Raw genomic sequence first — 57,671 nt, 5'->3', positions numbered from 1 at the left:
ACTTTACCGCCAAATATTCTACGTACTTTTTTTGCCGTATGCTTCATAACGACTGCATTTCCTACTGTTACTTGCCCATCACCCGACATGGCACTTACACCATTATGACGAATTGCAAAAATTGTAGTTGCATGGAATTCCATCAGATCATCCTCCTATGCTCGCGGATGCGTATTCATATATGTTTTCCTTAAGTGCTCTTTTGTTATGTGTGTATACACTTGCGTTGAAGATAAGTGACTGTGTCCCAGAAGTTCCTGAACAGTCCTCATGTCAGCCCCTCCTGCCAAAAGATGAGTTGCAAAAGAGTGGCGAATCATATGTGGATAAATCTTTGAGTGGAGTGATGCGCGTTCCATCATCATGCTCAAGATATGACGCACACCTCGGTCAGTCAAAGGATCGCCCCGCAAATTGACGAACAACATGTCATGTTCTTTTTGTTTCATCAAATCCAGTCTGCTTTTCTCACGATAAGCATCGAGTGCGGATTGCGCAAAACTACCAAACGGAACATATCGTTCTTTGCGACCTTTTCCCATGACCAGAACGATGCCAAGATGGTCATCTATATCCTGTATTTTGATGGAAGTTAGCTCACTAACGCGTATGCCTGTTGCATAAAGTAACTCCAAGAGTGCATAGTCACGTAATGACTTCTTATCCTGCCCATCACAAGACGAAAATAACAGCTCCAGTTCTTCTTCATAAAAAAAAGCCGGAAGTCTATCTTCCTTCTTCGGATGGTGGAGTGAACGGAATGCAATATCATTAATCTCATATCTGGCATTCGCAAACTTGAAGAATGAACGGATTGAAGATACTTTTCTGGAAATCGATGCTCTCGATAAACCCTTGTCATAAAGTTCCGTCGCATAAAGCCTTGCTTCGGGATACGTGACATCATTTAAATCTGCTATCCCCTCAACTTCTAGAAAGGACAGAAATGCATCTACATCTTTTTCATACTCTAATACTGTATAAAAAGAATAGTTTTTTTCCAGGCGTACATATGAAATGTATTCATCACGAATGATAGAAGGTTGTACAGTCATACATTTCACTCCTCGAATGAAAAAGTCCTAAAGCTGATAAACTATTCTGAGTCATTTGAATAATAACACACTTCACACAAAACACTATAGCAAATTGATGAATAGACGTAAAATAATGACTTCTTAAGGAATTCAAAAGTCATCCACGATTCACTATACAATAAATATCGTTAATTCGGCAACTATCTATCACCAAGATGTCTGACCTCTTGCAATTTGTTCTACTTTTAGACACAATTTGTTCATATCCGCAAAAAAAAGAAGCCCGGATCACATCCATGACTTCACTAATCTTAATAAATTAAAATCAACTTAGTGTGACTGTCTGAAATTCACTAATTGCATTCAGAGCGCGCTCTGCGTGCTTTTCTGCTCTTTCAACTTTGGTTTTAACGCGTTTATCAAGTTCTGGGAAGAGACCAAAGTTAATGTTCATCGGTTGGAAATTATTCGGGTTAGCTTCCGTGACGTATCGCGCCATGCTACCCAGTGCTGTTTCGTGTGGGAAAGTGATAGGTTCATTTCCAAGTGCCAAATTGGCGGCATTCATACCTGCTATGAGTCCCGAACCAGCCGATTCGACGTAACCTTCTACACCAGTCATTTGGCCTGCGAAAAATAGATTACGATTCGCTTTCAATTGATAAGTCGCATCCAACACACGGGGTGAGTTAATGAAAGTGTTCCGATGCATAACACCATAACGAACGATTTCAACATTCTCCAAGCCAGGAATAAGATTGATAACTTCCTTTTGTGCGCCCCATTTCATATGTGTTTGAAAGCCCACGATGTTATATAATGTACCCGCCGCATCATCCTGACGAAGCTGGACAACCGCTTTTGCAAGCTCTCCAGTTTCCGGATGTTCAAGCCCTACTGGTTTAAGTGCACCGAATAAAAGTGTTTTGGCACCTCTTTGAGCGATTACTTCAACGGGCATACACCCTTCGAAATAAATCTCTTTCTCAAATTCCTTAAGTGGTACGATTTCCGCTGCGACAAGCGCATTATAAAATCGTTCAAACTCTTCCTCATTCATCGGACAATTTAAATAAGCGGCTTCACCTTTATCATATCTAGATTTCAAATATACTTTATCCATATCAATTGAATCTTTTTCAATAATAGGTGCTGCTGCGTCGTAGAAATACAGATAGTCTTCGCCTGTTAGTTTACGTATCTCTTCAGCTAGTGCAGGTGACGTCAAAGGACCCGTTGCAATGATAGTAATTCCTTTTGGTAGTTCAGTCACTTCTTCATTAATAACCTCGATGAGCGGATGATTTCGAATCGTTTCTGTTACTTTTCCTGCAAATTCATGACGGTCAACCGCCAATGCTCCCCCTGCAGGAACCGAGCAAGCATCTGCCGCTCTAATAATCAGTGAATCAAGCATTCTCATCTCTTCTTTAATAATACCTACTGCATTCGTCAGATTGTTTGCGCGCAGTGAGTTACTGCACACCAGTTCAGCAAATTTGTCTGTATGGTGCGCTGGCGTCTGTTTTACCGGACGCATTTCATATAAACGAACATTTACACCACGACTGGCGATTTGCCATGCAGCCTCACTCCCAGCGAGGCCTGCGCCTATCACATTTACGATGGGTGTCATACCTTCACCTTCTCTTTCTAGTTGTTAGTTTAGTTCCAGGCGTCAGATGCTCGGTCATAAGCATACCGGAAAGTTCACCGGTACGTCGTCGTTCTGGCTGTGCAGCAAAGGGCGCTGCTTCGCCAGCCCGTCTTATGTCTACCGCGGGCTTACAGGATGTAGGTCATGCAGCTGTTGCCACAGGAAGTGGCGCACTTAGGCTGCGTTCATTTGTAGACGACGCCTTCCACTTTTCTTTATTGTCCAGGCTACAGCGCCTAGAGGCTCGGGTCATAAGGCAGCCTGGCTATGCAGCAAAAAACGCTACTTCGCCAGCCCGTCTTATGCCTGTCGCCTCTGAGCAGGCGCTTCCGCTTTTCCTTATTGTCTAGTTCCAGGCGTCAGATGCTCGGTCATAAGCATACCGGAAAGTCACCGGTACGTCGTCGTTCCAGCTGTGCAGCAAAGAACGCTGCTCCGCCAGACCGTCTTATGTCTGCCGCATCTAAACGACGCCTTCCACTTTTCGTTATTATTGCGTATCTTCTTTGTAGTCACATTCTGTACATTGAATCTGAACGCCTTTTTTCGATTTCTTTTCAACTAGCGTGCTTTCACATTTCGGACAAGGTCTTGAAACGGGTTTGTCCCATGAAACATATTCACATTCGGGGTACTGATCGCATCCGTAAAATATACGTTTCGTTTTACTTTTACGTTCGACGACCTGTCCTTCTTTACAAGATGGGCAAGTGACGCCGATGGGTTTGATAATTGCTTTCGTATTACGGCATTCCGGAAAATTCGAACATGCCATGAATTTCCCATAACGGCCTAATTTGTATACCATAGCCGAACCGCATTTCTCACAATCTTCACCTGCAGGCTCGTCTTTGATTTCAATTTTTTCCATCTCAGCATCTGCAACTTGCACATGCTTTTCAAAATCCCCATAAAAATTATCAATTACTTCGACCCATTTTGTCTGGCCGTGTTCAACGTTATCAAGTTCTTTTTCCATTTGCGCTGTAAATTCAAGGTCAATAATATTTGGGAAGTATTGATTTACTGCCTGATGGACTATCCCGCCAAGCTCTGTCGGAATAAATCTCTTCGCATCCAGTGTCACATATCCCCGTTTTTGAATTGTGTCGAGTGTCGGTGCGTACGTGGACGGACGACCTATTCCCTGCTCCTCGAGCGTTTTAACCAATCTTGCTTCCGAATACCTCGGAGGCGGTTGAGTAAAGTGCTGTTTGGGGTCAATTTCACTGAACTTCACTTGTTCCCCTTCTTCGAGCGGCGGGAGAATACGGTCTTTCTCCTCTTCTTTATCGTCATTACCTTCAACATACACTTTCATAAATCCTTGGAATTTCACTTGTGATCCATTTGCCCTGAAGCGGACTTCACCGTTCACAAGGTCAACAGCGACTGTATCAAGTACCGCTGGAGCCATCTGACTAGCAACAAGTCGCTCCCAAATCAGTTTATAGAGACGCAGTTGATCGCGGGACAACACCGTTTTCATCGCAGCTGGTGGTCGCATGACTGACGTCGGGCGTATCGCCTCGTGTGCGTCCTGCGTTTTTGCAGTACTTTTTGCTGCTGGCTTAGATGTTGCAACAAACTCTTTTCCATACATTGTTTCTATGAATGATTTTGCTTCTTCTTTAGCACTATCGGCAATTCTAGTTGAGTCAGTTCTCATATAAGTTATAAGACCGACTTGTCCTTCTTTTCCGAGGTTGATACCTTCATATAGTTGCTGGGCAAGCATCATTGTCTTTTTCGCTCGGAAGTTTAGCTTTCTAGCCGCTTCCTGTTGCAAGGACGAAGTTGTGAACGGCAGTGCCGGATTTCGTTTGCGCTCTTTTTTCACGACTTTCCCAATATCGAATTTATCTCCTTCTAATTGACTTAGAATGGCATCGACTTGTTTCTTGTCTGTCAGTTTTACTTTTTTCTTTGAATCGCCAAAAAACTCCGCTTCAAATGAAGTATCATCTTTTTCAAATTGAGCCGAAATACTCCAATACTCTTCAGGTACGAACGCATTGATTTCATTTTCTCTATCGATAATCATACGAAGTGCTACAGATTGAACGCGTCCTGCGGAAAGACCTTTTTTAACTTTCTTCCAAAGGATCGGACTTATGTTATAGCCTACCAGGCGGTCCAATATACGACGTGCCTGTTGAGCATCTACGCGATCCATATCGATGGGACGTGGATTTTTAAAGGATTCTTTAATCGCTTCTTTTGTTATTTCATTGAATACAACACGGCAATCTGATTCAATATCTACGCCAAGTTGGTTTGCTAAGTGCCAAGCAATTGCTTCCCCTTCTCTATCTGGGTCAGCTGCGAGAAAGATTTTTTTAGCTTTTTTAGCTTCTTTTTTCAATTCTTGAAGAATCGGGCCTTTGCCGCGGATCGTAATGTACTTCGGTTCATAATTATTTTCGGTATCTACACCCATCTGGCTGCGCGGTAAATCGCGTAAGTGACCAAGTGATGCACGCACTTTATATTTCTTTCCGAGATAACGCTCGATCGTTTTCGCCTTTGCGGGTGACTCTACAATTACTAGGTAGTCTGCCATTAAGTGTCTGCCTCCTTAAAGAGGTTCCATATTTATTCCTCAAAAGAATATCTGTTGCAAAATGTATACCAGATTTCGAATTAATGCAAACTTTTTAGAGGAAAAGGTGTTTTTTCAATTCTTAAAAACTAGCGATTCGACGATTTGAAATCCATTCCAGACCGGTTTTGCGCCCTCATCTAGCAACTTATTCGGCCCTGCCGATAATGGTGATGTGATAGGACCGGGAACGGCATAGATATCTTTCCCATGATCAAGCGCATGCTCGACTGTGCTCATCGTTCCACTTTTATCTGCGGATTCTGTTACTACGACTGCATCGGCTAAACCGCTTATGATTCGATTCCGCATCGGAAATGTCCAACGTTCAGGACTTACGTAAGGTGGATACTCTGTGACTAGCAGATGTTCAGCCGCTATTTTCTCCGCAAGCAATCGATTTTCTTTCGGATACAGGTGTAATAACCCATGGCCCAGTACAGCTATGGTTTTTCCACCAAATTCAATTGCAGCTTCATGAGCCATCGTATCAGCACCCATCGCAAGTCCAGATACAATAACAGCCTTATTTTCTACGAGTGGTGGCACAATCAATGACATTGCTCTTTTTGAATAAATTGTTGCTTTTCGAGATCCAATAATTGCAACATTAAGGGCGTTGGCAAATAGCGTTGGATCACCTTTAATATACAGTACTGCCGGGGGATCGATAAGTATTCGCAACTGGTCAGGGTAAAGGGGGTGTGAGAATGGAATGGCGGTGATTGCATGCCTTTGATATAACTTTTCGTAGGGGGTCGACATATTTTGAAGCAAATTACCTCTTAATTGGCTTGCTTTTGACGTAGTGATATTCAAAATTCGAGCAAGTTCAATAGCCTTGTAAACATATAATCTATCGAGATTGGGGTCTATCTCGTAAAGGCTGTTTAATCTGTTCAAAGGTACCGGAAATACATAGTGAAGCCCTAGCAATCGCTTTTCAGCATCTGTCAGTTCCATTTAATTCCTCCCTTATGAAATAACAAAAAAAGATGCAGCGCATAAATCACGCTGCATCTTTAATATTAGTGTGTTTTACAACTTTCGTACAGACCTTTTTCTTTAATAACTTTAATTAACGTTTCACCGATCACAGAAGGAGTGTCTGCAACTTCAACCCCAGCAGCATTTAGCGCTTTGATTTTGTCTGCAGCTGTCCCTTTACCGCCGGAAATAATGGCACCAGCATGGCCCATACGTTTTCCTTCAGGAGCTGTTTGACCACCGATAAAGCCAACAACAGGCTTCGTCATATTCGCTTTAATCCACTCAGCTGCTTCTTCTTCAGCAGTTCCGCCGATTTCACCGATCATAACAACCGCATATGTCTCAGGGTCTTCGTTGAATGCTTTTAATACATCGATAAAGTTTGTTCCATTGATAGGATCTCCACCGATACCAACAGATGTTGACTGTCCGATTCCAGCATTCGTCAATTGAAGTACTGCTTCATACGTAAGTGTACCAGAACGTGAAACAACGCCTACATGACCTTTTGTATTAATGTAGCCAGGCATGATACCGATTTTACATTCGTCTGCCGTAATAACACCCGGACAGTTTGGACCGACAAGACGTGTTTTCTTGCCTTCCATGTAGCGCTTCACTTTTGCCATATCGAGTACTGGGATATGCTCTGTAATACAGATTGTCATATCAAGTTCAGCTTCTACTGCTTCCAAAATTGCATCTGCAGCAAATGGAGCTGGTACATAAATAACAGAAACGTTTGCGCCTGTCGCTTTTACAGCTTCTTCAACTGTATTGAAAACAGGAACTCCCGCTACTTCTGTTCCGCCTTTACCAGGCGTTACTCCGCCAACAATTTTCGTTCCGTACTCAAGCATTTGTTCTGTATGGAAAAGTGCCGTAGCACCTGTAATTCCTTGTACGATAACCTTTGTATCTTTGTTAATAAAAATACTCATCGTTTGTCCCTGCCTTTCTTAACCTACTAGTTCTACAATCTTTTTAGCACCGTCTGCCATTGTATCAGCAGCGATGATGTTCAAACCTGATTCATTCAAAAGTGCTTTACCTAAGTCGACATTTGTACCTTCTAGACGAACGACAAGTGGTACTTGAAGACCAACTTCTTTTGATGCAACAATAACACCTTCAGCGATAACGTCACATTTCATGATACCACCGAAAATGTTGACGAAAATCCCTTTAACATTTTTATCAGAAAGGATGATTTTGAATGCTTCAGTAACCTTTTCAGCTGTCGCACTGCCACCAACGTCTAGGAAGTTAGCAGGTGATCCGCCGTAGTAGTTGATTGTATCCATTGTAGCCATCGCAAGGCCTGCGCCGTTAACCATGCAGCCAATACTACCATCTAGGGAAATATAGCTAAGGTCATACTTCGAAGCTTCGATTTCTTTTGGATCCTCTTCATCAAAGTCACGTAGTTCTTGAATGTCTTTGTGACGGTATAGTGCACTGTCGTCAAAGTTGAACTTCGCGTCAAGAGCAAGTACATCGTCACCAGCTGTTACAACTAGCGGGTTAATTTCAACGATGGATGCGTCTTTTTCTACGAATACTTGATAAAGTCCAAGCATAAATTTCGCAGCTTTGTTTACAAGGTGTGTAGGGATGTTCATGTTATATGCCATGCGGCGTGCTTGGAATCCAGTTAAACCGATAACTGGGTCAATGACTTCTTTGAATATCTTTTCAGGTGTCGCTTCCGCAACATCCTCGATATCCACTCCGCCTTCTTCAGAACCCATAAGTGTTACGCGATCTGTAGCACTATCAAGGACTAGTCCAAGATAATATTCTTTCTTAATGTCGGAACCTTCCTCGATAAGTAGACGTTTAATCTCTTTACCTTCAGGACCTGTTTGGTGAGTAACAAGTGTCTTACCAATCAATTCTTTTGCGTAAGCACGAACTTCATCAAGATTTTTTGCAATCTTAACTCCGCCTGCTTTCCCGCGGCCACCTGCGTGGATTTGCGCTTTTACTACGATAATGTCTGTACCTAGTTCCTTCGCAGCTTTTACCGCTTCCTCAGGAGAGAAAGCAACAAGACCATTAGAAACAGCTACCCCGTATTCTCTTAGTAACTGTTTACCTTGATATTCATGGATATTCATCTTACATCCTCCATTCGAACTTCTAACTCTTTTAATTTACTGCCTCATCCATTGTAGTAAACTTGTCAAACATTGTCCATAGTTGTGTGTCGAATGTTTGATTTTGTCGAAACTTTCTCAAATCATTTACCAATTCCATGTTTACGGTCAATCTGATAAATATACGCAAAAACCTCAGATACCGCTTTATATAACTCTTCCGGAATGGATTCATTGACGTTCAACTGTCCTAGTATTTCGACTAAACTTGAATCCTCCTGTATTGGAATGTTATTGGCAAGTGCCCTTTCCAATATACTTTCAGCAATTTTACCCTTCCCTTTCGCAACCACTTTTGGTGCTCCCTCTGAGAATGGTTCATATGAAAGGGCAACAGCCTCTTTTCGTACATGCAATTCTTCAGTCATATGCGAAAGTCAACTCCTTGTCCATCAACTTTTGATGGACTCTTCTGTTTAGGTACAATTTTTTCTTCTTCCGTAAACTTTTTAAAGAAGACTCCTGATAGTTTATAACCCGCTGACTCGAGTCCTTCCTTCAACTTTAGCTGAAGAGGTGCTCCAATTGTCTTGAGCGCATCATCCGCATTAAAAATAGTTACCGATACAATCCGATTTTGAACTTGCATATCGATTACCGTCTTTTTTATTGATGCAAGATCAAGATAAAACAAGATCCTTGCAAATTCAGGGTCAATTTTCCCGTCCTCTTTCATGCGTCCGTTCCACTGTAATGTCGCCTCAATACGCTTACCAAAAAAATCGAGCGGTACTTGCATAACGAGCTGATGCTGGATTCCGTTTTCCCCGGATTGCAACAAAGGACCATTCATCCTCATTACGACAGTTTCTGCGGCCTCACGAAGAGCAACGGATGCAGAGGGATTATGCATAAGCGCAAGTAATTGTGGCTTCAAAGATTCAGCAAGACGTCCAAAGTCAGGTTCTTTTCCGAGCAACCCGGCTTCGTAGTTAAGTCCGAGTGAGCGCATCACTGTTTCCAAAGCGTCCTTCACGGCCTTCCCATCAATCAATGATGCAACATTAACTTCAGCTGTTTGTATCGCTTTTTGAATGTCTGGATTGACGGACTGTTCTGCCGCCCGTAAAAGTACAGATAGTTTTTCCGTTCCTAGCCGTCCCAGTAATGTTAGTAGTGCTTCTTTAGGGTCCTCTGATGGAGTGCTAGATTGGAATGGATTAGCAATTGTATTTTCTGCATTTACACGTATAAACCCCTGACTGAATTCCTGAACGAATTTTGTCATCGACTCGACTGGTGGCTGTGCATTTACAGCCCGGTCGATAATTGCCGAAAGTAAGTTTTTTTGCTGTAAATTCATTCCTGTATCGGATAAAATCAATGCTTTCAAACTAGCTAACGGAACCTGCTGATTTTGTTGTTTTGCCTCCTCAACTTGTTTAAGCAGTGTCACTACTTGCTGCACGATGGGTATCGGCAACGAGGTAGGTTGAGGTGTGGTGGCAGCCTGCCCAGCCATATTTGTAGCAGGAATACCCTGCGCTCCAACTTGGCCAACTCTTTCAGCTGATAGTAGTGAAATGAGGACTTGTGGTAAATTTGCAAGGGACGTCCGTTCTGGTAATATACCTGCACTTTTCATTAATTGCAGTGTAGCAAAACGGTTTTCAACAGGTGCGGCATGATCAAGTAGCGTCACAATGGATTGTCCTAGCAGTGAACCGCCTGTTGCCTGCGCAAAAGGCTTAGCCATCTTTTCAAGCGCTGTGAGTATGGCGTCTTTAACTTCTGGCGCTAATGCGTTATCTAGAACCAATGCATTTTTCAATGACTGCAATACGCTATGCAGGCCTTCTTTCGTCTCAACGCCTAAAAGTGATCTGAAGTTATTTTCTGTAAACGGTAATTTCAGTTCATGCATTTTCTGAATGGATGCTAGCGCCTCATTCCGAGCAGATGTCGGTACACCTTTCAGTAATTCTTCCGATTCTAGCAGATTCCCTCTGTTCATCGGAATTCTATTTTTCAAGACAAACGTTAATAGGGATTGCATTTCTTGCGTCTTTGGAACTTGCATTGCGTCCATGAGTGCACCAAGTTGACGAGCTTGCCCTTCTGTCGCTTGTAGGGGTCCTGATATAATTTTAAGCTGTAACTCAGGCTTTACCGAATTTACTTGAAAGTAATAGGAGTCGCCCGCTTTCATTGGCACTTCAAGTTTTGCGAACAGCTTTTGTCCGCCTATTTGTACTTCTGCCATTTGTCCTGGGAAAAGTTGTTTTATTTGCCCATGAAACATCTGGCCTTCATTTAAGAAGAATGGTCTATTCGGTGCATCTCCTACCATCGCTTGTCCCGACATTGATACTCCGGCAGTTGGAAAACTCATTCGTTCTTCCTCCCGTCTTTTAACATTGATTTCACAGGTTCAAAACTGGCACGATGATGTTTGCTTGGGCCATGTATTTGAAGCGCCAAAACATGTTCTGATGTTCCATATCCGGCATTTTTATTGAATTTATAAACAGGAAATTCGTTATGTATTTCATCCATAATTGCATCTCTCGTCGTTTTTGCAATTATCGAAGCGGCCGCAATTGCCAAGCTCTTTGCATCGCCTTTTATAACAGACTCTGTCGGACAATTTACAGCGAGTGACATTGCATCCGCAATGACAAAATCAGGTTTGATTGACAACCCTTTTACAGCCCGTTCCATGGAGTCCCTTGTCGCAGCGTAAATATTTGTTTCATCGATGGTTTTAGCTGATTGAATATGTGCTGAATAGGAGATAGCGACACTTCGAATCTTTTCCGCAAGTCGTTCCCGTTCCGCCTTCGGAATGGCCTTTGAATCATCCAATCCGATGAGTTCAGGCGTTTCTCGAGGTAAAATGACCGCTGCAGTGACCACAGGTCCCGCTAACGGTCCTCTTCCCGCTTCATCCACCCCAGCAACCATAGCACCCTCAAACGGCGCGTAAGACATGTCAAATGCCTTTTTCTCTGCATGCGCTTGCTCTATCACTTTTCTTTTTTCATAACGACGCTTCCAACGATTAAGTGCATTTTGCACACCCATTCTCGAATCCAGTTCCAGTTCTTCCATCCACAATTCCGGTTCTCCAACCGTTTTTAGCAGTTCTGTAATATCCTTTATGGTTTTCAACGTGATCACCTTTCATTCATAAGCGGTTTATCGATTCATTCCTTTTGTATTATATCGGTTGCTATTGAGTGGTATCCACAGGTCAACTATATAAAGTACTCTAAACAAAGAAAAAACCGATTGCCGCGGAAGTAAATTCCGTGCCGGCATCGGCTTAATCCATTTGCGGTTGAAGTGATGTAAAGTCGAATGTCAGTTTTCCAAGGTATTCACTTCGGATATCGCGCACGATTAACTCCGCTACCTTATCAAGATCTATTTCTCCACCAGTTGTATAAACTTTACGAAGAGATCCGATCTGTTCAAAGACCGGAAGAATTTCTTCTCCTACCATTGTCAAACCATATCTAGCTGACAGCCGATCGGGGTAATTTGCTTCAAGAAAACGTAGGCCGTATACAGCCAAATCTTCCATATTGACGATTGTATCTTTAATAGCTCCTGTCAGCGCAAGTTTGTAGCCAACTTCTTTATCTTCGAATTTCGGCCAAAGAATACCAGGTGTGTCCAGAAGTTCCAGTTCTTTTTCGTATTTAATCCATTGCTGCGCTTTCGTAACGCCTGGTGTATTGCCCGTTTTGGCAATGTTTTTCTTTGCAAGTCGATTGATAAGGGTCGACTTTCCGACATTCGGAATCCCAACAATCATCGCTCGCATGGCGCCTGGACGAATGCCCCTAGAACGCAATCTTGCAAGTTTCGGCTCCAATATCTCTTTAGCAGCTTTAATAACAGTCTGAAGCCCTTTTCCTTCAAACGAATTGATGGCAACGGCACGTAATCCGCGCGTTTCGAAATAGTGAATCCAGCGTGCGGTCTCCTTTTCGTCTGCGAGGTCCATCTTATTCAAAATTAACAACCTAGGCTTTTGATGAATAACCTCGTCAATCATCGGATTTCTTGAAGAGAGCGGAAGCCTAGCGTCGATTAACTCAAAGACGATGTCGACCAGCTTCAATTTTTCAGTTACTTCGCGTCGTGCTTTTGCCATATGTCCGGGAAACCATTGAATTGTCATGTTGTAAGTTCCTCCTGTCAGTTGATAATTCCGAAATCTTTAACCGGCCAGAAGACGATTTTTGTACTACCGATAATTTCATCGATTGAAACAGCTCCAATATGTCTGGAGTCTTTACTTTTTCTTCTGTTGTCCCCCATGACAAATACATGGTCTGCAGGAACCGTTATACTGCCGACCGGTGTCTCTTCAAGCGTGAAATCTCCAGTCAATGGACTGTCTGGGACTTCCGCCTTGTATTGATCGAGATACGGCTCTTCGACAGGCTCTCCATTAATATATAAAATGTCGTCCTTATATTCCACTTCATCACCAGGAAGTCCGATTACTCTTTTTATATAATCTTTTTCTTCAGGCGCATGGAACACCACGATATCAAAACGCTTCGGTTCACCAATTGTGTATCCAATCTTATTTACAATCATCCGATCACCATTTTCGAGAGTCGGCATCATCGATACCCCATCAACAACAATCGGTGTAAAGAGGAAAACCCTGATTATTGCAGCAAGTCCGAATGCGATTAAAAGCGCCTTCGCCCATTCCCACGTTTCATTTTTCTTCTTTTTCTCTTCATTCATCGGCTGAGCCTCCTGCGTATTTCTATCCTCATTGTACAGTCTATTCAATTTTGAGGCAAAAAGAAAGGAGGCCGTTTGTTGGCCTCCTGGGTTTTTGCTTTTGTTTATCGAAGTTCTTTGATACGTGCAGCTTTTCCGCGCAGACTGCGAAGGTAATACAACTTCGCACGGCGTACTTTACCACGGCGTGTTACTTCAAGTATAGCAATTTTAGGTGTGTTTACAGGGAATGTACGTTCAACACCTACACCATTGGAGATTTTACGGACTGTGAAAGTTTCACTGATTCCGCCTCCACGACGTTTGATAACAATTCCTTCGAATAGCTGAATACGCTCACGCGTTCCCTCTACAATTTTCACGTGCAAACGAACTGTATCTCCTGCACGGAATGATGGATGATCAGTACGAAGCTGATCTTTAGTAATTTCTGAAATAATATGTTGCATAATTTAACCTCTCCCTATCCACAGAAGTTCTTGCACTTCTTGCCTTTGCAGCGGAACATCAGTAATTATGTACTTACATAGAAGCACATAGTAGATAATACCACAAAGGTCATATCGATGCAAGGTCATCTGTCTACTTTTTCTCGATTAAGTTGGTTGAGTAACTTGCGCTGACTGTCTGTAAGTGGCGCGTCTTTGAGCAAATCTTTTCTCCGTTCAAACGTGCGGATAAGTGACTGCTCTTCACGCCATTTATCGATTTCTGCATGGTTTCCGGATAACAATACAGCCGGTACTTCCATGCCATTAAAATTAGAGGGTCTTGTATATTGAGGATGTTCAAGTAAACCTGTTGAAAACGAATCCAGCACAGGAGAATCCACATTGCCAAGGACATTCGGTAACAGGCGCACTACACTATCAATCACAGCCATTGCAGCAATCTCGCCGCCTGTCAGAACGAAGTCTCCGATGGATAACTCGTCCGTCACAAGATGCTGGCGTATCCGCTCATCGTACCCCTCATAATGCCCGCATATGAACACAATATGCTCTTCAGCTGATAGTTCTTCCGCTTTCTTCTGTGTAAATCGTTCTCCCTGAGGACACATCAGAATAACACGGGGAGGCTTTTCAAGGCCTTCTGAAATCGCTTCGACTGCGGCAAAGAGCGGTTCCGGTTTAAGGACCATCCCCGCTCCTCCACCATATGGATAATCATCAACTTTATGATGCTTGTTTGTAGAATAGTCCCGAAAATCGGTTACACCAAAGGTTACTGCATCATTTGACTGAGCCTTTTTCATGATTGAGGAATGGAGAACGCCTTCAAACATTTCTGGAAACAGTGAAAGGACATCTATTTTCATCATGAAAGAAGCCCTTCCATTGGATCAATGATGATTTTTTTATTGTCTATATCTATTTCTTTGACGATGTCTTCAATGTATGGAATATAGTGTGGCTTCCCTTTTTCAGGTATCACCGTCCATACATCATTCGCACCGGTTTCAAGAATCTCCGTCACTTTACCGATATCAGTACCTTCAGTTGTGAACACTGAACAGCCGATAATTTCGTGATAATAGAATTCGTTTTCATCTAAATCACCAAGCTCGTTTTCAGGTATTTTAAAAATACCGCTACGATACTTTTCTACATCATTAAGATTCGGATGATTTTCAAATGTTAACAGATCGAAGTTCTTATGTTGTCTGTGACTGGCAACAGTCAAATAGATAGGTGCTTTGCTGTCCGGCATGAACAAGGCCAGCTTGTTTCCGATCGTATAACGCTCCTCCGGAAAATGAGTACGCGAAACGACACGGACTTCTCCACGGATACCGTGTGTATTTACAATTGTACCAACATTAAACCATTGCATATATTGCACCATCCTTTATATAAGAAGAGAAAAGCGCCTGCTCAAACACGACAGGCATTAGATAGGTCAGGAGATAGAGTCCACGTTCGCGGAAACCGCATCGCAAAAGTGAGATACGTTTGCTTACATTATGAACTGCGCTTTTGACATCTAGCCTAAAACACCTTGTGTCTACAAACTACTATTTCCTAACAATTTATAATTATTCAATTAATAACTTAGACAAAAAAGGAAGGAACCTGAGCTCCCTCCCTTTCTATATCAATCTATAATATCGATATAAACCTTTTTGCCGTGGTGACTGCCTGCTGCTGAATAAACAATGGTGCGTATCGCTTTCGCAACACGTCCCTGCTTTCCGATAACTTTTCCCATATCTTCGGGGTTGACGGATAGTTTATAAATGACACGGTTATCATGTTCATCCATCGCTACCCGAACATCTCCAGGATAATCGACTAACGGTTTGACGATTGTTTCAATCAGCTGCTTCATGTGCACCCCTCCTGATTATTTACCGTGTTTAGCGTTATGGTATTTTTCCATGATGCCTTTATCGGAAAACAGGTTACGGACTGTATCAGAAGGTTTAGCACCATTCTGTAACCATTGAAGAGCTAGCTCTTCGTTGATTAGTACTTCAGCCGGTTTTGTAAGCGGGTTGTAAGTACCAACTGTTTCGATTTGACGACCATCACGTGGTGAACGTGAATCTGCTACAACAATACGATAGAAAGGAGTTTTCTTTGCTCCCATACGTTTAAGACGAATTTTTACTGACATTTTTACTTGCACCTCCGAATAGTTTCACACAAGATAGTATATTATCAAGATTTCTGTTGTTTGTAAAGTGTTTTTTCTTAACACCTTGAATTTTATTTGAAAAACGAATCTAATCCAGGCATTTTCATCTTCTTTTTACCTTTTTGTTGCATGCCGGACATTTGTTTTACCATTTTTTTCATGTCTTCGAATTGCTTTAATAGCCGATTGACGTCTTGAATGCTTGTTCCTGAACCTTTTGCAATTCTCTTGCGGCGATTTGCATTAATGATTTCAGGTGTATTGCGCTCATTTTTCGTCATCGATTGAATGACCGCTTCAACGCGTCCCATTTGACCTTCATCTACTTTGGCATTTTCTAGACCTTTGATTTTATTGGCGCCAGGCATCATTTTCAATAGTTCGTCGAGTGGCCCCATCTTCTTCACTTGCTGAAGCTGATCAAGGAAGTCATCCAATGTAAATGACTGTGTCCGGAACTTTTCTTCAAGTTCCTTCGACTTCTCTTCGTCAACGTTCTCCTGAGCTTTTTCAATGAGAGACATGACGTCTCCCATACCGAGAATTCGCGACGCCATACGCTCTGGATGAAATGGTTCAAGCGCATCCATTTTCTCGCCCATTCCGACAAACTTAATCGGTTTTTCTGTAACAGCACGAATTGAAAGCGCAGCTCCGCCTCTGGTATCCCCATCTAGTTTTGTCAGAATAACACCTGTAATACCTACCGTATCATCAAAACTTTTGGCAACATTGACAGCATCTTGCCCCGTCATCGCATCGACAACTAAGAATACTTCGTCTGGAGTACTGAGTTCACGGATATCCTTAAGTTCCTGCATCAGAACTTCATCGACATGCAGCCTTCCTGCTGTATCGATGATAACGACATCATGGTGTTCTTTCTCCGCCTCTGCAAGCGCCTGGCGGACAATTTCAACAGGTGAAATGTCTGTTCCAAGTGCAAATACAGGCATAGTCAATTGTTTTCCGAGTGTTTCCAACTGCTGAATTGCAGCCGGTCTATAAACGTCTGCCGCAACAAGAAGTGGCTTTTTATTGTGACGCTTTCGAAGAACACTCGCCAATTTCCCAGTAGTGGTCGTTTTCCCAGCACCTTGCAAACCAACCATCATAATAACTGTCGGTGATTTTCTCGCAAATTGGATTGGGTTCTGTTCGCCACCCATCAGATTCGTCAATTCATCTTTAACGATTTTGACAACTTGCTGACCGGGTGTAAGACTTTTCATAACGTCTTGCCCGATAGCACGTTCGCTGACGGTTTTCACAAACTCTTTGACCACTTTTAAGTTGACGTCAGCTTCAATTAGCGCAAAACGTACTTCACGCATCATTTCCTTAACGTCAGTTTCATCAATCTTTCCTTTGCCCTTAATCTTCTGTAGCGTCCCTTGCAGGCGCTGGGCTAATCCTTCAAATGCCATGCACAGAGCCTCCTACTCATTATCTTTTATTGCGATTAATAATTCCCTGATTGTTTCCGATTTTTCATCATTATCATCGGTTACGAGCTCTTCAAGAGAATCCACAATTTCTGCTCGCTTCTGGAATTTCGAAAATAAGTTCAACTTCATTTCGTAGTCTTCGAGCATTGCTTCAGTCCGGCGGACGTTGTCATAAACAGCTTGACGTGATACGCCGTATTCCCCCGCAATCTCGCCAAGTGAAAGGTCTTCCAAATAATAAAGCTGCATATAAAGTCTCTGTTTATCAGTCAAAAGCGACTGATAAAAATCGAAGAGGAAGTTGATGCGTGTCGTTTTTGCAAGCGTCATAGGCTCTGCCTCCCCGCTTGTCTTCCTAAGCCATCATAATATGATGGCAGAGTACTGTCAAGCTATTTTACTTGTCTGTTGCAGTATCCTCTTGTTCAAGGCCGTCAGCAAAAAGACCATACACATACTTTTCTGGATCAAAGGGTTGTAAATCATCCACACCCTCGCCTAGACCAACAAATTTAACTGGGATATTCAATTTCTTTCGAATAGCAAGGACAATACCGCCTTTTGCAGTACCATCTAGCTTCGTCAAGACAATTCCAGTAACGTCTGTCGCTTCCTTGAATGTCTCGGCTTGTATTAATGCATTTTGCCCTGTAGTCGCATCCAGAGCCAACAGTACTTCGTGTGGAGCACCTTCAACCTCTTTGCTAATGACGCGGTGTACTTTCTGAAGTTCATTCATCAAATTGACTTTGTTTTGAAGTCTACCAGCAGTATCACAGATAAGGACATCCACTTTACGATTTTTAGCAGCTCGGATAGCGTCGTACATGACTGCAGCCGGGTCAGATCCTTCTGATTGGCGAATCACTTCAACCCCAGCACGTTCTCCCCAGACAACTAGCTGATCGATTGCACCTGCACGGAAAGTGTCACCAGCAGCAAGCATGACGGTCTTTCCTTCCGCCATTAGACGTGCCGCCAACTTGCCGATTGTGGTCGTTTTTCCGACCCCATTGACACCTACTAATAACACAACAGTCAAGCCTTCTTCCTGTATATTCAAGCGATTGTCGAGTTCTTCGCCGGCTTGATAAATCTCAACGAGTTTTTCAGAAATAACCGATTGAATTCCCGCAGTGTCTTTAATATTCTTACGTTTCACTTCCACTTTCAGTAAATCAATTAGTTCCATAACAGTTTCATATCCGACGTCAGCCTGTAATAGCAACTCTTCCAATTCTTCAAAGAACTCTTCATCAACCACCCGGAATCGGGCAACTAAGTCATTTACTTTAGATGTAAACTGATTACGTGTTTTAGATAATCCATCCTTAAACTTTTCTGTTACTGATTCGTTCGCACCTGTAATCTTTTCTTTAATTTTTTTTATAAAAGACAACTATAGCCTCTCCTTTACATTATCGCTTCTGCAGGCACATCGGAAAGTTTGACCGAAATGACTTTGGAAACTCCTGATTCTTGCATTGTAATACCGTAAAGCACATCGGCACCTTCCATTGTTCCTTTCCTATGTGTAATTACGATGAATTGTGTCTTCTCAGAAAACTTCTTCAAGTATTTACTGTAGCGTAAGACATTCGCTTCGTCGAGTGCCGCTTCGACTTCATCGAGAATACAAAATGGCACTGGCCGTACTTCAATGATTGAAAATAACAATGCAATCGCTGTTAACGCTCGTTCGCCACCCGATAACAGACTTAGATTTTGCAACTTCTTCCCTGGCGGCCTGGCTACAATTTCCACACCTGTTTCCAGTAAATTATCAGGTTGCGTAAGATGTAAATCAGCGTCCCCGCCGCCAAACATTTCCTTGAACACATGTCTGAATCGGTTCTGTACTGCATTGAATGTCATTGAGAACCGTGTCGTCATTTCTGCATCCATTTCAGACATCGCTTCGTGAAGAGTCGTTTTGGCTTCAAGTAGATCATTGCGTTGTTCGTTTAAGAAGATATGACGTCCCGATACTTCTTCAAATTCTAAGATGGCTCCTGGATTAACGGTACCCAGTAAGGACAATTCTTGTTTTAAAGATTCAACGTTAGCCCTAGTTTGTAATTCATCAAAGTCGTCTGCTAAATCCATGTTTGGATATAAACCATATTCATCTAACAAACGCTGAGTGACCGCGTCGTATTTCACTTCCACGCGGGATAACGAAACAGAAACTGAATTCAATGTGGAGATAACGTCTCCGGCTTTGGCTCGAAGTTTTCGAAGTAATATACTTTTTTCCTCGAGCAAATCAGCAAGTTTTGCACGTTTTTTTCTGCCTGCAAAAACTGCTTTTTCAATTGTGTTTTTTTCAGCAGTCGTTCTATTAATCTCCAATGCAATTTGTTCAGCGGTTAATTCACCACCACTGTCGCTTCCAGTGTAATACTGCATTTCATCTTGCAATAGAGACAGTTTCTGTTCAGCCTGTTCGGATGCGAGCACCGTTTCTTGTATAGATGTTAGCTGATGCGTCTTCTGTTCACGTAAAACCGCTACTTGCTCCCGAAGTGCGTTATAACGGACTGTCAAGGTAGCTTCTTCATTTCTACGGTCAGAAGCAAGTCGTTCAAGCGTTTGCACCTGCATTTGAATTGAAGTTAATTCTTTTTTCACGTGTGTATGTTTTTTTTCTAATTCTGCTTTCTTTTCCAACAGTGCCGAACCCGTACTTTCTGCACCTTGTCTCCCCATGTCGGTCAAAGTAAATTCTGCTTCAGCAGAATGGATTGCAATACCGGTCTCCCGAATACTCGATTCCATTGCCACAATTTCAGCTTGTAGACTAGCAGTTTTCTTACGATAATCATCCACTTCGTGCAGTTTCCCTGCAACTTCCATTTTCGTGTCGCCGATTTTCTTTGTAGCGGATCCGATTGATTCCGCCATCTGATTTAGTTGTTTCTGCAAGGTTTCAAGTTCCGCTTTTCTTGTGAAAACAGAAGCCTGCCCCTTGGCACCACCACCAGTAAGCGAACCTCCTGCATTTACGATATCTCCGTCGAGCGTCACTACACGGAAGCGATAGCCTAGTGCTTTCGCAATAGCTGAAGCCCCCGCAAGTGTTTTCGCAACAATTGTATTACCAAGCAAGTTTTCCTTGATGATTAAGTACTTAGCATCACTTTGCACGAGTCGATCTGCAGTCCCTATGTATTCCGGATGCTGTTCAACCGAGGCCAGTGCAGCTGATTGGAGCTTCCTGGATTTCATCACGTCTTTCGGTAGGAAAGTCGCCCTTCCCGCATTCTTCGCTTTTAAATAAGCAATTGCCTTTCTTGCCTCGGATTCGGTCGATGTCACAATATGTTGCATTGCTCCACCAAGCGCGGTTTCCACTGCTTTAATATACTCTTTTTCTACAGATATTATTTCTGCGACTGCACCATCTATCCCTGTCAATTTACCGGATTTTTTCGCAACAAGGATTTCTTTTACGCCCGAATAAAATCCTGAAAAGTCTGCTTCCATACTTTCAAGTGCACGCACCCTGCCATGCATCTCGTGCTGTCTGTTAAGTGCATTTTGCATCAGTTCCTGCTGTGAACTTAGTTCCCCTTCAGTCTTCCGCAAAGCTTTTGTCATTGCGTGAAAAGCCGTATTCACTTTGTCCATTTTCTGTTTTAACATGGACAACTTGTCCGATTTTACAGACCTTTCTTCGGTAAGGTTTTTAATACGTTTTTTCAGCACTGATGTCTGTTGGATAATCTTTTCAGAAGATGTTTTTTCACCTACGAGACGTTCCTCCGCATGCTTCAAATCGTTGCGAATGGTGGCTTCCTCGTTTAGCCTATCGATATAAGCTGATTTCAACTCATCGATTTCTTTTTCAGTCTCTTTGACTGAACGTTTGAGTATTTGGGAAATCCCATCCATCTCAACATTTGTTTTTGCGTATTCTGTTTCTGTGTGTTTCAGTTTTTCACGGGCTGTTTTAAGTTTTACCGAAAGGGCTATCACTTCTTTTTCCGTAGCAGCCAATTCAAATCGGGTTCTTTCAATCTGCTGGTCTGCATTGCGGCGTTTTTCAAGTGATAACAGCCGTCTACCTTCCCATTTCTCTGACTCTGCACTCGTTACTACAAGTTTTTTTTGTAAAATATCTAATTGGTCATCCATGACCCCAAGTTCTATTTTCGCTAATTCAGATGCTTTTTCAGCTTTTTCAGAGTCTGCTTCTAACAACTCTTTCTTTTTCTGTATGCGCACAGCTTCTTCTGTTTTTTCACGAATAGCACTGTAAAGATTTCCCGCATCGAAAGTCAATAGAGATACGTCGGCTTCACGCATCTCTTCTGATAGGACTTTATGTCTTTTTGCAGCTTCTGCATTTATCCGTAGAGGCTCCATTCTGGAATCGAGTTCTTTCAGAATGTCAAGAACCCTGTCCAGATTATCTTCTGTTTCAAATAGTTTTTGTTCTGCCTTCTTTTTCCTCGTCCTATATTTCAGAACGCCAGCCGCTTCATCAAATATACTTCGCCTGTCTTCAGGTCGGCTATTTAGAATTTCATCTACACGACCTTGTGAAATAATTGAAAATGCTTCTTTTCCAAGTCCAGAATCCATAAATACATCATTGATATCCTTTAACCGGCATTGCTGTCCGTTTAATAGATAGGCGCTGTCTCCTGAACGAAAAACACGTCTGCTGACACTGATTTCCGTATAATCAAGTGGAAAGAGGCCTTTACTATTATCTAGTATGAGTGTCACCTCTGCAAAGTTAAGTGATTTTCTTGAATCACTCCCTGCAAAGATGACATCCTCCATCTTCGATCCCCGTAGAGATTTCGCAGATTGTTCGCCAAGGACCCAGCGAATGGCATCCGTAATATTGCTTTTTCCACTTCCATTTGGACCAACTACCGCTGTAACTCCTGGGACAAAGTCGATTGCAATCCGTTCCGCAAACGATTTAAATCCTATAATTTCAAGTCTTTTCAGAAACACGATTAAATCTCTCCTTCAGCCTGCCGACTCTTCAAATCTTGAATTGCCTGACGGGCTGCTTCCTGCTCGGCCTCTTTTTTTGATTTGCCAAGGCCTGTGCCAAGTTGCGTATCGCCTAATTTGACGACAGTTACAAAGTTTTTAGCATGTGCCGGGCCTTTTTCTTCAATGATTTCATACTGAAGTTGACCGCTATTCGTTTGCTGTACAATTTCCTGCAAACGGCTCTTATAATCCATCACATGCGAAAAAGCACCGATACTGATTTTTGGGAAAACGACTTTTTCAAGGAAAGGTATAACTGCTTCCATTCCTTGGTCTATGTACAATGCTCCAATATATGCCTCAAACACGTCAGCGAGTAGTGCGGGGCGCATTCTACCCCCTGTCTGCTCCTCGCCTTTTCCAAGGAGGATGTAACGTCCAAACCCAAGTTCATTTGAAAACTTCACAAGTGAAGGTTCACAAACAATAGCTGCTCTCAGTTTCGTAAGTTCTCCTTCGCTCATATTAGGCTCAGTCGAATAAAGGAATCGGGAAACACCCAATTCAAGCACTGCATCTCCCAAAAACTCAAGTCTTTCGTTATCCGTGAAGTTTTTTCTCCGATGCTCATTCACATAAGATGAATGTGTAAATGCGTTGTAAAGTAATAGATTATTTTTAAAGTAGATGTTTAATTCTTTTTGCAATTCATCGAACTTGATTCGAACTGCAGCCGGTAGGGATGCATTTGTATTTTTGCCTCTGTAATTGTTTGTATTAGTCATTATCGATTCTACCTTTCAGTGCATAGTGCATATAATTTTACCCTTTTCAAGGCTACAGTGCAAAAAAATATGGGAAAACCGAAAAGAGACGCTTGCCATCCTCTTTTATAGAGAGGACGGAAGTGTCTCAACCGGAATGTACATTAGTTAACTTTCTTTTCGATATGCGAAACTGCGTCACCGACAGTTGCAATCTTTTCAGCTTCATCATCCGAAATTTCCATTTCGAATTCATCTTCTAATTCCATTACTAGTTCTACGACGTCCAATGAATCTGCGCCGAGATCATCACGGAAAGAAGCTTCCATTTTAATTTCACTTTCATCGACGCCAAGGCGGTCGACAATCACTTTTGTTACACGTTCAAGTACTGTTGACAAATTTGTCACCTCCTCTCAAGAAATGTGGAAGGCGTCGTTTAGATGCGGCAGACATAAGATGGATTGTCCGAACGGCGTACTTTGCCGCACGGACGAGCCAGCTTGTGACCGAGCATCTGACGCCTGGAACTCGCCAACAAAGAAATGTGTGGCCGGATGTTCGATTTACCTTTATTACATTACCATACCGCCATCGACATGAATCGTCTGGCCGGTAATATAGGCAGCATCTTCCGATAATAGGAAGAGAACAGTGCGTGCTACATCTTCCGGTTTGCCAAGCTTAGCAAGAGGGATAACTGATATCATTTGGTTTTTCACTTCTTCGCTTAGTGCATCTGTCATGTCGGTTGTAATGAAACCAGGTGCGACAGCATTGACATTGATATTGCGTGAAGCGAGTTCCTTAGCGGCAGTCTTTGTAAAACCAATGACACCAGCTTTTGCAGCGACATAGTTTGCTTGTCCGGGATTACCAGAAACGCCTACAATCGATGCAACGTTGACGATTCTTCCCTCGCGTTGCCTCATCATCTGACGCGTGACACCTTTCGTACAAAGGAAGACACCTTTTAAGTTAATGTTGATAACATCATCCCACTCGTCTTCCTTCATGCGCATGAGCAAATTGTCTCTAGTTATTCCTGCATTATTAACCAGGATATCAATTCGACCAAAAGTATCTACTGTTTTATCAACCATATTTTTAACACTGTCCGCATCAGAGACATCCGCTTGGACAGCAAATGCTTCTCCTCCGAAATCAGTGATCAATTTAACAACTTCATCTGCCTTGTCTTTACTGCCGCTGTAGTTTACAACAACACGAGCACCTTCTTTGCCTAAAAGCAATGCAATTTCACGACCAATGCCACGTGACGCCCCTGTGACAATTGCCGATTTACCTTCAAATCTCCCCATTACGACCACCCTTTCGATGCTTCAATTACAGATTGTAACGTTTCTTCATCATAGACTGGTAATACCGTGGCGCTCCGATCGATTTTTCTCACGAGTCCACTCAACACCTTACCCGGACCACACTCTATAAAGTGTGTAACACCAAGGTCTAGCATTGTGCGTACAGAATCTTCCCAAAGGACCGGCGAATACAGTTGTTTGACAAGTAGGTCTTTTATTTCATCCTGTTTGTTAACAACAGAAGCGTTGACATTCGCAATGACTGGAATGGTCGCATCTTGCATCTCAACACCATCAAGCGTTGCACGCAATTTTTCCGCCGCAGGTTTCATGAGTGATGAATGGAATGGGCCACTCACATCCAGCGGAATTGCTCTTTTTGCTCCCGCTTCCTTCAATTGTACACACGCTTTATCGACGCCAGTTTTCGTTCCTGAAATAACAATTTGGCCAGGGCAATTCAAGTTAGCCGGTTGAACGGCAAATCCATCTGCTGTAATGGCATCTGTGACTTCCTTCAACTTCTGACCATCAAGACCGAGAATTGCCGCCATAGCACCTTCACCTGCCGGAACGGCTTCATTCATATATAATCCACGCTTATGCACAATTGACACACCATCTTCAAAAGATATTACGCCTGAAGCCACAAGTGCTGTGTACTCCCCAAGGCTATGACCCGCCGTATAGTCCGGCAAAACACCTTCTTCGACTAGACGCGCCGCAATCATAGAGCCAACCGTTAGAAGTGCCGGCTGCGCATTGTAAGTCAACGTTAGTTCATCTTGAGGTCCTTCTAGAATAACTTTACTCAGTTGAAAATCAAGCACACGGTCTGCATTGTCTAGAAACAGTTTGCTTTTTTCAGCGGTTTCCACGAGTTCTTTTCCCATACCAACCGATTGTGAACCTTGTCCCGGAAAAATGAATGCTACTTTCGTCATTGCTTTTCCACCTCTCCAATCGTTTTACGTATTGTTCCGCAGACGTCATACTGCACCATCGTCCTCGCTTGGCGAATTGCATTTAATATGGCGTTCGCATTAGACGAACCATGTGCTTTTATGACGGGAGAATTCAGGCCAAAAAGGCCTGCTCCACCGTATTCAGTATAATCCATTTTACTTTTCAATCCGCGTAAATCATCTTTTACTAGTCCAGCAGATAGTTTTGATTTCAAAGAGGCGTTAAAAACGCCTTTCAACATGGAGAAGAATGCGGATGCAGTCCCTTCTATTGTCTTAAGAACCATATTACCTGTGAAACCATCTGTAATAACAACGTCTGCCACGCCCGTTAATAAATCGCGAGACTCGACGTTTCCGATGAAGTTGATTGGCGCTTTCGATAGCAAGTCAAAAGCCGCCTTCGTCAATTCATTCCCTTTTCCTTCTTCCGTTCCGATATTTAATAATCCAACACGTGGATTTTCGAGACCACGTACCTTTTCAGCGTATATGCTTCCCATCACTGCATATTGTTCTAGATGGGATGGTTTCGCGTCCGCATTTGCGCCAAGGTCCAGCATGACGAATCCTTTTCCATCAATAGTAGGTAGTGTCGGCGCTAAAGCAGGTCGCTCAATACCGTCAATCCTGCCTACGATGAATAATCCTGCCGCCATTAAGGCACCTGTATTTCCTGCTGAAACGCAAGCTGAAGCTTCGCCGTCTTTGACAGCTTGAGCCATCCTCACCATTGATGCATCTTTTTTCCGGCGAATGGCACGAACTGGCTCATCGTCTGGTTCCACTTTTTCTGTACAGTGAATGACTTTTAGACGGGCGTGTTCCTTTAGGAAAGGCGCCATCGCCTGTTCATCACCATAAATATGTATGTTTATATCATCAAATTCAGTTAGACTTTCGAGTGCCCCGGCAATAATTTCGCCTGGCGCATGATCTCCACCCATTCCATCTACAGCTATGATCATTTTAATTCCCCCTGCTTCCTATCAGTCGTCCGGTACATGTGAAATTCGCCAGTGAATACCGTTTCGTCATTGACCGTCGATGCGACCACGACTAATGTCCGCTTCTCTCCAAGACTTTCTTTTTTCACTTCTGCACGTGCAACTACTCTATCACCGGCTCTTACCGGCTTCAGAAAGTCAATGGTCGACTTCACAGTCAAAGCAAGATCATCATTCATAACAGCAACAGCAAGTGAGTTTGCTTGGGCGAAGAGGTGATGCCCTCGCGCAATACCGTTGCGCTGAAAGACATGATCCTCAGTCACATCGAATATCGACAATGCCCTCTTATCGAGCTCCATATCAATAATATCTCCAAATACTTCATCGGAATGAAGAGACTTCACTTCCTCTTTCATCGTTCGAGACGCCACAGTTTTCAAACGCTCCCGTAACTCTGGAATACCGTTCTCAAGCCTGTCCAACCGGATTGTTTGAACGCTAACAGTAAAATGTTCTGACAGTTCTTCATCTGTCAGAAACGGATTTTCATCAAGCAACCTTCCAAGCAGTCGCTGCCTTTCCCTTTTAGGCACTCTCAATCGTTTCACCTTCCGGATTAGCACTTGGTACTAATAGCAGTATATAAAAATAAAAAAAAGAAAGCAAGTATAGAAATGCGAAAGTGGCCGTTTAGATGCGGCAGGCATAAGACGGATTGGCGAAGCGGCGCGTACTTTGCCGCGCAGCCGAGCCGACTTATGACCCGAGCATCTGGCCGCTGTAGCTAGACAGCATTGAAATGCGGAGACGACCAAAAGGATCACAGCCTAATGTCGCCGCATCGCGCGGCAATTAGGAGGGATGTAGTTCAATCCCTCCCTGCTGGAGGTCTTGAAGAGAATGGCGCTCTTTGCCTTTTATCCTGTGGCCTGAAGCGACTCGAAGGGCTGACGCCTGATGCTGGACACCACTGAAATGCGGAGACGACCGTTTAGATGCGACAAGTAAGAGGGATGTAGTTCAATCCCTCCATGCTGGAGCTAGACCTCAATCAATTCTATCGCCACTGAGAGCACCCGACTGTTCCAAGTCTAATCGAAGGGAGCTGTATTCGGGGTTTTCCCAGAAATGACGTGACTCCAAAAGTCTCTCGGCATCTTTTCTTGCCGTTTCAAGCGCCCTGTAATCATGTACAGGATCAGCCACCTTGAACTCGGGTATACCACTTTGCTTTTTCCCGAAAAAATCGCCGGCACCTCTTAGCTCAAGATCTTTTTCCGCTAAGACAAATCCGTCATTCGTTTCCGTCATCGTCTGCATCCGTTCTTTTCCTTCTTCCGACTTCGGATCAGCTAGCAGAACGCAATAAGATTGTTCAGCCCCGCGCCCTACCCTTCCCCTCAACTGATGCAGCTGAGCAAGTCCGAACCGCGTCGCGTCGTAAATAAGCATGAAAGTAGCATTCGGCACGTTGACGCCAACCTCAACGACAGTTGTAGAGACAAGTACATTGATTTTGCCATCACTGAAATCTCGCATAATGGCATCTTTATCATCAGAATGGAGGCGACCATGCATAAGGCCGACTGTGTATTTACCGCTAAAATATGTAGATAATTGACTATGGACATCCACCGCATTCTGAACATCCAATTTATCGGATTCTTCGATAAGCGGACAAATGACATACGCCTGATATCCGGCATTCAACTCTTTTTCCATTTTCCGTAAAACAGGTTGCAAGGAGTCTTCTTTTAGCCAATGTGTTTCAATTTCTTTCCTGCCTGCTGGTAATTCATCTAAAATTGAGACATCCATTTCACCAAATGCAGTTATGGCAAGTGTCCGCGGAATTGGGGTTGCCGTCATGAACAAAACATCTGGATTCAATCCCTTATCCCGTAAAACACGCCGCTGTTCAACACCAAAACGATGCTGTTCATCCGTAATGACCAAGCCTGGATTTTTAAAAACTACATCAGGTTGAATCAGTGCATGCGTACCGATTAGTAGATTCACTTCACCCGACTCGAGTTTTTCAAGCAAATTTTTACGTGCTTTCGCTTTCGTTGAACCTGCAAGGAATGCCACAGTGACTCCGTGTGGTTCAAGCCATCCAGCAAGCGTCGTGGCATGTTGCTCTGCCAGGATTTCTGTCGGAGCCATTAGTGCACCTTGAAACCCGGCGGTAATAGCAGCATACAAAGCGATTGCTGCTACAACTGTCTTTCCGGAACCGACATCTCCTTGAAGTAGACGGTTCATCCGAGTTGGGCTTTTCAGTTCTATGCATAACTCATTGACAACTCTCTTTTGGGCTCCTGTCAATTCAAAAGGTAACGCCGCAATAAGGGTCTTAACCTTCTTTAAATCGTAATTGATGATTTGACCCTTCTCTGCTTCTTTCCGAGCTTTTTTCATGCCTAGCATTTTCAGCTGGAACATCAGTAATTCCGCGTAAACGAAACGTCTTCTTGCCTGTTTCACCTCTGCAGTGCTCTTTGGGAAATGAATCATCTCAAGAGCCTTCTCGATTCCTGGCAAGCGATAAAGTTCACGAATATCAGCGGGTAGTGTTTCCGTATGAAAGCCTGAAGCTGCATCCATTGCACTGCGCATGATACGTCGAAACGTCTTCTGATGCATAACACCTTTTAAGCTATATACAGGCTCAAAGTCAGCTTGTTCCGTTTTGGGACCATCTTTGAAATTACTCACATTAATCACTTGTCTGCCACGATCCCATTTCCCGGTAACCGTAACAATCATTCCAGGTGCCAAACGATCTTTTAAATAGTGCTGATTAAAAAAAACCGCCTTCACAAGATGCCTTCCGGCAAGAAGGCGGACTTGTAGACGGGATCTATTTTTACCTAAAAAAAGTACAGATGGTTCACTTTCGACTCGACCTTCAATAGTAACCCGCTCATTATGCGGAGTTTCGGTCAAATCTTTCAACTGGAAGTCTTCATGGCGATACGGGAATGTCATGAAAAGGTCTTGGAGCGTGGAAATCCCAAGCGCTTCAAGCTGTTCACGGGCTGCTTTCCCCACCCCTTTTATCGTCGTGACAGAATTATGATTTGACAGTGTCACGATTGGCCTGTTCATTACCAAAAATTTTCGCTTCCAGTGCTTTTCCAGTCGGCGTAGCGGCCAGTCCACCTTTTCCTGTTTCTCGAAGTGCTGAAGGCATCGATTTACCTATTTTGTGCATCGCTTCAATCACTTCATCAGTCGGAATACGGCTTACCACACCCGCTAGTGCCATATCCGCACCAACAAGTGCTTTAGCTGCACCCATTGCATTACGTTTTACACAAGGCACTTCAACAAGTCCAGCAACTGGATCACAAACTAAACCTAGCATGTTTTTCATGACGATTGAAAATGCCTCTGCACTTTGTTGAGGAGTTCCGCCCGCCATTTCGACGATTGCAGCTGCTGCCATTGAACCAGCAGAACCCGTTTCAGCTTGACAACCACCTGCAGCACCCGATATCGACGCATTATTTGCGACGACAAATCCGAAAGCACCCGACGTAAATAGATAATTAATCATTTGTTCCCGCGTAGGGTTCAACTTGTTTTTCACCGCGAACAATGTTCCTGGAACGATTCCCGCTGCGCCTGCAGTAGGTGTCGCACAGATTGTACCCATAGCTGCATTCACTTCATTTGTAGCTACCGCTTTACTAACAGCATCCATTACGAGGTCTCCGGTTAGTGATTTCCCAGTCGCCATGTATTTTTGAATAAGGACTGCATCGCCGCCAGTTAGCCCAGAAGCCGAATGAACACCTTCCAGACCTCTTTCTACAGCTTTTTCCATCACAGTCAGGTTGTTATCCATCTGGGCGATGATTTCTTCTCTAGAGCGCTTTGTCATAAGTACTTCCTGTTCAATCATAATTTCTGAAATAGGCTTATTTTGTGACTCGGCAAGTGCAACGAGCTCTTTTACATTACTGAATAAAATATCCATCTATGTGTTCCTCCTCGTTTACTGTTATTAGTTTGCCAACGTTGATACTTGCGTTACGTTAGGTAGTAATTCCAACTCATTAATCAGTTCAGCATTTATCATTTGGTCGACTTCAATAACCATAAGTGCCATTTCACCTTTTTCTTTCCTGTCCACTTCCATATGTGCAATATTAATATTCAAATTAGCAATTGCATTGGAAACGCTCGCAATAACACCTGATCGGTCATTATGAACGATTAGTAGCGCTGGATAATGACCAGATAATCTAAGTGGGAAACCGTTAAGCTCAACGACTTCCATGGTGCCGCCTCCTATGGATATCCCAGTCAGTTCCATCGTACCTTCACTATCCCCAATAATTAAACGGGCTGTGTTCGGGTGTACTGCCTCTTCCTCTTCTGGAATAAACTCATATGTCAATCCCAGTTTTTCTGCATCAGCAAATGCTGATTTTATACGTTCATCGAAAGTATCATAATCTAATAATCCACCAATAATCGCTATATCGGTCCCATGCCCTTTATACGTTTCTGCAAACGATCCGTATAAGTGTACTTTAGCCCATTGCGGTTGTCTGCCGAAAAGAGTTCTTGCAACGCGACCGATTCTTGCAGCACCTGCAGTATGTGAAGATGATGGTCCAATCATTACTGGTCCTATAATATCAAAAACTGATCTGAATTTCATAAATGAAACCTCCTTATAGTCAAGAACATACTGTTATTCATTTTACACGATAAATCTTTAAAAGACAAAAAATGTTGTTCGCATTACATCCATAAAAAAAAGCAGTGCGGCATTGCAGGCGCACTGCTTTTTACTTGGTTATTCAACAGAGATGATATATGGATATAAAGCCTGTTTCCCATTGAAAAATTCAACTTCTGTATGGTCAAAGTTATCCTCTGCAAAACTTGCTATAGCAGTTGCTTCTTCCTTACTGACATCTTCACCATAAATAATTGTAACGATTTCATCGTCTTCATCGATAAGCGTTTTTAGTAGTGTTTTTATAACATTCTCTAGAGAAGGTTCCGATGTAATGATTTTACTTCCTGAGATTCCCATAAAGTCATCTTTTGTAATTTCAATGCCATCGATTGACGTATCTCTCACTGCATATGTCACTTGTCCCGTTTTTACAGATGATGCTGCTTCCAACATCAGAGTAGCATTAACACTTACTTCCGCTTCCGGATTAAATGCTAGAATGGCTGCAAGTCCTTCTGGCACCGTTTTTGTAGAAACAACGGCAGCTTCTATACCAGCGAGTTCCGCTGCTTGCTCAGCTGCCATAATGATATTTTTATTATTCGGTAAAATAATGACCTTTTCAGCACCCACTTCACGAATTGCCTTTACGATATCCTCGGTAGATGGATTCATCGTCTGCCCACCTTCAATCACCACGGAAGCACCTAAACTTTTAAATAATTCAGAAATCCCTGCTCCCATTGCAACTGTAACGACCGCGTAAGGATGTTTTACAGTCTCTTCTTTTATCATATTTTGCGCTGAATGATTTACTCCCACAATTTCAAGATGTTGCTGGCGCATATTTTCAATCTTGATGTTGATGAGAGAACCAAATTTTTGTCCATAACTCAGTGCATCACCAGGTTCTTCAGTATGAATATGTACTTTTGCAACTTCCTCATCGGAGATAACTAAGAGTGAATCACCAAATTGGCTTAATCCATTTCGGAAGTCTGATTCATCATATGGATTTGTTTGCAATTTATCGTCTTCAAACTTCACCATAAATTCCGTGCAATATCCAAATTCAATGTCTTCCGTATTCATGAAACCTTGTACGCTTCGATGATGTTCTGCACTAACCAACTCATCCATCGATTCGACAATTGTTCTTTCAGGGAGCGCTTCACCTTTCAATACTGCAAGGAAACCTTCATATACATAAACTAAACCTTGTCCACCGCTATCTACAACGCCAACTTCTTTCAAAACAGGTAGCAAGTCAGGTGTACGTTCGAGTGAAGCAATAGATTCCATTACTATCGCTTCCATCACTTCAATGAAGTCATTTGTATGCGTAGCTTTTTCCACTCCGGCATTTGAAGCATCTTTAGCGACTGTTAAAATTGTTCCTTCAACAGGCTTCATAACTGCTTTATAAGCTGTTTCTACGCCATACTTCAAGGCAGCTGCGAATTGTGTGCCGTCGACATCAGATTCATTTTCAATTGCTTTTGCAAAGCCTCTGAATAACTGTGAAAGAATGACACCCGAATTACCACGTGCTCCCATCAGTAATCCTTTTGATAGCGCTTGTGAAGTTTGACCAATATGCGCAACCGCATTTTCTTCCGTCTCTTTTGCTCCTGATGTCATTGATAAATTCATGTTGGTGCCGGTATCTCCATCAGGTACTGGAAAGACGTTTAGTGAATCGACATAATCGGCATTTTGATAAAGATGATGAGAACCCATTTTTATCATTTCCGCAAATTTCAAACCATCTATGGATTTCATAGAACTTTTTTCCTCCTTCAACCTACAGGTTTGTCACTCGGACTCCCTGAACAAAAATATTAACTGACTTCACAGTCATGCCGACTGTCTTTTTCAATGTATACTTTACTTTTGATTGGACTTGGTATGCAACTTCTGTAATTTTTGTACCGTATCCAACAATTACATACATATCAATATGCGTATCTTCACCAACATTACGGACGATGACCCCACGCGCAAAGTTTTCTTTTCTGAGGATTTCGGTAAGGCCATCTCGAATCTGATGCCTTGAAGCCATACCAACAATCCCATAACATTCGATAGCCGCTTCCCCTACTACTTGGGTAATGACGTCATTTGTAATGTCAATTTTGCCGTATTCGTTCTTCACTTCGATTGACATGTCTAATCCCCCTTGAATCCTTTTTCACTTATCCCATTGTACTATACCTGAAATTATAATAAAAGAAAGCACATCTAAGTGTTTCAACGTGTAAAGGTATTTACCTTGAAAGATGTCGCAAAAAAGGGTTGCAACGTGCCTATTCATATGATACATTATTATGGTATGCGAATAAAGAAGTAAGTCATCTAATCATCATTCGCAAGGAGGTACTATTATGTCTAAAGAATGTGTTATTACAGGACGCAAAGCCCGTACAGGCAATGCACGCTCCCACGCATTGAACTCAACTCGTCGTTCATGGGGTGCGAACCTTCAAAAAGTCCGTATTCTCGTTAACGGTAAACCTAAACGTGTATGGGTCTCAGCTAGAGCCCTTAAATCAGGTAAAGTTCAACGTGTATAATGGACTGTAATTCTAATTTGGGTGCTATCTATCTTGATTGGCACCCAAGTTTAGAGGAAATAAAACGCCGAGCTGAATTTCTTCAGCCCGGCGTTTTTTCTTTTTTCCTTTTTTTACTCTTGTTGTTACTTACAGTTGCTTTCGGTGATTCATCTTTCTGGAAAACAACCATGCACTTCCTCACTATTCCACTCACAAACTTCGGCATTGTAAAAGTATAAACCCGCAATTCCCCACTCCTTTCAGGAATCTGAACTCCTTACCATTAAGCATATGCCTTTGTAGAAGGAGATAGTACAGACTTCTGAAACTGGTTCATTGCTCGTGAATAATGTCATGCCTGTTTCGAGGGTAGCATTAGTCGTTTCATATTTGAATCCGGTTAGCGTTAGGCCTTCAACGGTTCCCCCAAATGGAAAAAAGGATATGTATGGATAGCGGATACCCGGCTTCACTTGATGCTCTCCCGGAATAAGTATCGAAAGCTCATTCGTTCTATTATGAATTGAAAATGTTGTTTGCTTATTAGCCATCTGAAGCCGGTACATCAGATGAAGGGCAGATTCCATATGATCTAGCCTTCCACCTGTAACACCTGTCAAAACAATATGTTCAGGTTGATAGGATAGAGCGCGATTCACTGCGAGTTCCAAATCCGTCTCATCCTTCTCAGAACGAAATCGGCCTATTATCTGGACCGATGTAGCAATCAAATCGTATTCAACTTCAGAAACCGAATCAAAATCACCGATTGCTTCAAGAGGAGTAATTCCTCTATTTAGTAAGTGAAGCGCTCCTCTATCAGCACCGATGAACACCGTATCTACATGACGGAATTTTTCCAAATCGGCAATCTCAGAATCTGGTCCGCCTGCACAAACGACTGCATATTTCATTTTTTCAGTGCTCTTTCACCTGCTGCTTTGATACGATGTAATGCTTCCGTCGGATTTGGCGCATTATAGATGGCTGATCCCGCAACAAAAATTGTAGCCCCAGCTTCCACGCAAGGAACAATTGTTTCTTCATTAATGCCTCCATCGATTTCTATTTCAATGGGGAGCTTATTTTCACGAATAATATCTGCCAACTGTTTCACTTTTGGAATAACGGAGTGAATGAACTTTTGGCCGCCAAATCCCGGATTAACCGTCATGAACAAAACCAAGTCGATTTCATCAAGAACATGTAGAATCGTTTCAATCGGTGTGTGCGGATTTAAAACAACCCCGGATTTCACGCCCGTGGACCGTATCAGCTGTAGTGTACGATGTAGATGAGGACACGCTTCTACATGTACTGTGATGTAATCTGCCCCCGCTTTAGCAAATTGCTCAATATATGCATTCGGGTTTTCAATCATTAAATGAACGTCAAGCGGCAATTTCGTTATGGGTCTAAGCGCTTCTACAACAATTGCTCCCATTGTAATATTTGGAACGAAGTGACCATCCATCACATCTATATGAATGAGTTCAGCTCCTGCTGCCTCTACTTCTCTTACTTCCTCAGCAAGCTTTGAAAAATCTGCCGCTAATATTGAAGGTGCAATTTTAATCATGTTTTTCATACCTCGGCTTTCGGTCAAGTATTTCTTGCATGAACTGCAAGTAGTGATCGTAGCGGTGACGTGGAATTTCTCCAGTCTCCACCATTTCTTTTACTGCACACTTAGGCTCCTTCAAATGCAAGCACCCTCGAAATCTGCAGTTTGGTGAAACTTCATCCATATCAACAAAATAACGAGATAGTTCCTCTTTCTCAATATGATCGAATTCGAGTGAACTAAACCCCGGAGTATCTGCAACAAGGCCACCTGACATCTCAAGCAATTCAACATGTCGCGTCGTATGTTTCCCACGTCCAAGTGCTTCGGAGATTACGCCCGTTTTTAAATCGAGTTCAGGCAATATTGTGTTTAACATAGTTGATTTACCTACACCTGATTGGCCAGCAAGAACAGTCGTTTTTTCCGCCAAGTATGGGTTCAACAAGTCCACCAGCTTCGGATCGTCAATATATGTCTCGATTACATCATAGCCAATCTTTTCATAATACGCAGCATGCTGGGCTACTACTCTCAATTCCTCTTCATTCGCTAAATCTTTTTTCGTTAAGCAAATAATCGGCTTCACATCAAATGATTCGACGACAACGAGGAACCTATCTAGTAAATAAAGACTGAATGCTGGCTCCACAATTGAGAATACCAACAGCGCCTGGTGAACGTTCGAAATTGGCGGACGAACAAGCTCATTAAAGCGTTCATGCACCTCAGTTACAGTCGCATCGTTATCTTCAACCCGCACATAGGTAACAAAATCTCCGACTAACGGATGGACGCCACGGTTTCTAAAAACCCCACGCCCTCTACATTGTATAATTTCTCCGTTATTTTCAACATAGTAATAGCCACTAATTGCTTTTCTGATTTGTCCTTCTGGCATTCTTTCACCCCTTCTATTTAGCGTCGCGTTAAGGGACCTCTTTCTCAATGATCATTGTCGAATCCCGTGTAACTTTATACGCTCCACTTTGTCCTTCTTCTAATTTAAGAGTAATTTGTTTTTGTATTGTTTTCGTAATGGGGAATTCTTCGATAGGGCTGGTCATCGTATTATCTTTGTCTTGAACATAAATACGGATCATCTGCTCAACCGGTTTAGGTTGGATTTCATTTTCAGTATCATTCTCTACGTCGGAATCGACTTCTTCACCTGATTCAGGTTCATTTACTTCAGGATTAGGTTCAATTACTTCAGGTTTATATTCAATTGTCACAGTTTCTACATATAACCTAGTCGATTTTTCCTTCTGTCCTTTTGATACAACTACTTCCACTTTTCCACCTTTTTCAATGCTACTTCCCGCAACTGGATCTTGAGAAATGACTTGCCCTGCAGGTACGGTGTCGTGATACTCTTGTTTCCCAGCCCCAATATTGAATCCTGATGTTTTTGCATATTCCTTCAGTTGGTCGTTATCGAACCCTACTATATTACCAACAGTTCGCATATCTTTCCCTTTGCTAACAGTAAATACTAAATCTGTTTCACTCGGAACTACATCCGTACCCGGTTCATGACTTTGTTCTAAAATGGTTCCCTCAGGCTCATCAGAAAATTCTTCTTCCGATTTTACACTTTTAAAATCGAAGTTTTCCAGAAGTTCAGTAACTGATGAGTACTCTCGTTTCCTATAATCGAGAAGGGTCATCTCTTCTTTTCCCGTACTAATATAGAGGGTAACTGATGAACCTACTTCCCTTTCTATCCCAGCCTCAGGCATTGTTCTAATCACATCTCCTGCATCGACATCATTGGATGGCTGCGCAGTTCTTTCATCGACCTTAAAACCCTTTTCAACGAGCAAGTCTTCCGCGGCTTTTTCTTCCATTCCAGCTACCTCCGGAATTTCGACCATTTTAGGTCCTAGCACGCCCGGAATCTGGGATAAAAGTAATAACAGAATTATCACGCCGAAGACGCCTCCCAGGATGAATGGCCACTTTTTACGTTTTTTCTTAGGCAATGGGGGTTGTTCTGACTCAACCGGCTCGATTTTCTTCGTTATTTCAATATTATCAAATTTTGGTGCTTCGTTTACAATCGGAATAGCCCGTGTATGATCATCGTCAAATACAATTTCGAATTTCTTCTCATCGGCACGTTCTGGTAATAGTACGGTGCTTAAATCATCATACATTTCATCCGCTGAATCATAACGATATGTGGCATCTTTCATAGTAGCCTTTAAAATAACGTTTTCCACACTTTGTGGAATCGTTGGGAACAGCTTCTTTACAGATGGTGTTTCTTCCTGTAAATGTTTCAATGCAATCGCTACAGCTGTATCGGCCGAAAACGGTAATTCGCCTGAAAGTAATTCATAAAATACGATTCCCAACGAATAAATATCTGATTTCTTTGTTGCCATTCTGCCGCGTGCTTGTTCAGGTGACAAGTAGTGAACGGTTCCAATGACAGAGTTTGTTTTTGTATGGGCTGTTGCGCTCAGTGCCATCGCAATGCCGAAATCAGTAATTTTCACATCCCCATCTGAATCCATTAGAATGTTCTGGGGTTTAACATCTCGATGGATGATTCCATTATGATGGGCATTCGCCAAGGCAGACACAATCTGCTGCATAATCGGTAAAGCCTGTTCAGGCGTTAAAGGACCATTATCTTTAATAAACTGTTTCAAAGTCTGCCCTTCAATATACTCCATCACAAGGTAGTGAAGTTCGTCTTCTTCACCAACATCAAATATGTCGACAATATGAGGATGTGTAAGACTAGTTGCGGATAGTGCCTCACGTTTAAATCTTCTTTTTAAAGCCTCTTCATTGGCAAAATCATAATTGAGCACCTTGATTGCGACATCGCGATCTAAAATGACATCATGTGCAAGGTAGACTTTTGACATACCACCCTCACCGATGTTTCTAACAATTTCATATCGCCCGCCAATTCTTTTCCCGATCATGGATTAGTCGCCTCCACTCCGGTCGGATCAATCAAAATGACAGTTATATTATCTTCTCCGCCCATGTCGTTCGCGTAGTTAACAAGATCTTCCGCCTTCTTACGTAACGTAGAATTTGATAGGACCATTTTTCGTATGGAATCATTGTCGATTTTATTACTAAGACCGTCCGTGCAAATGAGGACGAACATTCCATCGTCCAGCTCAAACGAATAAAGGTCCGGTGTTATTGTTTTTTCAGAACCGATTGCTTTCATAATCCAGTTCTTTCGTGGATGGGACGCTGCCTCCTCTTCGGTAATTTCACCGCTGTCAAGGAGTGCATTGACGTAGGAATGGTCCCTGGTCACTTGCCGTATTCCTTTATCTTCGATTGTGTATACACGACTGTCTCCGGTATGCGATACAAGACAAGTACGACCGCGAATTAAAGCCGCCTCAAGTGTAGTACCCATCCCTTTATACTCTTCATTTTCAGACGCCTGTTTGTAGATTATCTCGTTCACATGAATGATGGCCTTCTGAAGCCACTCCGCCCAGTTCTCTTCCGCATTAAAAGTTGAACTATCCAATTTCATGAATTGTTCTCCAATAACTTTGACCGCAGTCGAACTAGCATAGTCACCTCCACGATGGCCACCCATGCCATCTGCGGCTACAGCAAGAATAATCCCCCCAGGAAGTGTGTATACCGCTGCACTATCTTCATTGACCGTTCTTTTCTTACCAATGTCAGTCAAGACTTCAAATTGCAATGTCCCTCTCCCCTTTTTCACTCGAGTCCCTCTGCTTATTTAACTTTCTTTCGGAAAGCTGCAACAAAAAATCCATCGCTACCAAAATGTTGCGGTAGCACTTGTAGTGTATTGTCTTCAATCGCTAATTTCTCATTACCAATCAATTGTGTCAACGGAATCTTTTCCATGTCTGGATGACGTGTAAGGAAACGTTCTGCCATCCCCTGATTTTCGGAATATTCCACAGTACATGTACTGTAGACAATTACCCCATCCGGTTTTATCAATTCACGAGCCGTGTCGAGAAGGTCCGATTGAATAACTGTTAACGCATCAAAGTCTGCTTTCGTTTTGTTGTATTTGATTTCGGGTTTTCTACGAATAACACCGAGACCACTGCAGGGAGCATCGACGAGAATACGATCGAACGAAGCCAAATCATAAAGATCCGTCAATTTCCGACTGTCACCGCTTAATGCTTTGATGGATGATAAACCAAGTCTGGTTGCATTCGCTTCAATAAGCTTCAGTTTATGTTCATGAAGATCATGTGCGAATACTTCTCCTTCGTCATTCATCTTTTCAGCTATATGGGTCGTCTTACCTCCAGGCGCTGCACACATATCGAGTACTTTCATGCCAGGCGATAAATCAAGAGCAAGGATGGGAAGCATTGAACTTTCGTCTTGGATAGAGATAAGCCCTTTTTTATAGGTTTGTGTATTGGCGAGATTTCCACTATCGGAAATAATGCACTCCGCAACTACTTCACCTCTTCTAACTTCCATTCCTTCCGATTCAAGTAAAGCAACTACTTCTTCCGTGGTTGCTTTTGCTGTGTTGACACGCACCGTCATCGCCGCCGGATGATTGTTTTCATGCGCCATCACAGCTGCTTCTTCCTCACCAAATTGCTCAGTCCATCTCTTAATAAGCCATTCGGGATGACTCGTTTCTATAGATGTCTTCAGACTACTGTCTTCCATATCATCCAGTGAACGGACACCTTTTCGTAACACTGAACGAAGAATACCATTCACTGTTGGTGCAATCCGTTTGTGACCACGTCTTTTTGCAATTTCCACTGCCTCATGGACAACCGCATGCGGAGGGATTTTCGTCAAATAGACAATTTGGTATAACGATAACCTAAGAAGTTCTCGTACCCAGCCGTCCAGTTTTCCATGAACAAAAGGTTCAAGATAGTAATCGAGCGTCATCCGATGTTGGAGTGTGCCGTAAGTCAATTCTGTTAACAAACCACGATCTTTGGTCTCAATACCATACTTTTCAATTGTTCTGTGAAGCAACAGATTGCTATAAGCCTGATGGTCGTTTATTTCCATCAATATTGAAAGAGCCGCATCGCGGACATTGCCATTCCATATTTTCTTTTTAGGTCTAGTATTCACTCGAAACGATCCCCTTTACTCCATTTAGATCCGGTCCCTCGAATGAATTCATCCGCAGGCATCCGTTTTTTTCCGGCTGGCTGAAGATCCGTTAAAGCTACAGCTATATCATCGCCGGCTTTTACAATAATGCGATTGCTCTCAATTTCGATAATTGTACCAGGCAACGCATTGTCGTTCGATTGTACTTTCTCACTCCACCAAATTTTAACACTTTCTCCTTGGTAAATAGTATAAGCAACCGGCCACGGATGAAGTCCACGAATTTTATCATAGATTTCTTTTCCATTTTGGGACCAGTCAATCCGTTCCTGCTCGCGGGAAATATTGCGTGCAAATGTTACAAGTGATTCATCTTGAACAGTTTGCTTATTTGTTCCATTCAATATGGAGGGCAACGTTTCTTTAAGAAGCTCCGTTCCTGCCACCGATAATGCTTTGAACATACTCCCCGTGTTGTCCGTATCTGAAATGGGGACAGTCACTTGAGAAATAATATCGCCTGCATCGAGTTTTTCAACCATATACATAATTGTGACACCCGTTTCTGTTTCACCGTCCATGATGGCTTGGTGAATCGGTGCTCCACCGCGGTATTTTGGCAGTAATGAGGCATGTACGTTAATGCAGCCGAGTCGTGGAATTTCCAGCAGTTCTTTAGGTAAAATCTGCCCAAATGCTGCAGTTACAATCAAATCCGGTTTGAGTGCGATTATTTCCTCGAGCTCTGCTGAACCTTTCAGTTTTTCAGGCTGAATGACTGATAGTCCGAGTCGAAGTGCCTCAGCTTTAACTGGGGGAGGTGTTAAAATTCTTTTTCGTCCAACAGCTCTATCCGGCTGAGTAACAACCGCGGCGATTGTATGTCCTTCTTCATAGAGCATTGTCAGAACTGCTACCGAAAATTCGGGTGTTCCCATAAAGACAATTTTGGTCATTGATTTCCACCTCCGCTATTTAGTGACTCATCTCCATCTTCTTCTTCAAGTAACAATTCTGATGGGTCAACAATACGAATAATTTTAGAGTTGAATAATACGCCATTTAAATGATCTATTTCATGTAGGATGGCACGTGCCTCATAATCTTCTGCCTCTAGCTCGTATAGATCTCCGTTTCGTTCTTGCGCCTCTACACGTACAAAAAATGGTCTTTCCACTTCGCCGAATAAGTCAGGGAAACTAAGACAACCCTCTACCTCTATTTCAGAGCCTCCGATTGCAGTCACAACAGGATTTATCATTTCAATGACTTCCTGCCCTTCGCCCATATCGACAATTGCTACACGGACAGCTTCGCCAACTTGCGGTGCTGCAAGACCAATTCCATCTGCATCCACCATTGTGTCGTACATATCATCGAGTAGCTTATAAAGCTTCTTATCAAATTTATTTACTTCTTTACATTGTTGTAGAAGAACCGGAGCCGGATGCTTCACAATTTTACGTATAGCCAAAACTATTCCTCTTTTCTATCTATGGTGTCTGAATCAATTTCATAATAGAGGATTTTGTCATAAAATCCGAACAAGGTTGATTGTAACGAGAGGCGGACGCTTTCCGTTACAATCAACGAAAATCCATGCAAATGAATATTTGATAAAGAAATTTCGATTTACGTAAGAGTTTTCAATCAAAATAAACAATTATGATATTGACTCCTCTAAAAATTTATAAAGTTTTATATTGGGGATAATTCAAATTAGAGATTCCTCGTTAAGCTTTTGTTCAGTCCAGCTTCAAGCGCAGATGCTCGGGTCAGAAAGCAGTCCGGCTGTGCGGCTGCAGAACGCCGCGTCGCCAGCCCACCTTATGCCTGTCGCATCTAAACGGCACTCTACGCTTTTGTTTAGTAAATAGACGCGGGTTCTACGTCAACCGTCATTGTCAGACCTGATTTTATCCAATCCGTACGGTAGTATTTAATGAGCTGTTGGAGCGTTTCTGTTAACTTGGGCTCTTTTTTATATTTTATCAAACATTGGTAGCGATATCGATTGTTAACTCGACTAATGGCGGCTGCAGTCGGTCCAATGATGACTGTATCTGCAGACAAATTAGCTTTTAAATAGCGTGAGCCTTTATCTGCAAAGTCAGCTACTTTCAATAAATCCTCATGTGTGAACTGAACGAGTGTGACGAAATAGAAAGGCGGATAGCCATATTGTTTTCTCGCGGCCATTTCCATATTGTAAAACGGTTCATAATGTTGGGCTTTGGCCAAATCGATTGCATAATGTTCTGGAGAATAGGTCTGAATGAACACCTCTCCAGGCAATTCATGACGTCCGGCACGTCCACTCACCTGCGTCATCAGTTGAAAGGTTTTTTCTGCGGCACGAAAATCGGCTAGATGCAGTGTTGTATCCGCCGCGAGGACTCCTACTAGTGTGATATTAGGGAAATCAAGCCCTTTAGCAATCATTTGCGTACCGAGCAGAATATCTGCATTCCCTTCACTGAACTGCCTGAGCAACCGTTCATGTGAACCTTTTTGTCTTGTTGTATCTACGTCCATTCGAAGGACTCGTGCTTCGGGAAACAGTTTTGCAATTTCTTCTTGGGCTTTTTGAGTCCCTGTTCCAAAAAAACGTATATGTTCACTTTTACACTCTGGACAAACTTGTGGGACGCGTTCTTCATGACCGCAATAATGACATTTCAGCTGTTCATGTGCACGGTGGTAGGTGAGCGAGATATCACAGTTTGGACATTCGACAACTGTACCGCAATCTCTACAAAGAACGAATGATGAAAAGCCGCGCTTGTTAAGAAACAGAACGATTTGTTCTCTTTTCTCCAATCGTATTCGGATTGCCTCGGCAAGTGGCAATGAAAACATCGAGCGGTTACCTAACTTCAATTCTTCTCGCATATCAACTACATTTACTGTAGGCAGGGCTTGGTCTCTCGGTCGTTTAGTCAGCGTCAGCAGTGTATATACACCTTTTGATGCCCGTGCATATGACTCCAATGAAGGCGTTGCACTGCCGAGAACGACTGGACAATTGTAATATTTCGCGCGTCTGATGGCTACATCCCTAGCATGGTAGCGCGGGGTATCATCTTGTTTATAGGTTGACTCATGCTCTTCGTCTAAAATAATGATGCCTAAATTTTCGAAGGGTGCAAATACCGCCGACCTTGCACCGACAACTACTTTTACTTCCCCTCGTTTTATTTTCCGCCACTCATCGTATTTTTCACCTGCAGACAACCCGCTGTGCATAACTGCGACTAACGCCCCGAAACGCGCAAGAAATCGGGATGTCATTTGCGGTGTTAACGCAATTTCCGGTACAAGGACGATTGCCTCTTTGCCTTTATCCAACACACGTTTAATAGCCTGTAAATACACTTCTGTTTTACCGCTACCCGTCACTCCATGAAGTAGGAAAGTCTCAGCATGTTGTTCATCTGAAGCAGTCGAGATGTGATCAAGGGCAATTTGCTGTTCACTCGTCAACTGCTCCGGAATTGCTGTATCTTTTAATTGTGGTGCATCAGGTTCGCGATAGACTTCCGCTGATTCCTCAAAAGCTGCCCCTCTTTCAATAACCGCTTTTAAAATAGCTGGTTGAATTCCTGATTGTTCCATTAGTTGTTTCGCACTGATTGTCTTCTCAGCGCGTTCAATCATCCACTGAATCAATTCCGCTTGTTTTTTCGCTTTTAGATGAACGGAATCGTACAATTCCAGGAGTTTCTTTTCATCTGCCATACGAATCATTCGCACTTTTTTCACAGCCGTTTGCTGACCTACGGCTGTATCTACCGAAACAATTCCTTGACTCGCATAGCTTTTCAATATTTTCATAAGAGCGGATGTGTCTACTTCTTTTAGCTTAACTCGCTTCCTACCCGCTAGAAAAGCAATAAAATCTTCGTCGACGATAAGTGCGGGCTCCTCGACGACAATGAACTTTTCATATTTGGCACGCATTGCGGAAGGCAGCATTACCTGTAGCGCATCTATTTCATAGGACAAAGTTTCTACTGCAAGCCATCCGGATAATTCGAGCAGTTCATGGGAAATGACAGGATCCAAATCAATAAGCTCATCAATTGGTTTCACTTTTGACAAAGCAAGGTCGCTTTCCCCTTTTAGCTTTGTTACATAACCAAGCACTTTCCTAGGTCCGAATGGTACTTTTACTCGTACTCCAGGTTCGATTACGGATTCCATTGATTCTGGAACGAGGTAATCAAACGGCCTGTCAATTGGATAAGCCGCCACATCTACAATGACTTCAGCAATCATTGAGTTGTTCACTTTCTTCTTGAATTATATTTTCCAGAAGTAGGAGCGCCAATTCTTTTTTAGGCATTGCAAGGAAAGGTTTTTGCATTCCGTATTTTGACAAGAGTGTTACGACATTTGTATCTCTTCCGAATCCCGCTTCTGGATCTGTCACATCATTAATGATTATGTAATCGAGATTTTTACTTTCCATTTTGCTCAAACCATAGTTGATTACATTTTCAGTTTCCGCAGCAAAACCGACAAGAATCTGATCTGTTTTCATTGTCCCTATCGTCTTCAATATATCAGTTGTTCTTTCAAGCTCAATGACGGAATCTCCCGCTTGCTTTTTTATCTTTTGAGCGTGAATCTCTCTCGGACGGTAATCTGCGACGGCAGCAGCTTTTATAACAATTGACGCATCATCGAATTGCCCAAGGACTGCTTCGTACATCTCTGCAGCACTTTCTACATCAATGAAAGTCACTCCAACTGGCTTGTCCAATCCGACAGGTCCTGAAATTAGAACGGTTTCAGCACCTAGCGCCACAGCTGCTTCCGCCATCGCATAGCCCATTTTACCGCTTGAAAAATTCGACACATATCTTACCGGATCGATTCTTTCACGTGTAGGACCAGCTGTAATTACAACTTTCTTTCCCGCAAGAGGTAGGTTTTTTTTCGTAGCAAACCGATTTTCTATCAGGTCCACAATCTTTTCTGGCTCTTCCAGACGCCCTTTCCCTACATAGCCGCATGCCAAAAAGCCAACGGATGGCTCAATGAATTTGTAGCCATCTTCGTGCAACGTTTTAATATTTCGGATAACTGCTTTATTTTCATACATGTGAATGTTCATAGCTGGAGCAATCCAAACTTCTGCCTGAGTAGCCAAAAGAGTTGTTGTTACCATATCATCGGAAATGCCATTCGCCAGTTTACCTATAACGTTCGCTGTTGCCGGAGCAACAACTACTAAATCAGCCCAATCAGCCAAGTCGATATGCGCTATAACACTAGACTCTTTCTCATCGAATGTATCAAAGTAAACATCATTCCGTGACATCGCTTGGAATGTCAAAGGTGTAACAAATTCTTTTGCAGACTCCGTCATGATGACCCTCACTGTTGCCCCGGCCTGTGATAGCTTACTAACAAGTGCAACAGCTTTATAGACCGCGATTCCGCCAGTTACACAAAGGAGGATTTTTTTATTTAACAACTTCATCTCTTCCCTTCTAAAATGACAAACTCCCAAAGAAAAACACATTTCTAAGGGAGTATCACATTTATCTATTTAGACACTAATTTTAAACCTGGAACTTTTATTACACTTCATCTTCATAAACGATAGAATCGTCCGATTTCTTTTTCGATAAAACGCCAGCAGCAACTTCTTCAAGTGCTTTGCCTACATTCTTTTTAGAGTCATAAGAAGAAAGGAGTTTAGTTCCTTCCTCCTGCATTTGACGTGCTCGTTTTGAAGCGAGTGTTACGAGTGTGTATTTTGAATCAATTTTCTCTTTTAACGAATCGATTGATGGAGTTAACATGATTTATTCCCCTCTCAGCATACCTAAATATAACTTTTCTACACGTTCTCTGCGGCAATGTTCTGCGATGACAATTGCATTAATACGTTCGCAGGCATTTGTTACTTCGTCGTTTTCCACGACGTAATCGTACAAGTTCATCATTTCAAACTCATCACGCGCTTTCAATATACGCGATGCAATAACATCGGCTTTTTCGGTTCCTCTTCCAACTAACCGTTCTTCCAACTCCGACAAACTTGGGGGTGCGAGGAATATAAATAGCCCGTCTGGAACTTTTGACCTTACCTGTGCTGCACCGACGACTTCAATCTCAAGGAATACATCTCTCCCTGCATCGAGCGTTTCATTGACATAATCAAGCGGAGTACCGTAATAATTGCCTACATACTCTGCGTATTCCAGAAGTTTACCTTCCTCGATCAACCGTTCAAATTCATCTCTAGACTTGAAAAAGTAATCAACGCCATCCACTTCGCCTTCACGTGGACTTCTCGTCGTCATCGAGATAGAGTATTCGTAGTTTGTATCCGGTTGTGTAAAAAGCTCTTTTCGAACCGTCCCTTTGCCCACACCAGATGGTCCGGACAGGACGATTAGAAGCCCACGTTTTTTATACATGCGATCCCTCTTCTTATCTAATCTGATTTACGGTGATTATTGACATAATCAAGCCGATGTTGCACTCAATTGATTGAAACAATCTGTTCATATTATACCATATAAGGTCGTTGTAGTGCTAAAATGGGGAAAAACGATTTGAAAGAGGAATCCCTATGGCATTTGATGGTTTATTCACAACGGCAATGGTGCAGGAACTACAAGTCTTACAAAATGGACGTATTTCTAAAATCCATCAGCCTAACGCACAGGAAGTTGTATTTCTAATACGTGCAGATGGCAAAAATCAAAAACTTCTAATTTCAATTCATTCATCTTATTCACGTATCCAACTGACAGAAGAAGCAATTACAAACCCATCTGAACCCCCTTTGTTTTGCATGGTTCTTCGAAAACACCTGGAAGGTGGTTCGATTACATCTATCGGTCAATTCGGCACAGACAGGATTATCACAATGGATGTCAAGGCAAAAAATGAAATTGGGGATGAAATTAACAGAAGGTTATACATCGAAATTATGGGTAGACACAGTAACTTGCTACTTGTCGATCCCGAACGTAATATCATCATCGAAAGTATGAAACACTTGCCGCCATCGGTGAATAGTTACCGAACGATATTACCGGGGCAACCTTTCATACCCGCTCCACCACAAGATAAATTGAATCCATTTACAGTCACTGAGCAACAATTTAATGATTTATTACCTGATTTAGAAAGCGCTCGTGATATCGTCCAGAAATTTTCTGGTTTTTCTCCGATTAATGCGGAAGAATTACTGTTCAGATTTAAAGAAGCGAAGGCGGACAACTACTCAGTGTTCACAACTCTCCTCGCTTCATTCAATGGAGTAGGAAGCACACCAAACATTTCCGAAGTCGGGACCAAAACCATTTTCTCTGCAACTGAACTGACATATGCGGACAATAAGATTGCACAATATAATACGCTCGGTGACTTGTTGGATAAAGTGTATTTCGCACGGGCTGAAAGAGAACGCGTGAAATCTCAAGCCGCAGACCTAGAACGTTGGCTAGACAACGAAGTAGCCAAATTGAATCTAAAAGTGAAGAAGCTTATAAAAGAAAAAGAAGCTGCCGGGAAGCTAGATACGTTTCAGCTTTATGGAGAGTTACTTACTGCAAATAGCTACGCCATTGAAAAAGGTGCTACGGAAGCAACTGTCTCCAACTATTACGATGAAGGCACTACCGTAACAATTCCGTTAGATCCTAGGAAATCTCCGATTGATAACGCGCAACGCTTTTATTCACGTTATTCAAAAGCGAAAACAGCGCTTATCATGATCGCAGAGCAACTCGAAAAAGCAGCAGAGGATATCGCTTATTTCGAAATGATAAAACAACAAGTACTGCAAGCATCCCCTATAGACATCGCAGAAATACGTGAAGAACTAGCGGAACTTGGTTTTTTAAAGGCTCGTAAGTCAAAAAAGAAGCTTAAACCGAAAAAACCAGTGCCTGAAACATTCATTTCATCTGCAGGCCTGAAAATTTCTGTTGGTAAAAACAATAAGCAAAATGATTATTTAACATTTAAGCTTGCTTCTAGAGAACAAACTTGGCTTCATACGAAAGATATACCGGGATCACACGTTGTTATCCATGACGCTAATCCCGATGATGAAACGATTCGTGAAGCAGCAATTCTATCTGCATACTTCAGTAAAGCTCGCGGTTCTTCAGCAGTACCGGTTGACTACACTGAAGTGCGCCATGTTAAAAAACCGAATGGCTCGAAGCCTGGATTCGTCATCTACTTTGAACAAAAAACGATACTAGTAGACCCTGATGAAGATATAGTGATGAAACTTAAAAAATAAAAAAGCTAATCCACATGAAATTTATACATGTGGATTAGCTTTTTTTATAGACTGAGCACCCGTTACTAAACGGATACCCCGTACCAAACTACTTTTGCAATTATCTCAAGGCTATTTTGATTATTGAACGGCACTACATAATCGTAAAAGTTTTCATTTGTTGACTCGGGACTTAACACAATCACTTCTTGCTGTTCAATTTTTCTGTAACGTCTGACAGCGTATTCATTGTCAACACAGTAAACAGCAATATCTCCGTCTTTTATGTCATCTTGCTCAATTATTTTTGCTACGAGTGGAGAACCATCGGGAAAAAGTAAATTCATACTATCTCCTATTACTTTGAACGCTACCAGGTTCTCGTCTTGCGCGTATTTCCCTAAAAAACTAGTTGGTAGTTTAATAAGTTCTGCATCATCGCATTCTATTCCATCTGTATGAGAAAGTACACTGGCTTTAATTGAAGGCATACATCCTAAGGCTACTGTTTTAGCTAGGGGGAAAGAGTTCCCTTTAAAGAAATATTCCATCGGAACTTCAAAGTAATTCGCCAATTGTTGTAATGCCCCCGCCCTCGGAAATTTATTGCCCTTTTCCCATTCCGAAATCGTGGCTTGACTCATGCCTATTGCGTCTGCAAGTTCTACCATTGTTATTCTATTTCTATCTCTTAATCGTTTCAACCGTCTGGAAAATAGGTCTTGTACAAAATTGTTCATGAATAGGACCTCCATTTACATCTCATACTAATTGTACATCATTTTGGAAGTGATCTTCATTTAATTCCGGAAATATAGCTTGTAGTAACTATTCCCACGACACTTGTCTTTTTGTATCACTTTTAGTAATATATAATCAATATAGAAAGGGTGAACTATGTGACATCTGAAAATGAAGTGCCATTTTACCTAATTCAAACACTTCATTCCTTACGACTGAAATATGGGATGAATTCTCCTGAACTCGCAGAAAAAATTGGTGTTAGTACAACTACATACGAAGCATGGGAAGAAGATTCTTCTAACATTTCATTTACTCAAATATTGAAATTGGAAGAAGTATTTCAAATGCCTTCGAAATATATTTTTTTCGGGAAAGATATTACTCTAAGTAATCTACGGAAGTCAAATAAATAGCTATTTCAAATATTAACTGAATTGTCTCACATTAAAATTAGTCTGTCAAAGAACTACATCATGAACCTTTCCTTTTAATTAAAACGTTAAGTTGTCTTAGACTATTTCTTTTAGGGGTTGCACCATAATATGGACATTAAAAACTTTCAAGGTGACGTTAAGGTACTTATTTCAAGTATTATGCATGAACAATCGAAGCCATTTCAAACTAGCATTACAGAACTTTTAGCTTCAGCTAACGAAAATAAGCTTGAAGAAGCTCTTTTAAAACAATTAGTCCCTATGTATGAACTATTAGAGATTTTAAATAAAGAAAATAAAATAAATAAACAACAGTATAACCAGCGCAGAATAGCCTTACTAAAACTTTCGCAGCTCGCAGAAGAAGTCAATATCAACCATAAAAATACTTTATAAATCTTTTTTCACAATAAATAAAGTTCACTTTTCTAGTAAATAAAAAAATGCTATTCCACAATCATGTGGAATAGCATTTTTACTTTAATAGACCTGCTTTTAAATTACCATGCCAATTAAGTAAACTTGCCATTGAATCTTTATTGATCGCACCATTGTCTTTTGCCACTTCAGCAAGTGCGCCGAAATCAGTCAGACTCTTATACGTCAATCCCGCCTTCGCGAATGTTTCATCTGCACTTTGGAGTTCATATGTAAATATCGAAACAATTCCAGTCACTTCAATTCCTTCAGAGCGCAATGCTTCAGCAGCATTTAAGCTACTCCCCCCTGTAGAAATCAAATCTTCTATAATGACCGCCTTATCTGAATCGGCAATCTTTCCTTCAATTTGACGACTACGTCCGTGTCCTTTTGCTGTTGAACGGATATAGACCATCGGCAGTCCAAGAATGTCCGCAACCCAAGCAGCGTGTGGAATTCCGGCTGTCGCCGTTCCTGCGATGACTGTTGTTTCAGGATAATTTTCACGAATCAATTCCGAAAGCCCTTGAGCTATTTTTTTACGGCCAATTGGATCTGACATCGTCAAACGGTTGTCACAATAGATGGGGGATTCAATACCTGATGCCCATGTAAAGGGTTCGTCAGGGCTTAATTCTACCGCTCCTACATTTAACAGGATTTCAGCGACTTCTTTTTTTATCATTTCTATTTTGTCCCCTTCCAAAGTTCATTTATTTGTTCATAAGCCGCCCTTGGATCAGTCGCACCCGTAATCGCTCTACCTACGACGATATGGGTTGAACCGGCGAGACGCGCTTCATCAGGCGTTGCAATTCTTTTCTGATCATGTGCTCCGCCATCTGATAGACGTATGCCTGGCGTGACTTTGAAGAACTTTTCTCCGCAAACATTCGCAATGGCTGTTGCCTCATGGACCGAACAAACGACACCATCGAGTCCTGCCGATTTTGACAGTTTGGCATAGTGGGAAACAGAATCTTCTAGTGAGACATGAATCAACTGCTCTTCACGAACTTGCCGCTCATCCGTTGAAGTAAGTTGTGTTACACCAATTAATGAAGGACGTGCTATCCCTGAAGGGGTCCCCTTATCAAGACCTTCAAGTGCCGCTTCCATCATTGCCTTGCCGCCAGCAACATGAACGTTTAACAGGTCAACGCCGAATCCAGCAAGCACTTCCATCGCAGACTTTACTGTGTTTGGAATATCATGCAGTTTCAAATCTAAGAACACATCATATCCCAGTTCTTTTAAGCGAGCCACAACTGCAGGACCCTCTTTATAATAAAGCTGCATACCCACTTTCACATTGATGTCTCCGTCAAATGCTCGGAGAAATTCAAACGTTTTTTCGGACGAATCAAAATCAAGTGCAATAATTGGGGATGATTTCATAGACGGTGGCTCCTTCCTATCAGCTCTGAAATATGACCTATTCCTAGCTCATCTAGCTTAGCAGGCAATTGCTCTATGATTTGTGGACAAACGAATGGATTGACGAAGTTCGCTGTGCCTACCGCTACGGCACTTGCACCCGCAGACATAAAGTCGATAATGTCAGCCGTTTCCGTGACACCACCCATTCCGATTATCGGAATATTGACCGCTTTACTTACTTCATAAACCATTCGAATGGCAACCGGTTTAACTGCAGGACCGGACAAACCGCCTGTACCGTTCGCAATAACGGGCCGGCCTGTTTTCTGATCAAGACGCATACCAATCAGCGTATTGATCATCGTAATTCCGTCCGCTCCTCCTGCTTCGACCGCCTGTGCAATTTCCTTAATATCAGTGACGTTTGGAGATAATTTGACATAAACCGGAACTGCAGATACTTCTTTAACCGCTCTTGTCAGTTCTTTTGCAATTTCTGGATCTGTTCCAAAAGTGATGCCACCCGCCTTAACGTTTGGACAAGAAATATTGAGTTCAAGTGCTTTGACGTTCGGCGCTTGGGATAGAACTTTCGCTACTTCCACATAATCAGCTGTTTCTGTGCCTGCAACGTTTGCGATAATTGGAACATCAAACTGCTCCAGCCATGGCAATTCGCCTTCTAAAACACCCTTCAATCCCGGATTTTGCAATCCAATTGCATTCAACATACCAGATGCAGTTTCGGCTACACGCGGCGTTGGATTACCGAGCCTTGTTTCAAGTGTAGTTGCTTTGATCATAATCGCACCAAGTATCGACAAATCATATAGCTGACCATACTCTTTACCAAACCCGAAACAACCGGAAGCAGGCATAATTGGATTTTTTAACGACAAACCTGGTAATTCAATAGATAATCGATTCATATTGCCACCACCCCTGCCGGGAAAACAGGACCATCTGAACATACTTTAATATATGCTTTTTCGGACCCTTCCGTTGTTTGACAAACACATGCGAAACAGGCTCCAATGCCGCAACCCATTCGCTGCTCGAATGATAGAAATCCTTTTTTCCCTACATACATCTTTTGCACTGCTTCAAGCATCGGCATTGGACCGCAGCTGTAATACGTCGAGAACTCATTATCAAGTTCTGACATAACATTTGTTACAAATCCTGCCGTTCCCTGTGAGCCGTCAACAGTCACGATATGTGTTTCACCAAGCTGGTTGAATTCCTCTTCGTAGAATACAACGTCCTTTGATTGGAAACCTAAGACGTGCGTGCATTTCACACCTTCAGCTGTTAATTGTTTCGATAGCTCATATAACGGAGGTACACCTATTCCTCCCCCGATTAAAATAGCTGTCTCCCCAGACGCCGTTTCTTTGACTGGAAAACCGTTGCCTAGAGGACCGAGAACATCAATTTTATCATCAGTTCGTTTCTCTGAAAGAATTGTAGTCCCACGGCCTTCAGCGCGATAAATAATGGTCATTTCCCCAGCAATGTGGTCTATGGAAGCGATTGAGATTGGACGTCTTAACAGTGGTTCAATTGAATCAGATACTCGAATGTGAACAAACTGGCCCGGGGAAGAAATTTCCCCGACCAACTTACCTTTTAACGTCATTTCAAATATATTATGAGCTATTTGTCGTTGTGAAGTTACCGTCATTCGATCTTGTAAGATCATATAGTCTCCTCCACTTTCCCCATTTCCTCAGTTTGGAATGTCATCGATTCAATGACACGCAACATTGCATCTGCTGTATCAAGTGAAGTGAAACAAGGAATTCCATTTTCAACTGATTCGCGGCGAATTCTAAAGCCATCACGTGCGGGCTGTTTCCCTTTAGTCAGTGTATTGATAATAATTTGAGCTTTTCCTTTTTGAATAACATCCAGAAGCGTTGGTCCTTCTGAACCGATTTTCCCAATTGTTTTCACTTGGATCCCTGCGTTTTCTAAAACAGAAGCTGTACCTGACGTTGCCAAGATACGATAACCTATATCCGTAAAGCGCTTCGCAATGCTGACTATCTCTTCTTTATCTTTGTCCGAAACAGTCATTATAACGGAACCATATTCTTTTATTTCCATTCCTGCCGCAACAAGACCTTTGTACAAGGCTTTTTCAAGTGTAATGTCTTTACCCATAACTTCTCCAGTTGACTTCATTTCAGGTCCGAGTGTGATATCAACACGGCGTAATTTCGCAAACGAGAAGACGGGTACTTTGACGTAGACGCCTGACGGTGCCGGAGCAAGTCCATCTTTATAACCTTGTTCGATAATTGATTGGCCCAGAATTGCTTTTGTTGCAATGTTAGCCATCGGAATGTTTGTAATTTTACTTAGGAAAGGAACCGTTCGGCTTGACCGTGGATTCACTTCAATTACGTATACTTGCCCTTCCGATATAACGAACTGGATATTGAGAAGTCCAATTATTCCAAGCCCTTTTGCAAGGCGAGTCGTATAATCAGCAATTGTTTCTAGCTGAGAAGCCGATAAGTTTTGCGGCGGGAATACGGCAATCGAGTCACCGGAGTGAACGCCTGCACGTTCAATATGTTCCATAATACCTGGAATTAGTACATTTTCTCCGTCACATATTCCATCGACTTCGATTTCAGTTCCTGTCAAGTAGCGATCGACGAGTACGGGATGGTCAGGACTCGCTTCAACAGCATGCTCCATGTAATAAAGCAGTTCCTCTTCGTGGTAAACAATCTCCATAGCACGTCCTCCTAAAACATAGGAAGGCCTTACGAGTACGGGATAACCGATTTCATTTGCAATCGCGACAGCTTCCGGTACAGAGACAGCTGTTTTTCCAAGTGGCTGCGGAATTCCAATTTCACGCAATGCACTTTCAAACTTATTACGGTTTTCCGCACGGTCCGTATTTTCCAACGAAGTTCCTAAGATTTTCACTCCGCGTGCTTCAAGGCCAGCTGCTAAGTTGATAGCTGTTTGTCCACCGAATTGTACGATAACGCCTTCGGGCTGTTCAAGATCTACGATGTGCATTACATCTTCGATTGTCAGTGGTTCAAAGTACAATTTGTCCGAAATCGAAAAGTCTGTTGACACCGTTTCGGGGTTGTTGTTAATAATGATTGCTTCATAGCCAGCTTCTTGAATTGCCCAAACAGAGTGGACCGTTGCATAATCGAACTCTACGCCTTGTCCGATACGAATCGGACCCGACCCGAGAACTATGACACTCTTTTTATCCGATTTAATCGATTCATTTTCATCCTCGTACGTGCCGTAAAAATAGGGCGTATCCGATTCAAATTCGCCAGCACAAGTATCGACTTTTTTATAAACTGGAATAAGGCCATGCTCTTTCCGCCAGTCGTATACTACTCGCTCGTCTGTGTTCCACAGTTCTGCAATCGTTACATCTGAGAAGCCCATACGTTTTGCTGTACGTAAAGTTTCATAATGGAAAGGATTTCCCTTTACTTCGACTTCAAATTGCACGATTTTTTGAAACTTGCGAAGGAAGAATGGGTCAATTTGACTCCACTCGTTAATCGTTTCAACTGTTGCGCCCCTACGGAATGCTTCACCGATGAAGAACAAACGCTCATCACCTGCACGACGAATTCGTTTTTCAATCCACTCGTCAGTCATCGTCGCCCCATTTTTCAATGACAAGCCGAATTGGCCAGTTTCTAGCGAGCGAACTGCTTTTAAGATTGACTCTTCGAATGTACGGCCAATCGCCATTACTTCGCCAGTCGCTTTCATTTGCGTACCTAGGTTCCGTTTAGCAGATTCGAATTTATCAAACGGCCAGCGTGGTATTTTTGTCACGATGTAATCGAGCGTTGGTTCGAAACATGCGTATGTCGTCCCCGTTACTGGATTCATCATTTCGTCGAGCGTGAGTCCAACCGCGATTTTTGCAGCGATTTTTGCGATTGGATAGCCCGTCGCTTTAGACGCTAGCGCAGAAGAACGGCTAACGCGAGGATTCACTTCAATAATGTAATAGTTGAAGCTAAATGGATCGAGTGCAAGTTGGACATTACATCCGCCTTCGATTTTCAGCGCTCGAACAATTTTCAATGACACATTGCGCAGCATCTGATTTTCTCGATCTGTCAATGTTTGAAGTGGAGCTGCAACAATTGAATCACCTGTGTGAATCCCAACAGCATCTACGTTCTCCATATTACAAACAATAATTGCATTGTCCGCAGAATCTCGTACCACTTCATATTCAATTTCCTTGTAGCCTGCAATAGACTTCTCTAACAAACATTGCGTAACTGGACTGTATTTTAAGCCGCCTGTGACGATTTCATCGAGATCTGAATCGTTATAACAGATTCCTCCGCCAGTTCCACCCAATGTAAATGCAGGACGAACGATAACCGGATAACCGATTCTTTCAACAAGTGCATACGCCTCTTCAAGGTTGTGGATAATATCACTATCAGGTACAGGTTCACCTAATTCGTTCATCAGTGAACGGAATAAGTCACGGTCTTCTGCTTGGTGTATTGCATGAAGCTTTGTCCCGAGAATCTCAATGTCGAGTTCATCCAAAATACCTGAATCGTGTAGCTCAATCGCCATGTTAAGACCCGTTTGTCCACCTAATGTAGGTAGAAGTGCATCCGGACGTTCTTTTCGAATAATACGGCTTACAAATTCGAGTGTAAGGGGTTCAATATATACTTTGTCTGCAATCTCTGTATCCGTCATTATCGTAGCAGGATTCGAGTTGATAAGAATAACGCGATAACCTTCTTCTTTCAATGAAAGACATGCCTGTGTTCCGGCATAGTCAAATTCCGCCGCCTGTCCGATAACAATGGGACCTGATCCAATTACTAATATAGTTTCAATATCTGTACGTTTAGGCATTGAAATTCTCCTTTCGGCTGCTCGTATTCATTAATTCCATAAATCTGTCAAAAAGATGTTTCGAGTCTTCCGGTCCTGGTGATGCTTCTGGATGAAACTGAACGGAAAATGCAGCGTATTTTGTGCTTTTCACGCCTTCAACTGATGAATCATTAAGTGCTTTATGTGTCACTTCAAGACCAGTACCCACGAGTGATCTTTCATCTACTGCATAGCCATGACTTTGAGATGTCAGTTCTGTACGACCCGTCGTTAAATCTTTTACTGGGTGATTGCCACCCATATGGCTATTTTTCAATTTCATTGTCTGTGCTCCGCAAGCTATGGCAAACAGCTGATGACCCAGGCCGATTCCAAAGATTGGGGCTTTTCCTAACAAATCTCTAATTGTTTCAACCGTGCCCTCTACATCTTCCGGATTACCTGGCCCGTTTGACAACACAATACCATCTGGTGATAAAGCAAGGATTTCTTTTGTCGAAGTGTTATAAGGTACTACAATCACGTCGCAATCTCTATCGTTTAATTCACGTAAAATACCATGTTTCATGCCGTAATCGATTAGGATAACACGCTCTCCACGGCCAGGGCTTGGATACGGTTTTTTCGTTGAAACGCGGGCAACTAGATCTGTAGGCAATGTATAAGATACGGCTTGCTCAACCATTTCTTGCACGTTCACTTGTTCCCCAGCAGCTGTCAAAATACCTTTTAGTGACCCTTTGTCTCGCAACAGCCTTGTTAATTTACGAGTATCGATACCTTGGATTCCAGGAATACCTTTCATCGTCAGCAGTTCGTTAAGTGTCATGATACTGCGGAAGTTAGACGGTTCTTCTGCCAGTTCACGGACAACTACGCCGCTTGCCGCCAGTTCAATTGACTCGTAATCGTCTCGGTTAATACCGTAATTACCGATAAGTGGGTAAGTCATAACAATAATTTGTCCTGCACCTGATGGGTTCGATATGGTTTCTTGATAACCTGTCATTCCTGTTGTGAATACTGTTTCACCGATTGAGGCTGCATCGGAACCAAAAGCAATTCCCTCAAAAATTGTACCGTCTTCTAAAATGAGCATTCTTTTTTTCATCATTGTCCATCCTCCCAGACTACTTTTCCACCGTATATTGTTTTCACCGGCCACCCTGTACATGTCCAACCGTCAAATGGAGTGTTCTTGCCATTTGAGACAAATGTCGTCCGGTCTATTTTTTCTTCCTTATTCAAATCTAGGAACACTAGATCTGCAGTAGCACCGACTTCGATTTTCCCATATGGCAATCCGAAGACATCAGCAGGTTTTTTTGTCATCCAATCGATGAGTTGTTGCAATGTCCATATTCCTGTTTTTACAAAGTTCGTATAAAGAAGCGGGAAAGCTGTTTCAAATCCTGTAATACCGAATGGTGCTTTTGCAAAGCCCGCTGCTTTTTCTTCATCGGTATGTGG

General features: G+C 42.5%; 58 protein-coding genes (2 of these 58 only partly in view). 5 read left to right on the top strand and 53 right to left on the bottom strand.

Translation table 11 applies throughout. The features are described 5' to 3' along the window. The 3 genes from hslV to trmFO all read right to left on the bottom strand — a co-directional run. A protein-coding gene (hslV, locus tag AC1TO6_RS04635; protein WP_482100610.1) for an ATP-dependent protease subunit HslV crosses the window boundary here: on the bottom strand, positions 1-146 show its 5' portion. It extends 400 nt beyond the left edge of the window; the window shows 146 of its 546 coding nt (coding positions 1-146); the start codon lies at positions 144-146; its stop codon lies beyond the left edge, outside the window. Positions 147-155: 9 nt separating this feature from the next. Then, positions 156-1,055, bottom strand: coding sequence for a tyrosine recombinase XerC (gene xerC / locus AC1TO6_RS04630; protein WP_482100431.1), 900 nt, complete (start codon positions 1,053-1,055; stop codon positions 156-158). A gap of 307 nt (positions 1,056-1,362) precedes the next feature. Then, positions 1,363-2,673: an FADH(2)-oxidizing methylenetetrahydrofolate--tRNA-(uracil(54)-C(5))-methyltransferase TrmFO gene (trmFO, locus tag AC1TO6_RS04625; RefSeq protein WP_482100430.1), complete on the bottom strand. Its 1,311-nt coding sequence runs from the start codon at positions 2,671-2,673 to the stop codon at positions 1,363-1,365. Here trmFO and AC1TO6_RS04620 point away from each other — a divergent pair. Next, entirely contained in the window at positions 2,667-3,044 is a 378-nt protein-coding gene (locus AC1TO6_RS04620; protein ID WP_482100429.1) for a hypothetical protein, read from the top strand. The genes trmFO and AC1TO6_RS04620 overlap by 7 nt on opposite strands. Positions 3,045-3,184: 140 nt before the next feature. Here AC1TO6_RS04620 and topA read toward each other — a convergent pair whose 3' ends face one another. The 29 genes from topA to AC1TO6_RS04475 form a co-directional block, all read right to left on the bottom strand. Beyond that, positions 3,185-5,257 carry a type I DNA topoisomerase gene (gene topA / locus AC1TO6_RS04615; RefSeq protein ID WP_482100428.1) on the bottom strand — a complete coding sequence of 691 codons (2,073 nt, stop codon included), beginning with the start codon at positions 5,255-5,257 and terminating at the stop codon, positions 3,185-3,187. 114 nt (positions 5,258-5,371) lie between these two features. Further along, positions 5,372-6,259, bottom strand: coding sequence for a DNA-processing protein DprA (gene dprA / locus AC1TO6_RS04610; RefSeq protein WP_482100427.1), 888 nt, complete (start codon positions 6,257-6,259; stop codon positions 5,372-5,374). Between the two features lie 65 nt (positions 6,260-6,324). Beyond that, complete coding sequence (sucD, locus tag AC1TO6_RS04605; RefSeq protein WP_482100426.1) at positions 6,325-7,227, bottom strand: succinate--CoA ligase subunit alpha; 903 nt, start codon at positions 7,225-7,227, stop codon at positions 6,325-6,327. Positions 7,228-7,245: 18 nt separating this feature from the next. Beyond that, entirely contained in the window at positions 7,246-8,406 is a 1,161-nt protein-coding gene (gene sucC / locus AC1TO6_RS04600) for an ADP-forming succinate--CoA ligase subunit beta (RefSeq protein WP_482100425.1), read from the bottom strand. A 122-nt stretch (positions 8,407-8,528) separates the two neighbouring features. After that, entirely contained in the window at positions 8,529-8,813 is a 285-nt protein-coding gene (locus AC1TO6_RS04595) for an EscU/YscU/HrcU family type III secretion system export apparatus switch protein (RefSeq protein ID WP_482100424.1), read from the bottom strand. Beyond that, positions 8,810-10,777: a hypothetical protein gene (locus tag AC1TO6_RS04590; RefSeq protein ID WP_482100423.1), complete on the bottom strand. Its 1,968-nt coding sequence runs from the start codon at positions 10,775-10,777 to the stop codon at positions 8,810-8,812. Before AC1TO6_RS04590 ends, AC1TO6_RS04595 begins: the two co-directional genes overlap by 4 nt. After that, a complete protein-coding gene (locus tag AC1TO6_RS04585) occupies positions 10,774-11,565 on the bottom strand; it encodes a ribonuclease HII (RefSeq protein ID WP_482100422.1) in 792 nt (263 codons plus the stop codon). Before AC1TO6_RS04585 ends, AC1TO6_RS04590 begins: the two co-directional genes overlap by 4 nt. A gap of 145 nt (positions 11,566-11,710) precedes the next feature. Continuing rightward, a complete protein-coding gene (ylqF, locus tag AC1TO6_RS04580) occupies positions 11,711-12,574 on the bottom strand; it encodes a ribosome biogenesis GTPase YlqF (protein WP_482100421.1) in 864 nt (287 codons plus the stop codon). A gap of 17 nt (positions 12,575-12,591) precedes the next feature. Then, the gene (lepB, locus tag AC1TO6_RS04575; protein WP_482100420.1) at positions 12,592-13,155 is read right to left on the bottom strand and encodes a signal peptidase I; all 564 of its coding nucleotides are present in this window, start codon (positions 13,153-13,155) and stop codon (positions 12,592-12,594) included. 104 nt (positions 13,156-13,259) lie between these two features. Then, on the bottom strand, positions 13,260-13,604 hold the full coding sequence (rplS, locus tag AC1TO6_RS04570) for a 50S ribosomal protein L19 (RefSeq protein ID WP_482100419.1): 345 nt from the start codon (positions 13,602-13,604) through the stop codon (positions 13,260-13,262). A 125-nt stretch (positions 13,605-13,729) separates the two neighbouring features. Further along, entirely contained in the window at positions 13,730-14,473 is a 744-nt protein-coding gene (trmD, locus tag AC1TO6_RS04565) for a tRNA (guanosine(37)-N1)-methyltransferase TrmD (RefSeq protein ID WP_482100609.1), read from the bottom strand. Beyond that, on the bottom strand, positions 14,473-14,988 hold the full coding sequence (gene rimM / locus AC1TO6_RS04560) for a ribosome maturation factor RimM (RefSeq protein ID WP_482100418.1): 516 nt from the start codon (positions 14,986-14,988) through the stop codon (positions 14,473-14,475). The genes trmD and rimM overlap by 1 nt, the downstream gene beginning before the upstream one ends. 261 nt (positions 14,989-15,249) lie before the next feature. Next, positions 15,250-15,483 (bottom strand): KH domain-containing protein, encoded by a 234-nt coding sequence (locus AC1TO6_RS04555; protein ID WP_179391376.1) that lies wholly within the window; start codon positions 15,481-15,483, stop codon positions 15,250-15,252. Between the two features lie 15 nt (positions 15,484-15,498). Beyond that, a complete protein-coding gene (gene rpsP / locus AC1TO6_RS04550) occupies positions 15,499-15,771 on the bottom strand; it encodes a 30S ribosomal protein S16 (protein ID WP_482100417.1) in 273 nt (90 codons plus the stop codon). A 92-nt stretch (positions 15,772-15,863) separates the two neighbouring features. Continuing rightward, the gene (gene ffh / locus AC1TO6_RS04545) at positions 15,864-17,219 is read right to left on the bottom strand and encodes a signal recognition particle protein (protein WP_482100416.1); all 1,356 of its coding nucleotides are present in this window, start codon (positions 17,217-17,219) and stop codon (positions 15,864-15,866) included. 12 nt (positions 17,220-17,231) lie between these two features. After that, positions 17,232-17,570 (bottom strand): putative DNA-binding protein, encoded by a 339-nt coding sequence (locus AC1TO6_RS04540; protein WP_482100415.1) that lies wholly within the window; start codon positions 17,568-17,570, stop codon positions 17,232-17,234. Between the two features lie 67 nt (positions 17,571-17,637). Continuing rightward, positions 17,638-18,639, bottom strand: a complete 1,002-nt coding sequence (gene ftsY / locus AC1TO6_RS04535; RefSeq protein WP_482100414.1) for a signal recognition particle-docking protein FtsY — start codon at positions 18,637-18,639, stop codon at positions 17,638-17,640. 14 nt (positions 18,640-18,653) lie between these two features. Beyond that, the gene (gene smc, locus AC1TO6_RS04530; protein WP_482100413.1) at positions 18,654-22,211 is read right to left on the bottom strand and encodes a chromosome segregation protein SMC; all 3,558 of its coding nucleotides are present in this window, start codon (positions 22,209-22,211) and stop codon (positions 18,654-18,656) included. A 2-nt stretch (positions 22,212-22,213) separates the two neighbouring features. Then, positions 22,214-22,981: a ribonuclease III gene (rnc, locus tag AC1TO6_RS04525; RefSeq protein ID WP_482100412.1), complete on the bottom strand. Its 768-nt coding sequence runs from the start codon at positions 22,979-22,981 to the stop codon at positions 22,214-22,216. A gap of 143 nt (positions 22,982-23,124) precedes the next feature. Further along, complete coding sequence (locus AC1TO6_RS04520) at positions 23,125-23,361, bottom strand: acyl carrier protein (protein WP_482100411.1); 237 nt, start codon at positions 23,359-23,361, stop codon at positions 23,125-23,127. 174 nt (positions 23,362-23,535) lie between these two features. Then, positions 23,536-24,282: a 3-oxoacyl-[acyl-carrier-protein] reductase gene (gene fabG / locus AC1TO6_RS04515; protein ID WP_482100410.1), complete on the bottom strand. Its 747-nt coding sequence runs from the start codon at positions 24,280-24,282 to the stop codon at positions 23,536-23,538. After that, positions 24,282-25,226 carry an ACP S-malonyltransferase gene (gene fabD / locus AC1TO6_RS04510; protein WP_482100409.1) on the bottom strand — a complete coding sequence of 315 codons (945 nt, stop codon included), beginning with the start codon at positions 25,224-25,226 and terminating at the stop codon, positions 24,282-24,284. Before fabD ends, fabG begins: the two co-directional genes overlap by 1 nt. After that, entirely contained in the window at positions 25,223-26,215 is a 993-nt protein-coding gene (gene plsX / locus AC1TO6_RS04505) for a phosphate acyltransferase PlsX (RefSeq protein WP_482100408.1), read from the bottom strand. The genes fabD and plsX overlap by 4 nt, the downstream gene beginning before the upstream one ends. After that, positions 26,212-26,796, bottom strand: a complete 585-nt coding sequence (fapR, locus tag AC1TO6_RS04500) for a transcription factor FapR (protein WP_482100407.1) — start codon at positions 26,794-26,796, stop codon at positions 26,212-26,214. The genes plsX and fapR overlap by 4 nt, the downstream gene beginning before the upstream one ends. Positions 26,797-27,244: 448 nt before the next feature. After that, positions 27,245-29,308 (bottom strand): ATP-dependent DNA helicase RecG, encoded by a 2,064-nt coding sequence (recG, locus tag AC1TO6_RS04495; RefSeq protein WP_482100608.1) that lies wholly within the window; start codon positions 29,306-29,308, stop codon positions 27,245-27,247. Beyond that, positions 29,274-30,182: an L-serine ammonia-lyase, iron-sulfur-dependent, subunit alpha gene (gene sdaAA / locus AC1TO6_RS04490; RefSeq protein ID WP_482100406.1), complete on the bottom strand. Its 909-nt coding sequence runs from the start codon at positions 30,180-30,182 to the stop codon at positions 29,274-29,276. The genes recG and sdaAA overlap by 35 nt, the downstream gene beginning before the upstream one ends. Before the next feature lie 27 nt (positions 30,183-30,209). After that, positions 30,210-30,872, bottom strand: coding sequence for an L-serine ammonia-lyase, iron-sulfur-dependent subunit beta (gene sdaAB / locus AC1TO6_RS04485; protein ID WP_482100405.1), 663 nt, complete (start codon positions 30,870-30,872; stop codon positions 30,210-30,212). Between the two features lie 138 nt (positions 30,873-31,010). After that, entirely contained in the window at positions 31,011-32,678 is a 1,668-nt protein-coding gene (locus tag AC1TO6_RS04480) for a DAK2 domain-containing protein (protein WP_482100404.1), read from the bottom strand. A 22-nt stretch (positions 32,679-32,700) separates the two neighbouring features. Continuing rightward, positions 32,701-33,063 (bottom strand): Asp23/Gls24 family envelope stress response protein, encoded by a 363-nt coding sequence (locus tag AC1TO6_RS04475; protein ID WP_482100403.1) that lies wholly within the window; start codon positions 33,061-33,063, stop codon positions 32,701-32,703. Between the two features lie 217 nt (positions 33,064-33,280). Here AC1TO6_RS04475 and rpmB point away from each other — a divergent pair, with 217 nt between their 5' ends. Next, positions 33,281-33,469, top strand: a complete 189-nt coding sequence (gene rpmB / locus AC1TO6_RS04470; protein WP_482100402.1) for a 50S ribosomal protein L28 — start codon at positions 33,281-33,283, stop codon at positions 33,467-33,469. A gap of 82 nt (positions 33,470-33,551) precedes the next feature. On the opposite strand, the gene spoVM is transcribed toward rpmB, so the two are convergent. The 13 genes from spoVM to gmk all read right to left on the bottom strand — a co-directional run bounded on the left by spoVM (position 33,552) and on the right by gmk (position 46,522). Further along, on the bottom strand, positions 33,552-33,698 hold the full coding sequence (gene spoVM, locus AC1TO6_RS04465; RefSeq protein ID WP_482100401.1) for a stage V sporulation protein SpoVM: 147 nt from the start codon (positions 33,696-33,698) through the stop codon (positions 33,552-33,554). A 13-nt stretch (positions 33,699-33,711) separates the two neighbouring features. Beyond that, entirely contained in the window at positions 33,712-34,365 is a 654-nt protein-coding gene (locus AC1TO6_RS04460; protein WP_482100400.1) for a thiamine diphosphokinase, read from the bottom strand. Further along, entirely contained in the window at positions 34,362-35,030 is a 669-nt protein-coding gene (gene rpe, locus AC1TO6_RS04455; protein ID WP_482100399.1) for a ribulose-phosphate 3-epimerase, read from the bottom strand. Before rpe ends, AC1TO6_RS04460 begins: the two co-directional genes overlap by 4 nt. Continuing rightward, positions 35,023-35,916, bottom strand: coding sequence for a ribosome small subunit-dependent GTPase A (gene rsgA, locus AC1TO6_RS04450; RefSeq protein WP_482100398.1), 894 nt, complete (start codon positions 35,914-35,916; stop codon positions 35,023-35,025). The genes rpe and rsgA overlap by 8 nt, the downstream gene beginning before the upstream one ends. 28 nt (positions 35,917-35,944) lie before the next feature. After that, positions 35,945-37,957: a Stk1 family PASTA domain-containing Ser/Thr kinase gene (pknB, locus tag AC1TO6_RS04445; RefSeq protein WP_482100397.1), complete on the bottom strand. Its 2,013-nt coding sequence runs from the start codon at positions 37,955-37,957 to the stop codon at positions 35,945-35,947. Beyond that, positions 37,954-38,712 carry a Stp1/IreP family PP2C-type Ser/Thr phosphatase gene (locus tag AC1TO6_RS04440; RefSeq protein WP_482100396.1) on the bottom strand — a complete coding sequence of 253 codons (759 nt, stop codon included), beginning with the start codon at positions 38,710-38,712 and terminating at the stop codon, positions 37,954-37,956. Before AC1TO6_RS04440 ends, pknB begins: the two co-directional genes overlap by 4 nt. Positions 38,713-38,747: 35 nt before the next feature. Next, complete coding sequence (gene rsmB, locus AC1TO6_RS04435) at positions 38,748-40,106, bottom strand: 16S rRNA (cytosine(967)-C(5))-methyltransferase RsmB (protein ID WP_482100395.1); 1,359 nt, start codon at positions 40,104-40,106, stop codon at positions 38,748-38,750. Beyond that, positions 40,103-41,044 carry a methionyl-tRNA formyltransferase gene (fmt, locus tag AC1TO6_RS04430; protein ID WP_482100394.1) on the bottom strand — a complete coding sequence of 314 codons (942 nt, stop codon included), beginning with the start codon at positions 41,042-41,044 and terminating at the stop codon, positions 40,103-40,105. Before fmt ends, rsmB begins: the two co-directional genes overlap by 4 nt. After that, on the bottom strand, positions 41,041-41,562 hold the full coding sequence (gene def / locus AC1TO6_RS04425; RefSeq protein WP_482100393.1) for a peptide deformylase: 522 nt from the start codon (positions 41,560-41,562) through the stop codon (positions 41,041-41,043). Before def ends, fmt begins: the two co-directional genes overlap by 4 nt. 392 nt (positions 41,563-41,954) lie before the next feature. Next, on the bottom strand, positions 41,955-44,366 hold the full coding sequence (priA, locus tag AC1TO6_RS04420; protein WP_482100392.1) for a primosomal protein N': 2,412 nt from the start codon (positions 44,364-44,366) through the stop codon (positions 41,955-41,957). Further along, positions 44,356-45,576, bottom strand: coding sequence for a bifunctional phosphopantothenoylcysteine decarboxylase/phosphopantothenate--cysteine ligase CoaBC (coaBC, locus tag AC1TO6_RS04415; RefSeq protein ID WP_482100391.1), 1,221 nt, complete (start codon positions 45,574-45,576; stop codon positions 44,356-44,358). Before coaBC ends, priA begins: the two co-directional genes overlap by 11 nt. A gap of 100 nt (positions 45,577-45,676) precedes the next feature. Continuing rightward, positions 45,677-45,901, bottom strand: a complete 225-nt coding sequence (gene rpoZ, locus AC1TO6_RS04410; RefSeq protein WP_482100390.1) for a DNA-directed RNA polymerase subunit omega — start codon at positions 45,899-45,901, stop codon at positions 45,677-45,679. A 3-nt stretch (positions 45,902-45,904) separates the two neighbouring features. Beyond that, positions 45,905-46,522 (bottom strand): guanylate kinase, encoded by a 618-nt coding sequence (gmk, locus tag AC1TO6_RS04405; RefSeq protein WP_482100389.1) that lies wholly within the window; start codon positions 46,520-46,522, stop codon positions 45,905-45,907. A 155-nt stretch (positions 46,523-46,677) separates the two neighbouring features. Here gmk and AC1TO6_RS04400 point away from each other — a divergent pair, with 155 nt between their 5' ends. Continuing rightward, a complete protein-coding gene (locus AC1TO6_RS04400; RefSeq protein ID WP_482100388.1) occupies positions 46,678-48,366 on the top strand; it encodes an Rqc2 family fibronectin-binding protein in 1,689 nt (562 codons plus the stop codon). Positions 48,367-48,431: 65 nt separating this feature from the next. Here AC1TO6_RS04400 and AC1TO6_RS04395 read toward each other — a convergent pair whose 3' ends face one another. Continuing rightward, positions 48,432-49,085, bottom strand: a complete 654-nt coding sequence (locus AC1TO6_RS04395) for an XRE family transcriptional regulator (RefSeq protein WP_482100387.1) — start codon at positions 49,083-49,085, stop codon at positions 48,432-48,434. A 159-nt stretch (positions 49,086-49,244) separates the two neighbouring features. On the opposite strand from AC1TO6_RS04395, the gene AC1TO6_RS04390 reads away from it, so the two are divergent. Then, the gene (locus AC1TO6_RS04390) at positions 49,245-49,502 is read left to right on the top strand and encodes a helix-turn-helix transcriptional regulator (protein WP_482100386.1); all 258 of its coding nucleotides are present in this window, start codon (positions 49,245-49,247) and stop codon (positions 49,500-49,502) included. Positions 49,503-49,631: 129 nt separating this feature from the next. Beyond that, positions 49,632-49,919, top strand: coding sequence for a hypothetical protein (locus AC1TO6_RS04385; RefSeq protein WP_482100385.1), 288 nt, complete (start codon positions 49,632-49,634; stop codon positions 49,917-49,919). 79 nt (positions 49,920-49,998) lie between these two features. Here the strand turns inward: AC1TO6_RS04385 and pyrE are convergent, their stop codons facing one another. The 7 genes in view from pyrE to AC1TO6_RS04350 are tightly spaced (at most 2 nt apart) and all read right to left on the bottom strand, a layout consistent with a single transcriptional unit that may run on beyond the window. Then, the gene (pyrE, locus tag AC1TO6_RS04380) at positions 49,999-50,628 is read right to left on the bottom strand and encodes an orotate phosphoribosyltransferase (RefSeq protein ID WP_482100384.1); all 630 of its coding nucleotides are present in this window, start codon (positions 50,626-50,628) and stop codon (positions 49,999-50,001) included. Positions 50,629-50,630: 2 nt separating this feature from the next. Continuing rightward, positions 50,631-51,341 carry an orotidine-5'-phosphate decarboxylase gene (gene pyrF / locus AC1TO6_RS04375; RefSeq protein ID WP_482100383.1) on the bottom strand — a complete coding sequence of 237 codons (711 nt, stop codon included), beginning with the start codon at positions 51,339-51,341 and terminating at the stop codon, positions 50,631-50,633. Continuing rightward, entirely contained in the window at positions 51,338-52,252 is a 915-nt protein-coding gene (locus AC1TO6_RS04370; protein ID WP_482100382.1) for a dihydroorotate dehydrogenase, read from the bottom strand. Before AC1TO6_RS04370 ends, pyrF begins: the two co-directional genes overlap by 4 nt. Continuing rightward, positions 52,249-53,025, bottom strand: a complete 777-nt coding sequence (locus AC1TO6_RS04365) for a dihydroorotate dehydrogenase electron transfer subunit (RefSeq protein WP_482100381.1) — start codon at positions 53,023-53,025, stop codon at positions 52,249-52,251. The genes AC1TO6_RS04370 and AC1TO6_RS04365 overlap by 4 nt, the downstream gene beginning before the upstream one ends. Further along, on the bottom strand, positions 53,022-56,219 hold the full coding sequence (gene carB, locus AC1TO6_RS04360) for a carbamoyl-phosphate synthase large subunit (RefSeq protein WP_482100380.1): 3,198 nt from the start codon (positions 56,217-56,219) through the stop codon (positions 53,022-53,024). The genes AC1TO6_RS04365 and carB overlap by 4 nt, the downstream gene beginning before the upstream one ends. Then, positions 56,212-57,312 carry a carbamoyl phosphate synthase small subunit gene (locus AC1TO6_RS04355; protein WP_482100607.1) on the bottom strand — a complete coding sequence of 367 codons (1,101 nt, stop codon included), beginning with the start codon at positions 57,310-57,312 and terminating at the stop codon, positions 56,212-56,214. The genes carB and AC1TO6_RS04355 overlap by 8 nt, the downstream gene beginning before the upstream one ends. Next, positions 57,312-57,671 carry the 3' end of a dihydroorotase gene (locus tag AC1TO6_RS04350; RefSeq protein WP_482100379.1) on the bottom strand. The gene runs 918 nt beyond the window's last position, so the window shows 360 of its 1,278 coding nt (coding positions 919-1,278); its start codon lies off the right edge, out of view — the gene reads right to left on this strand; its stop codon occupies positions 57,312-57,314. The genes AC1TO6_RS04355 and AC1TO6_RS04350 overlap by 1 nt, the downstream gene beginning before the upstream one ends.

Source organism: Sporosarcina sp. Y352 (genome assembly GCF_056786535.1).
The sequence above is the reverse complement of the archived record's forward strand: the minus strand, read 5'-3'. Positions and strand labels throughout refer to the sequence as shown.

What these genes read in the sequence shown, in the direction of transcription:
- xerC (WP_482100431.1), bottom strand. Translation starts at nt 1,055, where the DNA reads ATGACTGTACAACCTTCTATCATTCGTGATGAATACATTTCATATGTA.
- trmFO (WP_482100430.1), bottom strand. Translation starts at nt 2,673, where the DNA reads ATGACACCCATCGTAAATGTGATAGGCGCAGGCCTCGCTGGGAGTGAG.
- topA (WP_482100428.1), bottom strand. Translation starts at nt 5,257, where the DNA reads ATGGCAGACTACCTAGTAATTGTAGAGTCACCCGCAAAGGCGAAAACG.
- dprA (WP_482100427.1), bottom strand. Translation starts at nt 6,259, where the DNA reads ATGGAACTGACAGATGCTGAAAAGCGATTGCTAGGGCTTCACTATGTA.
- sucD (WP_482100426.1), bottom strand. Translation starts at nt 7,227, where the DNA reads ATGAGTATTTTTATTAACAAAGATACAAAGGTTATCGTACAAGGAATT.
- sucC (WP_482100425.1), bottom strand. Translation starts at nt 8,406, where the DNA reads ATGAATATCCATGAATATCAAGGTAAACAGTTACTAAGAGAATACGGG.
- AC1TO6_RS04595 (WP_482100424.1), bottom strand. Translation starts at nt 8,813, where the DNA reads ATGACTGAAGAATTGCATGTACGAAAAGAGGCTGTTGCCCTTTCATAT.
- AC1TO6_RS04590 (WP_482100423.1), bottom strand. Translation starts at nt 10,777, where the DNA reads ATGAGTTTTCCAACTGCCGGAGTATCAATGTCGGGACAAGCGATGGTA.
- ylqF (WP_482100421.1), bottom strand. Translation starts at nt 12,574, where the DNA reads ATGACAATTCAATGGTTTCCCGGACATATGGCAAAAGCACGACGCGAA.
- lepB (WP_482100420.1), bottom strand. Translation starts at nt 13,155, where the DNA reads ATGAATGAAGAGAAAAAGAAGAAAAATGAAACGTGGGAATGGGCGAAG.
- rplS (WP_482100419.1), bottom strand. Translation starts at nt 13,604, where the DNA reads ATGCAACATATTATTTCAGAAATTACTAAAGATCAGCTTCGTACTGAT.
- trmD (WP_482100609.1), bottom strand. Translation starts at nt 14,473, where the DNA reads ATGAAAATAGATGTCCTTTCACTGTTTCCAGAAATGTTTGAAGGCGTT.
- rimM (WP_482100418.1), bottom strand. Translation starts at nt 14,988, where the DNA reads ATGCAATGGTTTAATGTTGGTACAATTGTAAATACACACGGTATCCGT.
- AC1TO6_RS04555 (WP_179391376.1), bottom strand. Translation starts at nt 15,483, where the DNA reads ATGAAGCAGCTGATTGAAACAATCGTCAAACCGTTAGTCGATTATCCT.
- rpsP (WP_482100417.1), bottom strand. Translation starts at nt 15,771, where the DNA reads ATGTCAGTAAAAATTCGTCTTAAACGTATGGGAGCAAAGAAAACTCCT.
- ffh (WP_482100416.1), bottom strand. Translation starts at nt 17,219, where the DNA reads ATGGCATTTGAAGGATTAGCCCAGCGCCTGCAAGGGACGCTACAGAAG.
- AC1TO6_RS04540 (WP_482100415.1), bottom strand. Translation starts at nt 17,570, where the DNA reads ATGACGCTTGCAAAAACGACACGCATCAACTTCCTCTTCGATTTTTAT.
- rnc (WP_482100412.1), bottom strand. Translation starts at nt 22,981, where the DNA reads ATGACTAATACAAACAATTACAGAGGCAAAAATACAAATGCATCCCTA.
- fabG (WP_482100410.1), bottom strand. Translation starts at nt 24,282, where the DNA reads ATGGGGAGATTTGAAGGTAAATCGGCAATTGTCACAGGGGCGTCACGT.
- fabD (WP_482100409.1), bottom strand. Translation starts at nt 25,226, where the DNA reads ATGACGAAAGTAGCATTCATTTTTCCGGGACAAGGTTCACAATCGGTT.
- plsX (WP_482100408.1), bottom strand. Translation starts at nt 26,215, where the DNA reads ATGATCATAGCTGTAGATGGAATGGGTGGAGATCATGCGCCAGGCGAA.
- recG (WP_482100608.1), bottom strand. Translation starts at nt 29,308, where the DNA reads ATGAACAGGCCAATCGTGACACTGTCAAATCATAATTCTGTCACGACG.
- sdaAA (WP_482100406.1), bottom strand. Translation starts at nt 30,182, where the DNA reads ATGGATATTTTATTCAGTAATGTAAAAGAGCTCGTTGCACTTGCCGAG.
- sdaAB (WP_482100405.1), bottom strand. Translation starts at nt 30,872, where the DNA reads ATGAAATTCAGATCAGTTTTTGATATTATAGGACCAGTAATGATTGGA.
- AC1TO6_RS04480 (WP_482100404.1), bottom strand. Translation starts at nt 32,678, where the DNA reads ATGAAATCCATAGATGGTTTGAAATTTGCGGAAATGATAAAAATGGGT.
- AC1TO6_RS04475 (WP_482100403.1), bottom strand. Translation starts at nt 33,063, where the DNA reads ATGTCAATCGAAGTGAAGAACGAATACGGCAAAATTGACATTACAAAT.
- rpmB (WP_482100402.1), top strand. Translation starts at nt 33,281, where the DNA reads ATGTCTAAAGAATGTGTTATTACAGGACGCAAAGCCCGTACAGGCAAT.
- AC1TO6_RS04460 (WP_482100400.1), bottom strand. Translation starts at nt 34,365, where the DNA reads ATGAAATATGCAGTCGTTTGTGCAGGCGGACCAGATTCTGAGATTGCC.
- rpe (WP_482100399.1), bottom strand. Translation starts at nt 35,030, where the DNA reads ATGATTAAAATTGCACCTTCAATATTAGCGGCAGATTTTTCAAAGCTT.
- rsgA (WP_482100398.1), bottom strand. Translation starts at nt 35,916, where the DNA reads ATGCCAGAAGGACAAATCAGAAAAGCAATTAGTGGCTATTACTATGTT.
- pknB (WP_482100397.1), bottom strand. Translation starts at nt 37,957, where the DNA reads ATGATCGGGAAAAGAATTGGCGGGCGATATGAAATTGTTAGAAACATC.
- fmt (WP_482100394.1), bottom strand. Translation starts at nt 41,044, where the DNA reads ATGACCAAAATTGTCTTTATGGGAACACCCGAATTTTCGGTAGCAGTT.
- priA (WP_482100392.1), bottom strand. Translation starts at nt 44,366, where the DNA reads ATGATTGCTGAAGTCATTGTAGATGTGGCGGCTTATCCAATTGACAGG.
- coaBC (WP_482100391.1), bottom strand. Translation starts at nt 45,576, where the DNA reads ATGAAGTTGTTAAATAAAAAAATCCTCCTTTGTGTAACTGGCGGAATC.
- rpoZ (WP_482100390.1), bottom strand. Translation starts at nt 45,901, where the DNA reads ATGTTAACTCCATCAATCGATTCGTTAAAAGAGAAAATTGATTCAAAA.
- gmk (WP_482100389.1), bottom strand. Translation starts at nt 46,522, where the DNA reads ATGTATAAAAAACGTGGGCTTCTAATCGTCCTGTCCGGACCATCTGGT.
- AC1TO6_RS04400 (WP_482100388.1), top strand. Translation starts at nt 46,678, where the DNA reads ATGGCATTTGATGGTTTATTCACAACGGCAATGGTGCAGGAACTACAA.
- AC1TO6_RS04395 (WP_482100387.1), bottom strand. Translation starts at nt 49,085, where the DNA reads ATGAACAATTTTGTACAAGACCTATTTTCCAGACGGTTGAAACGATTA.
- AC1TO6_RS04385 (WP_482100385.1), top strand. Translation starts at nt 49,632, where the DNA reads ATGGACATTAAAAACTTTCAAGGTGACGTTAAGGTACTTATTTCAAGT.
- pyrE (WP_482100384.1), bottom strand. Translation starts at nt 50,628, where the DNA reads ATGATAAAAAAAGAAGTCGCTGAAATCCTGTTAAATGTAGGAGCGGTA.
- pyrF (WP_482100383.1), bottom strand. Translation starts at nt 51,341, where the DNA reads ATGAAATCATCCCCAATTATTGCACTTGATTTTGATTCGTCCGAAAAA.
- AC1TO6_RS04370 (WP_482100382.1), bottom strand. Translation starts at nt 52,252, where the DNA reads ATGAATCGATTATCTATTGAATTACCAGGTTTGTCGTTAAAAAATCCA.
- AC1TO6_RS04365 (WP_482100381.1), bottom strand. Translation starts at nt 53,025, where the DNA reads ATGATCTTACAAGATCGAATGACGGTAACTTCACAACGACAAATAGCT.
- carB (WP_482100380.1), bottom strand. Translation starts at nt 56,219, where the DNA reads ATGCCTAAACGTACAGATATTGAAACTATATTAGTAATTGGATCAGGT.
- AC1TO6_RS04355 (WP_482100607.1), bottom strand. Translation starts at nt 57,312, where the DNA reads ATGAAAAAAAGAATGCTCATTTTAGAAGACGGTACAATTTTTGAGGGA.